The sequence below is a fragment of the Daejeonella sp. JGW-45 genome, assembly GCF_029360805.1.
Lineage (GTDB): Bacteria > Bacteroidota > Bacteroidia > Sphingobacteriales > Sphingobacteriaceae > Daejeonella.
Window position 1 is genome coordinate 466,306 of the sequence record NZ_JARKNC010000002.1, and the last position, 57,671, is coordinate 523,976.

General features: G+C 43.7%; 54 protein-coding genes (2 of these 54 only partly in view). 28 read left to right on the forward strand and 26 right to left on the reverse strand.

What is annotated here, in order from left to right; translation table 11 throughout:
- Positions 1–1,444: the 5' portion of a DNA translocase FtsK gene (locus P2W76_RS05165; RefSeq protein WP_276346485.1), read on the reverse strand. It extends 1,097 nt beyond the left edge of the window; the window shows 1,444 of its 2,541 coding nt (coding positions 1–1,444); the start codon lies at positions 1,442–1,444; the stop codon falls past the left edge of the window.
- Between the two features lie 295 nt (positions 1,445–1,739).
- Here P2W76_RS05165 and P2W76_RS05170 point away from each other — a divergent pair, with 295 nt between their 5' ends.
- On the forward strand, positions 1,740–2,387 hold the full coding sequence (locus P2W76_RS05170; protein ID WP_276346487.1) for an ankyrin repeat domain-containing protein: 648 nt from the start codon (positions 1,740–1,742) through the stop codon (positions 2,385–2,387).
- Positions 2,388–2,745: 358 nt separating this feature from the next.
- On the opposite strand, the gene P2W76_RS05180 is transcribed toward P2W76_RS05170, so the two are convergent.
- A complete protein-coding gene (locus P2W76_RS05180; protein ID WP_276346490.1) occupies positions 2,746–4,026 on the reverse strand; it encodes a DUF2851 family protein in 1,281 nt (426 codons plus the stop codon).
- Positions 4,027–4,173: 147 nt separating this feature from the next.
- Positions 4,174–5,010 carry an orotidine-5'-phosphate decarboxylase gene (gene pyrF, locus P2W76_RS05185; RefSeq protein ID WP_276346491.1) on the reverse strand — a complete coding sequence of 279 codons (837 nt, stop codon included), beginning with the start codon at positions 5,008–5,010 and terminating at the stop codon, positions 4,174–4,176.
- A 234-nt stretch (positions 5,011–5,244) separates the two neighbouring features.
- Here pyrF and rho point away from each other — a divergent pair, with 234 nt between their 5' ends.
- The 3 genes from rho (at position 5,245) to purS (ending at position 7,924) form a co-directional block, all read left to right on the forward strand.
- A complete protein-coding gene (gene rho, locus P2W76_RS05190) occupies positions 5,245–6,888 on the forward strand; it encodes a transcription termination factor Rho (protein WP_276346492.1) in 1,644 nt (547 codons plus the stop codon).
- Positions 6,889–6,986: 98 nt separating this feature from the next.
- Positions 6,987–7,676, forward strand: a complete 690-nt coding sequence (gene pssA / locus P2W76_RS05195) for a CDP-diacylglycerol--serine O-phosphatidyltransferase (protein ID WP_276346493.1) — start codon at positions 6,987–6,989, stop codon at positions 7,674–7,676.
- Complete coding sequence (gene purS, locus P2W76_RS05200; protein WP_276346494.1) at positions 7,673–7,924, forward strand: phosphoribosylformylglycinamidine synthase subunit PurS; 252 nt, start codon at positions 7,673–7,675, stop codon at positions 7,922–7,924. The genes pssA and purS overlap by 4 nt, the downstream gene beginning before the upstream one ends.
- A gap of 5 nt (positions 7,925–7,929) precedes the next feature.
- Here the strand turns inward: purS and P2W76_RS05205 are convergent, their stop codons facing one another.
- Both P2W76_RS05205 and folK read right to left on the reverse strand, forming a co-directional pair.
- Positions 7,930–8,298: an Hpt domain-containing protein gene (locus P2W76_RS05205; protein ID WP_276346495.1), complete on the reverse strand. Its 369-nt coding sequence runs from the start codon at positions 8,296–8,298 to the stop codon at positions 7,930–7,932.
- Between the two features lie 7 nt (positions 8,299–8,305).
- Positions 8,306–8,788 carry a 2-amino-4-hydroxy-6-hydroxymethyldihydropteridine diphosphokinase gene (folK, locus tag P2W76_RS05210; RefSeq protein ID WP_276346496.1) on the reverse strand — a complete coding sequence of 161 codons (483 nt, stop codon included), beginning with the start codon at positions 8,786–8,788 and terminating at the stop codon, positions 8,306–8,308.
- A gap of 86 nt (positions 8,789–8,874) precedes the next feature.
- On the opposite strand from folK, the gene sppA reads away from it, so the two are divergent.
- The 4 genes from sppA (at position 8,875) to P2W76_RS05230 (ending at position 13,871) form a co-directional block, all read left to right on the forward strand.
- Complete coding sequence (gene sppA / locus P2W76_RS05215) at positions 8,875–10,641, forward strand: signal peptide peptidase SppA (RefSeq protein ID WP_276346497.1); 1,767 nt, start codon at positions 8,875–8,877, stop codon at positions 10,639–10,641.
- Positions 10,642–10,724: 83 nt separating this feature from the next.
- Entirely contained in the window at positions 10,725–12,398 is a 1,674-nt protein-coding gene (locus P2W76_RS05220; protein ID WP_276346498.1) for a DNA polymerase/3'-5' exonuclease PolX, read from the forward strand.
- 2 nt (positions 12,399–12,400) lie between these two features.
- The gene (locus P2W76_RS05225; RefSeq protein WP_276346499.1) at positions 12,401–13,378 is read left to right on the forward strand and encodes a glycosyltransferase family 9 protein; all 978 of its coding nucleotides are present in this window, start codon (positions 12,401–12,403) and stop codon (positions 13,376–13,378) included.
- Positions 13,371–13,871, forward strand: a complete 501-nt coding sequence (locus P2W76_RS05230; protein ID WP_276346500.1) for a histidine phosphatase family protein — start codon at positions 13,371–13,373, stop codon at positions 13,869–13,871. The genes P2W76_RS05225 and P2W76_RS05230 overlap by 8 nt, the downstream gene beginning before the upstream one ends.
- 8 nt (positions 13,872–13,879) lie before the next feature.
- Here the strand turns inward: P2W76_RS05230 and dprA are convergent, their stop codons facing one another.
- From dprA to P2W76_RS05250, 4 genes are all read right to left on the reverse strand, one after another.
- Positions 13,880–14,974, reverse strand: a complete 1,095-nt coding sequence (gene dprA, locus P2W76_RS05235; protein ID WP_276346501.1) for a DNA-processing protein DprA — start codon at positions 14,972–14,974, stop codon at positions 13,880–13,882.
- Between the two features lie 198 nt (positions 14,975–15,172).
- On the reverse strand, positions 15,173–15,799 hold the full coding sequence (gene rsmG / locus P2W76_RS05240; RefSeq protein ID WP_276346502.1) for a 16S rRNA (guanine(527)-N(7))-methyltransferase RsmG: 627 nt from the start codon (positions 15,797–15,799) through the stop codon (positions 15,173–15,175).
- Positions 15,789–16,403, reverse strand: coding sequence for a sigma-70 family RNA polymerase sigma factor (locus P2W76_RS05245; RefSeq protein WP_276346503.1), 615 nt, complete (start codon positions 16,401–16,403; stop codon positions 15,789–15,791). The genes rsmG and P2W76_RS05245 overlap by 11 nt, the downstream gene beginning before the upstream one ends.
- Positions 16,394–17,509, reverse strand: coding sequence for a glycosyltransferase (locus tag P2W76_RS05250; protein ID WP_346429823.1), 1,116 nt, complete (start codon positions 17,507–17,509; stop codon positions 16,394–16,396). The genes P2W76_RS05245 and P2W76_RS05250 overlap by 10 nt, the downstream gene beginning before the upstream one ends.
- Before the next feature lie 181 nt (positions 17,510–17,690).
- On the opposite strand from P2W76_RS05250, the gene tgt reads away from it, so the two are divergent.
- The 8 genes from tgt to P2W76_RS05290 all read left to right on the forward strand — a co-directional run bounded on the left by tgt (position 17,691) and on the right by P2W76_RS05290 (position 32,230).
- A complete protein-coding gene (tgt, locus tag P2W76_RS05255) occupies positions 17,691–18,821 on the forward strand; it encodes a tRNA guanosine(34) transglycosylase Tgt (protein WP_276346504.1) in 1,131 nt (376 codons plus the stop codon).
- Positions 18,822–19,901: an LptF/LptG family permease gene (locus P2W76_RS05260; RefSeq protein WP_276346505.1), complete on the forward strand. Its 1,080-nt coding sequence runs from the start codon at positions 18,822–18,824 to the stop codon at positions 19,899–19,901.
- Positions 19,902–19,959: 58 nt separating this feature from the next.
- On the forward strand, positions 19,960–20,847 hold the full coding sequence (locus P2W76_RS05265; protein ID WP_276346506.1) for a DMT family transporter: 888 nt from the start codon (positions 19,960–19,962) through the stop codon (positions 20,845–20,847).
- A gap of 718 nt (positions 20,848–21,565) precedes the next feature.
- Positions 21,566–24,379, forward strand: a complete 2,814-nt coding sequence (locus P2W76_RS05270; protein ID WP_276346507.1) for a hypothetical protein — start codon at positions 21,566–21,568, stop codon at positions 24,377–24,379.
- A 185-nt stretch (positions 24,380–24,564) separates the two neighbouring features.
- Positions 24,565–24,786: a hypothetical protein gene (locus tag P2W76_RS05275; RefSeq protein WP_276346508.1), complete on the forward strand. Its 222-nt coding sequence runs from the start codon at positions 24,565–24,567 to the stop codon at positions 24,784–24,786.
- 585 nt (positions 24,787–25,371) lie between these two features.
- On the forward strand, positions 25,372–28,527 hold the full coding sequence (locus P2W76_RS05280; RefSeq protein WP_276346509.1) for a SusC/RagA family TonB-linked outer membrane protein: 3,156 nt from the start codon (positions 25,372–25,374) through the stop codon (positions 28,525–28,527).
- Between the two features lie 13 nt (positions 28,528–28,540).
- A complete protein-coding gene (locus tag P2W76_RS05285; protein ID WP_276346510.1) occupies positions 28,541–29,974 on the forward strand; it encodes a SusD/RagB family nutrient-binding outer membrane lipoprotein in 1,434 nt (477 codons plus the stop codon).
- 165 nt (positions 29,975–30,139) lie between these two features.
- Positions 30,140–32,230: a prolyl oligopeptidase family serine peptidase gene (locus P2W76_RS05290; RefSeq protein WP_276346511.1), complete on the forward strand. Its 2,091-nt coding sequence runs from the start codon at positions 30,140–30,142 to the stop codon at positions 32,228–32,230.
- A gap of 82 nt (positions 32,231–32,312) precedes the next feature.
- Here the strand turns inward: P2W76_RS05290 and ispE are convergent, their stop codons facing one another.
- Complete coding sequence (gene ispE, locus P2W76_RS05295; protein WP_276346512.1) at positions 32,313–33,116, reverse strand: 4-(cytidine 5'-diphospho)-2-C-methyl-D-erythritol kinase; 804 nt, start codon at positions 33,114–33,116, stop codon at positions 32,313–32,315.
- A 290-nt stretch (positions 33,117–33,406) separates the two neighbouring features.
- Between ispE and P2W76_RS05300 the strand changes: the two genes are divergently transcribed.
- From P2W76_RS05300 to P2W76_RS05335, 8 genes are all read left to right on the forward strand, one after another.
- Positions 33,407–34,201, forward strand: a complete 795-nt coding sequence (locus tag P2W76_RS05300; RefSeq protein ID WP_276346513.1) for a thymidylate synthase — start codon at positions 33,407–33,409, stop codon at positions 34,199–34,201.
- Entirely contained in the window at positions 34,198–34,683 is a 486-nt protein-coding gene (locus P2W76_RS05305; RefSeq protein ID WP_276346514.1) for a dihydrofolate reductase, read from the forward strand. The genes P2W76_RS05300 and P2W76_RS05305 overlap by 4 nt, the downstream gene beginning before the upstream one ends.
- Positions 34,684–34,793: 110 nt before the next feature.
- Entirely contained in the window at positions 34,794–37,760 is a 2,967-nt protein-coding gene (gene secDF, locus P2W76_RS05310) for a protein translocase subunit SecDF (protein WP_276346515.1), read from the forward strand.
- Between the two features lie 98 nt (positions 37,761–37,858).
- Complete coding sequence (locus tag P2W76_RS05315) at positions 37,859–38,293, forward strand: MarR family transcriptional regulator (RefSeq protein WP_276346516.1); 435 nt, start codon at positions 37,859–37,861, stop codon at positions 38,291–38,293.
- 36 nt (positions 38,294–38,329) lie between these two features.
- Positions 38,330–39,334 (forward strand): NAD(P)/FAD-dependent oxidoreductase, encoded by a 1,005-nt coding sequence (locus P2W76_RS05320; RefSeq protein ID WP_276346517.1) that lies wholly within the window; start codon positions 38,330–38,332, stop codon positions 39,332–39,334.
- Positions 39,335–39,655 (forward strand): 2Fe-2S iron-sulfur cluster-binding protein, encoded by a 321-nt coding sequence (locus P2W76_RS05325; protein ID WP_276346518.1) that lies wholly within the window; start codon positions 39,335–39,337, stop codon positions 39,653–39,655. It begins immediately after the preceding gene.
- A 73-nt stretch (positions 39,656–39,728) separates the two neighbouring features.
- The gene (locus P2W76_RS05330; RefSeq protein ID WP_276346519.1) at positions 39,729–41,036 is read left to right on the forward strand and encodes an NAD(P)/FAD-dependent oxidoreductase; all 1,308 of its coding nucleotides are present in this window, start codon (positions 39,729–39,731) and stop codon (positions 41,034–41,036) included.
- Between the two features lie 104 nt (positions 41,037–41,140).
- Positions 41,141–41,989, forward strand: coding sequence for a hydroxymethylglutaryl-CoA lyase (locus P2W76_RS05335; RefSeq protein ID WP_276346520.1), 849 nt, complete (start codon positions 41,141–41,143; stop codon positions 41,987–41,989).
- 48 nt (positions 41,990–42,037) lie between these two features.
- Here the strand turns inward: P2W76_RS05335 and P2W76_RS05340 are convergent, their stop codons facing one another.
- From P2W76_RS05340 to fbaA, 4 genes are all read right to left on the reverse strand, one after another.
- Positions 42,038–43,573: an arylsulfatase gene (locus P2W76_RS05340; protein ID WP_276346521.1), complete on the reverse strand. Its 1,536-nt coding sequence runs from the start codon at positions 43,571–43,573 to the stop codon at positions 42,038–42,040.
- Positions 43,570–44,016 (reverse strand): GNAT family N-acetyltransferase, encoded by a 447-nt coding sequence (locus tag P2W76_RS05345; protein ID WP_276346522.1) that lies wholly within the window; start codon positions 44,014–44,016, stop codon positions 43,570–43,572. Before P2W76_RS05345 ends, P2W76_RS05340 begins: the two co-directional genes overlap by 4 nt.
- 3 nt (positions 44,017–44,019) lie before the next feature.
- The gene (locus P2W76_RS05350; RefSeq protein WP_276346523.1) at positions 44,020–44,553 is read right to left on the reverse strand and encodes a low affinity iron permease family protein; all 534 of its coding nucleotides are present in this window, start codon (positions 44,551–44,553) and stop codon (positions 44,020–44,022) included.
- Positions 44,554–44,630: 77 nt separating this feature from the next.
- Entirely contained in the window at positions 44,631–45,710 is a 1,080-nt protein-coding gene (gene fbaA, locus P2W76_RS05355) for a class II fructose-bisphosphate aldolase (protein ID WP_276346524.1), read from the reverse strand.
- Between the two features lie 163 nt (positions 45,711–45,873).
- Here fbaA and accD point away from each other — a divergent pair, with 163 nt between their 5' ends.
- Positions 45,874–46,716: an acetyl-CoA carboxylase, carboxyltransferase subunit beta gene (gene accD, locus P2W76_RS05360; protein ID WP_276346525.1), complete on the forward strand. Its 843-nt coding sequence runs from the start codon at positions 45,874–45,876 to the stop codon at positions 46,714–46,716.
- Between the two features lie 46 nt (positions 46,717–46,762).
- On the opposite strand, the gene P2W76_RS05365 is transcribed toward accD, so the two are convergent.
- The 3 genes from P2W76_RS05365 to glmM form a co-directional block, all read right to left on the reverse strand.
- Positions 46,763–46,960 (reverse strand): hypothetical protein, encoded by a 198-nt coding sequence (locus P2W76_RS05365; RefSeq protein WP_276346526.1) that lies wholly within the window; start codon positions 46,958–46,960, stop codon positions 46,763–46,765.
- Between the two features lie 73 nt (positions 46,961–47,033).
- Entirely contained in the window at positions 47,034–48,170 is a 1,137-nt protein-coding gene (locus tag P2W76_RS05370) for a cysteine desulfurase family protein (RefSeq protein WP_276346527.1), read from the reverse strand.
- A 10-nt stretch (positions 48,171–48,180) separates the two neighbouring features.
- Positions 48,181–49,569 (reverse strand): phosphoglucosamine mutase, encoded by a 1,389-nt coding sequence (gene glmM, locus P2W76_RS05375; protein ID WP_276346528.1) that lies wholly within the window; start codon positions 49,567–49,569, stop codon positions 48,181–48,183.
- 100 nt (positions 49,570–49,669) lie between these two features.
- Here glmM and P2W76_RS05380 point away from each other — a divergent pair, with 100 nt between their 5' ends.
- From P2W76_RS05380 to P2W76_RS05390, 3 genes are read left to right on the forward strand one after another with little or no spacing between them, the layout of a single operon-like run.
- Complete coding sequence (locus P2W76_RS05380) at positions 49,670–50,407, forward strand: class I SAM-dependent methyltransferase (protein ID WP_276346529.1); 738 nt, start codon at positions 49,670–49,672, stop codon at positions 50,405–50,407.
- Positions 50,400–50,981 (forward strand): phosphatase PAP2 family protein, encoded by a 582-nt coding sequence (locus tag P2W76_RS05385; protein ID WP_276346530.1) that lies wholly within the window; start codon positions 50,400–50,402, stop codon positions 50,979–50,981. The genes P2W76_RS05380 and P2W76_RS05385 overlap by 8 nt, the downstream gene beginning before the upstream one ends.
- Positions 50,963–51,676: a ZIP family metal transporter gene (locus tag P2W76_RS05390; RefSeq protein ID WP_276346531.1), complete on the forward strand. Its 714-nt coding sequence runs from the start codon at positions 50,963–50,965 to the stop codon at positions 51,674–51,676. The genes P2W76_RS05385 and P2W76_RS05390 overlap by 19 nt, the downstream gene beginning before the upstream one ends.
- A gap of 103 nt (positions 51,677–51,779) precedes the next feature.
- Here P2W76_RS05390 and P2W76_RS05395 read toward each other — a convergent pair whose 3' ends face one another.
- From P2W76_RS05395 to P2W76_RS05435, 9 genes are all read right to left on the reverse strand, one after another.
- Positions 51,780–52,229, reverse strand: coding sequence for a MarR family transcriptional regulator (locus P2W76_RS05395; RefSeq protein ID WP_276346532.1), 450 nt, complete (start codon positions 52,227–52,229; stop codon positions 51,780–51,782).
- A 3-nt stretch (positions 52,230–52,232) separates the two neighbouring features.
- A complete protein-coding gene (locus tag P2W76_RS05400) occupies positions 52,233–52,391 on the reverse strand; it encodes a DUF5522 domain-containing protein (protein ID WP_276346533.1) in 159 nt (52 codons plus the stop codon).
- Entirely contained in the window at positions 52,385–53,332 is a 948-nt protein-coding gene (locus tag P2W76_RS05405) for an exonuclease (RefSeq protein ID WP_276346534.1), read from the reverse strand. The genes P2W76_RS05400 and P2W76_RS05405 overlap by 7 nt, the downstream gene beginning before the upstream one ends.
- Complete coding sequence (gene coaE, locus P2W76_RS05410) at positions 53,322–53,918, reverse strand: dephospho-CoA kinase (RefSeq protein WP_276346535.1); 597 nt, start codon at positions 53,916–53,918, stop codon at positions 53,322–53,324. The genes P2W76_RS05405 and coaE overlap by 11 nt, the downstream gene beginning before the upstream one ends.
- A complete protein-coding gene (locus P2W76_RS05415; protein ID WP_276346536.1) occupies positions 53,918–54,865 on the reverse strand; it encodes a YbbR-like domain-containing protein in 948 nt (315 codons plus the stop codon). Before P2W76_RS05415 ends, coaE begins: the two co-directional genes overlap by 1 nt.
- Positions 54,866–54,935: 70 nt before the next feature.
- Positions 54,936–55,220, reverse strand: a complete 285-nt coding sequence (gene yajC / locus P2W76_RS05420; RefSeq protein WP_276346537.1) for a preprotein translocase subunit YajC — start codon at positions 55,218–55,220, stop codon at positions 54,936–54,938.
- 28 nt (positions 55,221–55,248) lie between these two features.
- The gene (locus P2W76_RS05425) at positions 55,249–55,704 is read right to left on the reverse strand and encodes a DUF1573 domain-containing protein (RefSeq protein WP_276346538.1); all 456 of its coding nucleotides are present in this window, start codon (positions 55,702–55,704) and stop codon (positions 55,249–55,251) included.
- 5 nt (positions 55,705–55,709) lie between these two features.
- Positions 55,710–56,657 (reverse strand): transcription antitermination factor NusB, encoded by a 948-nt coding sequence (gene nusB, locus P2W76_RS05430; RefSeq protein ID WP_276346539.1) that lies wholly within the window; start codon positions 56,655–56,657, stop codon positions 55,710–55,712.
- A gap of 34 nt (positions 56,658–56,691) precedes the next feature.
- Positions 56,692–57,671, reverse strand: partial view of a Glu/Leu/Phe/Val dehydrogenase gene (locus P2W76_RS05435; protein ID WP_276346540.1) — the 3' portion only. 109 nt of this gene lie beyond the right edge of the window; the window shows 980 of its 1,089 coding nt (coding positions 110–1,089); its start codon lies off the right edge, out of view — the gene reads right to left on this strand; the stop codon is at positions 56,692–56,694.

Here is a 57,671-nt window from a genome sequence, read left to right on the forward strand (position 1 = left end):
CAATCGGCAGGTCCATGGTGGTGTTCTGGAATTTCTCCGTGGCCAGTACGGAACGCATAGACACCATTTCCGGATGCTGATTAGGCACTTCAATACCTATGGTGCCTTTGCCGGGCATGGGAGCAATGATACGAATACCCAAAGCAGCAAGACTGAGGGCTATGTCATCTTCCAGGTTTTTGATTTTGGAGATCCTTACTCCCGGTGCGGGAATTATCTCATATAAAGTTACTGTCGGACCAATGGTTGCTTTGATCTTATCAATCTCAATATTGTAATGATTAAGGGTTTCAACGATCTTGTTTTTGTTTGCTTCCAGTTCTTCGGCGTTTACAGCGATCTTGTTCGACCCGTAGTTCTCGAGCAGGTCGAGCGGGGGATATTTATAGTTCGACAGGTCGAGAGTAGGGTCATACATACCGAACTGCTCAACGAGTTCAGTTGCTTTTTTCTCCTCTTCGGACCTTTCGATCACCAAAGCCGGCGATTCCTTAATTTCATTGACAACTGTCTCCGCTGTTTCCATTGGCACATTCTTCGACGGACTTAACACCACATTAACGTGTTCCTGGGGTTCAGGCTGTGCGGCGGTTTGAACAAGCGGCGGTAAATTCTGATTAATCTTATTGGTAGCGCCGTTCTCGGAACCTGACCGGTTAGGCAGGTTAAATTCTACGGGCGCATAGGTCACCTCCTCTTCCAATTCTACGTTATCCGGAGTTTCCGGAACTACATATCTGGGTTCCTTTTTCCACTCGGGTATCTTGAAGTCAACATTATAAGCAATGATCAGAACAGCTAATCCAGCGAACACGAGCAAACCGGCAGTTCCCGCATCGCCAATCTGGGCCTGAAGAAGCCGGTTTGTCCAGAAGCCAAACTCGCCCTCCAAATAGTGCGGGTAATCAGATAAAAATGCGTGGAAAAAACCTAAGGTAACCGAGATAAATATGAGCAGGAAAAAAGAGTATGACAAAGTCTTCGAGAGGGAAAAAACCTTGATCTTAAACAGCATCCGGTATCCTACGACGAAGAAAACCCCTATAAAAATAAAGGATGCTACGCCGAACCATTCAAAAATAAACTGGTGAGATAAGAGAGCTCCGAACTTGCCGAGCCAGTTTTGCACTACCGGTTGGTTCAATCCCATTTCACCTAGCTCGGCCTGTGTTTTCCATAAATTAGACCAGCCTCCATTAGCATCGATCACATAGCTTTGATCGTCCTCCCAGGTAAAAATATAGGAGGTAAAAGCCACCATAAAATATAGAGAGACAATCAGAAAGAATAAGCCGATGATCTTTACCGTGCGATCGTCGTTCAGCCTGAATTTGGGCATGACTTCTCCTGTTTCCCTCGGAACCCTTTGTTTTGCTGCAGACTTCGACTTTGGTTCATTACGAAATGAGTTCTCATTTCTGAATTGATTTCCTCTCAAGGGCATCGGATATTAATTATTTAGTGACAAATATAGCTTATAAAAGAATAATCGGATATCACTGAATTTACTGTTTTTTGCCCCCTGGCTTAAACCTTACGGGCGGTTGCGAGTCTTATAATTAAGTGGTATGTAATTATACTGAGAATATTTTAAACCAGTATAACGCTTTTAAGGCAGCATATTACATAGTTTAGGTTTAGGTGGTTGATCCCACTCCTTGGTCAGGAGTGGGATTTTTTTGTTTATTTTTATTAATATTGATTGTCGGACAGATATTTATCTTTTAAAACAGGAAATAATGGATCAGGATTTACTGGAAGAATACATCCAAACAGGCAATTCCAATGAGCTGGATGCCCTGCTAAACGGTAATCCCAAACTCGCAACGCTAAAAACAAGCCTTCAGGTATCTCCCCTGATGTTGTGCTGTTATTATAAAAAGCCGGAGTTGTCTGAGATTATACTAAAATATATTAACGATATTACTTTTTTTGAAGCCGCAGCCTTGGGAAAGCAGGACCTGGTAGAGCAAAAACTGCAAGATAATCCCACCCTGATCCATGAGTTTTCGGACGACGGCTTCAGCCCACTGGGCCTGGCTTCATATTTTGGGAATGAAGATGTGGTCAGGTTATTACTTCTGAAAGGTGCGGAACCGAACATTCCGTCGCAGAACGGGTATAATGTTTACCCTATCCATTCTGCCGTATCATCGAACTATGACATGATCGCTAAAATGCTCCTGGAGGCGGGGGCGAATGTAAATGTAGTGCAGATGTCGGGAGCCACTCCTCTACATTCTGCTGCCCATAACGGCAATATTGAATTGTTGATTGTGCTTCTTGAAGCCGGAGCTAACGTAGATGCTAAAATGGAGGACGGTAAAACTCCGGCAGATAAAGCGTCCGAGAAGGGTTTTGGGGAAATTGCGAAAATACTTTCGTGAGAGGAGCAAGGATCAAGGAACAAAGAGCAAAGATTTGTCCACTGAAATAAATCAATAACCTGCTAATTTGACTAAAGCGACTACATCCTCATTAACGCATAGATGTCTTTATTCTTTTATCTTTATTCCTTACTCCTAAAGATCCAGCACTCCAGCTCTTCTTCTCCTTATAAAATGGCGTATATCAAGAACGAGTGCAGCACAAACATAAAATATCAAAGGAAACCCTACCGCCAGAAAAGAAGAATAAATAAAGAATAGCCTGATCTTTGATATGGAAATATTTAAACGCTCGCCCAGATATGTGCAAACTCCAAAAGACCGTTTCTCAAAATATGTTATAAATTCCTGTAACATCTTATATGTTCAATAACTTCATTCCAATGCCACAAGATAAGCATTTCTTCTGATCGCAATAAGCTTTTTTTAGCTCAATTAACGACTGTGAGAAAAATGCATTCTCTGGCCGGATGTTAATTTCTTTAAAACGGCTTATCAAGGAATTTGTTTCAGGTTCGAGGTTCTCGAGCAGGATGATGCTGCGGTTAACGTGCTCATGTGAGCAGACCTGTCTTCCGTAGGCCATCAGAAATACAGCCACAGTATTAATCAGGATGCTGTTAACTGACTGTTTTCCCAAGCGGCACGTGCAGCGAACGGGATCGGTATCAAAACGGTAGTGGCTCTCCCAATATTTATTGACGGGAAGATGATCAAACATTTTGATCAGTGCAGCTATATCTGTTTCTGCAATTACATTTGAAAACAAATGGTTCGACCTGATAATGAGCGAGGCAAATTGAGCAAGCCTTATTGTCGGAAAATTTGCGGGCCGCATCCTTAAATATTTCCAGAGATAGTTATCTATTGATCTTAAAGAATGCTTTTTCTTGAGAAAAGAATATTCCTTCGTCAGCAACCTGGGATATTCATCCTGATATGGCTGGTTTAAAAATCCGGCTTGCCCGAAAATCAGCGCTTCTATCTGAAGAGGTCTATCCTTATATCTGGAAACGAGCCGCCGCGGAAGAGACCTCGCCAGCATTTCAAAGGGTATCGCATTTACTTTGAATCCGAAATTTATGGCCAGAAATATGTAAAAAGCGTCATCCCAACTTCCGTTGAGCTCGGAGAGCAAATAGCTGATCGTGGCTGATTTCTTCTCCAGTCTTTCAATTCCGACCCGGTAAAGCCAGTTCCTTATATGAAAAACATCCACTTCGGCTATCTGACGGCTGCAAGGTATCCAATCCAGGCACTCAATGAGTGTGAGGTATTTATTAGTGATCTGCTTTGGTGTAAGGTGCTCCAGGCATAGCACGGGGATCATCGTTTGGTCTGAACGGACAATATCCTGGTCATGCTTCCCTACGACGTGCAGGATCACATTGTCGTAGGCCATATCTGACTGATGATTATGACGGCTCCAATCGGACGAGCGCAAATGTATCTCCACATTTCCGACCCAAAGAGTTCCGCCAATTCTGATCGTCGCACCTTCAAAATCCGGTCCCGCGTGAGAGTTATGGATCCCAACTTTCAGTATTTCGATCGGTTCACCTGAAGTAGTTCGCAAGTCCCTCTGCTCAAACAGCCGGAATTTCCATAAGTAATGGAGAAAGTCTTCAGGTACAGCCATAGTTTAATCTACGGCGTTGTTACACAGTTACATTATTTTATGATCGAATGGTGGGTTTTATTGAGGTTCTGGTTGTTGCAGTTTGAGGGAAGTGTCAGTATTCTGTAATCAGTAACCAGTAATCAGTATTCGGTTACTGCTTACTGGTTACTGATTACAAATTCCTTTTTCTTCCAGCAAAACACTCATCTCTTGCTGCAATTTCAGAGCTTCTTCCCTTGCCCGGTCAGCAAAGTCGCCGTCTTTAGATGCATAGATAATTGAACGGGACGAATTCACCAATAGACCGCAATCGGCATTAAGACCGTTTTGACTTACGTCCTGTAAGTTGCCGCCCTGGGCACCTACTCCCGGGACTAACAGAAAGTGGTCCGGAGCATGTTTTCTGATGCTGATGAATTCTTCGTTCCTCGTGGCTCCAACAACGTACATCATCCTGTCATCGCCAGCCCATGTATTTGCTGTATCTATAACAGTTTCGAACAAGCGCGAAGTACCCGTATTAATAAATTGGAAATTCTTTCCCCCTTCATTCGACGTAAGGGCGAGTAGTATAACCCACTTGTCTTCAAATTCCAGAAATGGCTTAACTGAATCTATTCCCATGTACGGTGCAACAGTTATTGCATCAAAACTCATCCCCGAAGTGGAATGGTCAAAAAACGCTTTGGCGTACATGGCGGATGTATTTCCAATATCACCGCGTTTGGCGTCAATAATACCTAAACAGGTTGGAGGTATATAATTGGCTGTGCTAATAAGGCTCTCCCACCCCTTTAACCCACGGCTTTCATAAAAGGCGCTGTTAGGTTTATATGCTACACACAAATCGTGCGTTGCATCAATAATCCTTTTATTGAACTCAAACACGGGGTCAGCGTAATCTAAAAGGAAGCGGGGGATCAGGTTTATGTCTGTATCAAGCCCTATACACAAAAACGACTTCTTCAATTTGATCTGCTCTATTAACTGTTTCCTGTTCATTGGCTTGAAATTTGAGCGAAAATAAATAAAGAAGGGGGCTTGCCCTCAAAAAAAGAATTAAAAGTTTTGATTATTTCATTTTATTGTATAGCATTGTGCTGTAATCTCAATTTATCCCTGAATTCAGGAAATCACAATAATTCTTAGATATCTATTTTCTGTAATTTTTTGTGTTGTCGTTCTCCAGGATAAATTTTTTGAAATCAAATTCCCAAAAGACATAAACCATATTTAATGCTGGATAGTAATAAATTGAACGATAAGCTCGTTTCCGAGCTGCGTGAAATTGCTCAAACTCTTGGTGTGGCCGACACAGACACCTTACGTAAACAAGATCTTATTCATAAGATTATAGAAAGCTCTGTCGAACCATCGCCCCTAACTTCAGAAACAACAGCACAAAACGCAGATATCGGTGTTACTGTGGAAGCTGCCGCAGAAGCGAAACCTCGCAAACGGCTGCGAAGTGTTAAAAGCAAGAACGAGACTAAGCAACACAAGGAAGTACACCTTGATAATACCAGAACTTTCGATTTCCCCGAAGAAGATGAGATATCCCAGCGAGATGCTGTCGGGGAATCCACTGAACCTCAGGCAACAACTGAAGATCAAAATATAAGCCAGGAGCCTAATCCCGCAGGAGCTTCTGAAAAACCCTCGGATAAGTCTGCAGGGCAGGGAGACCAGAAAAAATTTGAACGTAAGCCGAACCAGAATAATCCCAGTCAAAATAGAAATCAGGAGCCCGTCATAAACATGGATTTTGATAATGTTATAGTGAACGAGGGAATTTTGGAGATAATGCCTGATGGATATGGTTTTTTAAGATCTTCAGATTACAACTACCTTTCTTCACCGGATGATATCTACGTTTCCCAGTCGCAGATAAAACTTTTCGGCTTAAAAACAGGTGATACGGTAAGGGGCAGCATACGCCCACCAAAAGAAGGTGAGAAGTATTTCCCACTGGTGCGTGTGGAAGCGATCAACGGCCGTATCCCGGCTGAAGTCCGCGACAGGGTACCATTTGATTACCTCACTCCTCTTTTTCCAACTGAGAAATTAAATCTTTTCGTTGACACAGCAAATCATTCTACAAGGATAATAGATCTGTTCACGCCAATTGGTAAAGGACAGCGCGGACTGATCGTAGCGCAGCCCAAAACCGGTAAAACTATGCTTCTGAAGGATGTGGCGAATGCGATTGCGAAGAACCATCCGGAAGTCTATCTGATCATCCTTCTTATAGATGAACGTCCGGAAGAGGTAACAGATATGGCAAGAAGCGTGCGTGCGGAAGTAGTTTCATCGACTTTCGATGAACCGGCCGAACGCCATGTTAAGATAGCTAATATTGTCCTAGAAAAAGCGAAGCGAATGGTTGAATGTGGGCATGACGTAGTAATTTTACTGGATTCTATAACCCGCTTGGCGAGGGCATATAATACGGTTGCTCCGGCTTCAGGTAAAATTTTGTCCGGAGGTGTAGACGCAAACGCTCTTCACAAGCCTAAACGATTCTTCGGTGCGGCAAGAAACATTGAAGATGGCGGTTCTTTGACGATCCTGGCAACAGCTCTTACAGAAACCGGATCGAAAATGGATGAGGTGATCTTTGAAGAATTCAAGGGAACCGGTAACATGGAGCTCCAACTGGACAGGAAATTATCTAATAAACGTATCTTCCCTGCTATTGACCTTACAGCTTCGAGTACACGACGCGACGATTTGCTTCTTGACAAGGATACGCTTCAGAGAATCTGGATCCTCAGAAACCACCTTGCCGATATGAATTCGCAGGAATCGATGGAATTCCTGCAGTCGCAAATGCGTGGTACGAAAACGAATGAAGAATTTTTGATATCGATGAACTCGTAGGAGGATTAGGTGTTAGGCATCAGGCGTTAGGCGTTAGGGCCTCACCCATTCCCTAATACCTAATACCTAATACCTAAAGCCTAATACCTGTTCTCAAAATGAAAAAACACATCCCAAATACCGTAACATGCCTGAACCTTTTCAGCGGTTGCCTTGGGGTTGTATTTGCATTCGAGGGAAACCTGCACTGGGCGTCGTATGCCATCTTTATAGCAGCAGTTTTCGACTTTCTTGACGGAATGCTGGCACGTTTGTTACAAGCATATTCGGACATAGGAAAGGAACTTGATTCGTTGGCGGATGTGGTGAGCTTCGGTTTTCTCCCGTCGGTGATCATATACCAGCTTTTCCAGCAATCTGCACACCCATACTCTTCCTGGCTTAATTATACAGCTTTCCTTATTGTTATTTTCTCAGCATTGAGGTTAGCCAAGTTCAACATTGACACCAGGCAATCAGATAATTTCATTGGATTCCCGACGCCGGCAAATGCTATTCTTATCGCTTCGCTTCCATTTATAGCAGATCAGGGTATATTCATGTCATTTCTACCAGGCAGTCCCTTGTTCCTGGTTGTACTTAGCCTTGGGATGGGACTATTATTAGTTTCGGAAATACAACTTATATCCTTAAAATTCAAGGGACTTAACCTGAATGCGAACGCCCATCGTTATATTTTGGTAATTTCCTCGCTCGTTCTCCTTCTATTACTTAAATTTGCCGCTGTTCCATTAATAATACTTTTATACTTTCTAATATCATTCATCCATTTCAGATCAACAAAATGAAGTTTATAGCCGAAGTTAATATAATGCCACTTAAGGAAATTCTTGATCCTCAGGGAAAAGCAGTGACGGGCAGTATGAAAAACCTGGGATTACAGGAAATTCAGAATGTCAGGGTTGGCAAGCATATTACACTCGAGGTAGACGCTGAAAATGAGGCTGCTGCACGTCAAAAAGTAGATGAGGCCTGTAGAAAATTATTGGCAAATCTGATCATGGAAAGCTATGAATTTGATCTACGCCAAGCCTGATCAGGTTACTGCAGATCCTTTTTTACTTCAGCAAGCTTAGTAAAAAAATCGCCGCTAAAATCGTAGAGTGACTTAAATGCGGGGGCTATCTTTTCGGTATTAACAAGGCTGCGCGCATTTGCTTCGATTTCAGCCATTCCCTCTCTGGCGGCATCCGCTCCCATGAACGCCAGCGTTGGCTTAATTTTATGAGCTATTTCCGCAACCTTAGCCCAGTTCTCCTCACTTATAAACTGTTTTAACTGCTCAAAGTAACCTGGTGTCTGATCAAGAAATAATTCTATCATTTCAACCATAAACTCGTTGCTTCCGCTGGATACGTCCCGCAGGTATGAGAGATCAATTTTAAACTCGGATTTAGAACTTTCAGGCATAACAGCGCTAAGATAGTTTTTTTACGAATAAAGTATCCGACAAATCCTCCAATAAACGGGTTATTGATTTGTTAAAAACCGGATGGATGTATGCAGGAGCTATTTCACTCAGTGGCTGAAGACAAAAGCGCCGTTCGTGAAGGAAAGGATGCGGTATCTTTAGATCAGGTTTATTTATCACACGATTTCCGTAGAATAAGATATCGATATCTATGGTCCTGGATCCCCACTTCTCTCTTCTCTCCCTTCCCAGTTCTGTTTCAATTTTCAGGATCCCTTCCAGTAGATCTTCCGGGTTTAATTCTGTTTCAACCATAAGTGCCTGGTTTACGAAATCCGGTTGATCGTGCACCCCCCATGAAGCCGTCTGGTAAACAGATGAGCGCGCCTTTATGATACCCAGTCTTTCGCTTATAAGGCGAGCAGCCTCCGTAAGGTATTTTCGCCGGTCGCCCAGATTGCTTCCTAATATCAAATATGTGTTATACATGCTATTTTAAAGCTCTCTGTAACAAATCGGCGTGTTGAGACTCTGTATTTTAGTATACTTGCATAGTTAGAAATTTTGACCCTTATATGAAAGAATTTTTCAAATTTGTTTTTGCTTCGATGGTGGGCGTGATACTCTCCTTTTTTGCACTGTTTATTCTTTTTATCGTTTTCGTAACAGCCATCGTGGCCTCGGCCGGGAAGGACGGAAAAGTTGAGGTTGCATCAAATAGCGTGGTTCACATCAGCCTGGACTATCCTATCTCCGAAAGGACTGACAAAAATCCGCTGGCAGCCTTTGATTTTATGGGATTTGAGGGCAAAAAAAACCTCGGGCTCAAAGAGATCATCGGTGGTATAAAAGCTGCTGAGACCGATAAGAATATAAAAGGCATCTATCTTGACGCCTCATCACTATCAGCCGGTTTTGCTACGATCGAGGAGATCAGGAACGCTCTTATTGATTTCAAAAAAAGCGGAAAGTTTATCATTGCATATAGCGAGGTTTATTCGCAGGGTGCGTATTATCTCGCAACGGCGGCTGATAAAATATACCTGAACCCCGAGGGTATAGTGGATTTCAGGGGCTTAAGCTCAGAAAGTGTCTTCTTTAAAGGCGCGCTGGATAAATTAGGTATCGAAGCCCAGGTTATTAAGGTTGGCACATACAAAAGCGCGGTGGAGCCTTTTATCCTGGATAAAATGAGCGAGCCTAACCGTCAGCAGGTAACTTCATTTCTGGGATCTATGTACGATCACTTTCTTTCTGAAATTTCAGAAAGCCGGAAAATCCCAAAGGCAACCTTGTTCTCACTTGCCGACAGCGCAAAGATCCGGGATCCTAAAGATGCTGTCACTTTTAAGATGATTGATGGCTTACGCTACAAAGACCAGGTACTTGATGAGTTGAAATCACGTACAGGTATTGATAAAAAGAAGGATGTGAAGTCTGTTAGCCTGGAAGAATATGCTCCAACCGAAGAGAAAAGTACCGGCTCCTCAAACAGGATCGCCGTTATATATGCCAACGGTGAAATAATAAGCGGCGAAGGCAGCGATAAGGCCATGGGGTCTGAAAGGATTTCCAGGGCTATTCGTAAAGCACGGACGGACGATAAGATCAAAGCGGTTGTGCTCCGGGTGAATTCACCCGGCGGAAGTGCGCTTGCTTCAGATGTCATGTGGAGAGAAGTGGTACTCACCAAAAAGGTAAAGCCGGTTATTGTTTCAATGGGTGATGTTGCTGCTTCGGGCGGGTACTACATTGCCTGCGCTGCAGATTCTATCTTCGCCCAGCCGAACACAATCACTGGATCAATCGGGGTTTTCGGGATCATTCCTAATATGCAGAAATTCTTTAATGATAAGCTCGGGATAACCTTCGACGGTGTTAAGACTGGTACCTTTGCCGATCTTGGAGATGTAAGCCGCCCTCTTACAGACGCTGAAAGATTGATCATCCAGCACCAGGTTAACAATATCTACAATACATTCACAAAAAAAGTTGCTGATGGACGCAACAAGTCGCAGGCTTATGTCGACAGCATCGGCCAGGGCCGGGTATGGAGCGGAACCGAGGCTTTAAAGAACGGGCTCGTCGACAGGCTTGGTGATATTGATGATGCCATTGCATCGGCCGCTAAAAAAGCTAACCTGAAAGACTACAGGATAGTCAGTTATCCTGCACAGGTTGACCCCCTAAAATCGTTATTTAATGACTCGGCTGACAAAGTCCGCGTTTACTTTGCCCGAAGAGAGCTGGGGGATAATTTCACCTATTACGAGCAATTAAAATCGGCGATAGGCCTTTCGGGGATCCAGGCCAGAATGCCTTATAACATTACTATTAAGTAGATTCAGGTTACTGTACAATAATTATTATATCAACCCTTCCCTTTTCAGGGCAGGGTTGCTTATTTTTGGGCTTACCACAATTCATGGAAAACAAATCAATAGCGAGAACTTTACGTCTTCTAAGCCAGCTCATGGAGCTTCATGATGAAAATCCTTTCAAGGTTAAGTCTGTTGCGAACGCTGCTTTTAAAATTGATAAACTCCCCTATCCCATTATTGGAAAAACCCTTGCTGAAATGGAACAGATTGATGGCTTAGGTAAAAGCATCGCTTCAAAGGTCTGGGCTTTAACTCAAACCAATACGATTTCAGAATTAAGCGAGCTTTTGGCTCAGACACCTCCGGGGATTGTGGAGATGATGAGAATCAAAGGATTGGGGCCGAAGAAGGTTATTGTTATATGGAAAGAGCTGGGAATTGAGAGTGTAGGCGAGCTCTACTACGCCTGCAACGAGAACAGGCTGATCGAAGCAAAAGGCTTCGGCCTGAAAACACAGGAAGAAATAAGGAAAACCATCGAATTTAATATGGCCAGCGACGGCCGTTTCCTTTACGCCGGGATAGAGCATTTCACCGAGGATCTTCATCGGAAACTTAAAGCTGAATTTAAAACAGAAATGGTTTTCATTACCGGCCAGTACCGCCGGCGTTGCGAAATTATTGATTCGCTCGATATTCTTATAATTGCTGAACTTACCGGTAGTGTCCCCCAGGCAATGGAAATTTTAGGCCTGAAGCCTGAATTTGTCACCGCGAATAGCATAGACTGCATCACCGATGCTGGTATTAAGATCAAGCTTATCTTTTGCAGCAGTGCGGATATGGGCTGGCAGATGATCCTGAATACAGGAAGCAAATCGCATACCGACGAATTGGCATTGAAACTAGTGAATGTTGACGTCGCTTATAAAAGCGAGCCGGAAATTTACTCACTTGCCGGCATGCCTTATATTGAACCTGAGCTCCGCGAGGGACTTAACGAATTTGAACTCGCAGCGACAAATAAAATTCCTGATCTATTAGCTTATGGGGATCTGAAGGGCACATTACATAATCACAGTACCTGGAGTGACGGAGTACATACGCTTGAGGAAATGGCGCTATTCTGCCGGGATGAATTGAATCTGAACTATTTGGGCATTTGCGACCACTCAAAGTCGGCATTTTATGCCAACGGTTTAAATGAAGTCCGGGTAGCTGCTCAGCAAAGGGAAATCGACGGACTAAATAAGATGCTTGCCCCTTTTCATATTTTCAAAGGTATTGAATCAGATATTCTGTACGACGGATCGCTCGATTACCCGGACGACGTGCTGGAGACGTTCGATTTTGTAGTCGCTTCAATACATTCGATCCTCAATATGAATGAGGAAAAGGCAACGGAAAGATTAATAAAGGCTATTGAGAACCCTTTTACTACCATACTTGGCCATCCTACCGGCAGACTTCTCCTGAGCAGAAGCGGTTACCCTATCGATCACCGGAAAGTTATAGACGCCTGTGCGGCAAACCAGGTAATTATTGAGATAAATTCCAATCCGTTAAGGCTTGACCTGGACTGGCGGTGGCACCAATACGCCATTGAAAAAGGTATTCTTTTATCAGTTAATCCGGACGCACACCGCAAGGAAGGTTTTTACGATATGCGTTACGGCACCCTCATAGCAAGAAAAGGAGGTTTGTCAAAACTCAACTGTTTAAATGCTATGAACAAAGAACAAGTGCAGGAAATTTTTAACAGGCGAAAAAGAAGCTGATTTTGGAAAGCAAAAAGATAAAAATCCTTGTTATCAGATTCAGTTCCATCGGGGACATCGTACTGACCACGCCTGTTATAAGATGCCTGCAGAAGCAGGTCAGCAATATTGAACTGCATTATCTCACTAAGAAAGCATATGAGCCGGTGCTTGCTGGTAATCCTTACATCGACAAGCTTCATTTTTTAGCAGAATCGCTGAATGATACGATCGGCAGGCTGAAGCTTGAAAACTTTGATCACATTATAGATCTTCATCATAATGTGAGAACCTTCATCATCAAAAAGAAACTCGGGCGGCCATCAGTATCTTTCGACAAACTTAACTGGCAGAAATGGGTTTTAGTTAATACAGGCATGAACTTTCTTCCCAAAAAGCATATCGTTGACCGGTACATGGAAACTGTAGAGTTTCTCGGGGTGAAAAACGACGGCGCCGGCCTCGATTATTTTCTAATTAATAATCATTCCCTAAGCCTGTTACTCCCTCCTTCGCATCAGCACTACATAGCCTTAGTGATTGGAGCGCAACATGCTACGAAAAGACTTCCAACCAACCGGTTAATAGAGCTATGCCGGTTAATCGAACAGCCTGTCGTGCTTCTGGGAGGGGCCGAAGATGCAGCACGTGGCGAAACCATAACCGCAGCAGCCGGACAGCATGTGTTTAACGGCTGCGGAAAATTCAAGCTAGACCAGTCTGCTTTCCTGGTTAAGATGGCGAAATGTGTTATTACTCATGATACGGGCCTCATGCATATCGCAGCTGCATTTAAAAAAACTATTTTATCCGTGTGGGGCAATACTGTGCCTGAATTTGGAATGTATCCTTATATGACAGATGATTCTTGTATGTTTGAGGTAGAGGGCTTGCCCTGCAGGCCATGTTCTAAAATCGGGTACGAAAAATGTCCAAGAGGGCACTTCAAATGCATGAATAATATTGATCTTACAAAAATTAGCCAGCAAGCCAATGCCTAAACAACTCTTGTTAGTCCGCCACGCAAAATCTGATTGGAACGACATACAACTCCCGGATTTTAAACGCCCGCTTAATTCAAGAGGCAAGGCAAACGCTCCTGAAATGGCAAGGCGGCTTGTGAAAAAGAATATTATTCCCGAACAAATTGTGAGCAGCTCAGCAGTCCGGGCCATAGCAACCGCCCGCTATTTTGCGAAGGAGCTGGGAATTGAAGAATCAGCTATAATTCAAAATCGAGAGATCTACGAAGCTTTCCCTCACGAGTTGATGAGCATTATTAATTCACTGGATAATATTTATTCATTTACAGCTCTCTTTGGCCACAATCCAGGCATAACCAACCTGGTTACGAGCCTGTGTAATAAAGATCTGTATAATATCCCAACCTGCGGCGTGGCACTTATCCGGTTTCCATTCGATGATTGGAAGATGGTCAGTGCGGGCACAGGCGAACTTGCGTTTTATGATTATCCAAAAAATGAGCAGGCGTAAAGCTAATCCTAAGCAAGCTTATAGACCTTCCCTGGAAGACTCACTATCAGCCCCCTCATTTCCATTCCTAATATATTTACCATAAGTCTGCTTTGAGGAAGCCCTGACAGGATAAATAATTCGTCTATATCAACATTTCCTTTTTCCAGCAGGATGCCAGCGATCGTTCTTTCATCGTCTGTAAGATCAATAGCAAGGCTAATTTGCGGGTTCTGGGCCGCCGGGGGAGATTGTACCCAGCCTAAAATATATTCCAGATCGGCCACCTTTGTTAGCAGGTTGGCACGATTAGTTTTTATCAGAAGATTACATCCGGAACTATATTCATCGGTGACCCTTCCGGGGTAGGCAAAAACATCCCTGTTGTACGAATTTGCAAGCTCTGCGGTAATTAAAGCACCGCCTTTAATGTTGGCCTCAACCACAATTGTAACATCGGCCAGACCAGCTATAATCCGATTTCGTTTGGGAAAATTTTCCCGGTCTGGAACAGTACCAGACATAAACTCAGTTAGCAAGCCGCCATGCGCTATCATCTTTTCTGCCAGGGGTCTGTGTTGAGAGGGATAGATACGATCCAAGCCGTGAGCCATAATTCCTATAGTTGACATCGAATTCTTTAGCGCCTCCCTATGAGCCAGAAAATCTATACCATACGCAAGGCCGCTGATCACTAAAGGATTATGAACCCGAAGGTCTGCCAGCAGCTGCCGGCACAGATCCTTTCCGTAATCAGTCGAATTCCTTGTGCCTACCACACTAATTACTTTTGACGGGTTCAAATCTGCATTACCTTTAAAATACATCATAACGGGTGCATCAAAACAGTTCCTAAGCCTTTTTGGGTACTCGTCATCGGTTAAGAACATCGTTCTGATTTTATATTTCTCGACAAAAGCCAGTTCCTTTTCCGCTCGTTCAAAAGCCTTGTGATTTTCTATTAGCTCAACGGTTTTCGGGCCGATGCCAGGAATCTTACTGAGAGCTTTCCTGCGCGTCAGAAAAACCTCTTCAGGACTTCCGCAACAGCTAATGAGATTTCGGGCCAGGACAGAACCGATCCCCGTTATACAGGAAAGTGCGATTTGATGCAGGACAGACATGAATTCAAAATCCACATATTTTCAGAACAAGCCAAAAATTTAAGTCTTATGTGCGCAGTAGTAAGGAAACGGTATGGGGGAAGCGGAAAATGGGAAATGGGGAATGGGGAATGGGAAACAGAGAATAGGTGTTCATGTGACTGGCATCTCCTAATCAATTAGACATTAACACGTGACTCGCATCTCTTTACTCGCTTCTTATTGCGGAATATAGACTACGAACTTGGTTTCAAAATAGTCTTCCTTAAAATAATCGGTAAGAGGGATAAGCTGTGCTTTTAACTGGGATTCATTTATTTCCTCAGCAAGGTCACCACCCTTCAAATATAATATACCCTTCTGCAGGCTATTTTTTGATTCCTTTACAAACTTGCCTTTTATCCATGGGTAGAATTCCGACAGCCTTGTAACTGCCCTTGACACCACGAAATCAAACTTATCATCGATCTGTTCGGCCCTTGCGTGAGTTGCTCTTACATTACTCAAACCGATAGCCGCAGCAACTTCCTGAACAACCTTTATCTTCTTTCCAATGGAATCTACCAAATGGAAATGAGTTTCAGGAAACAGAATTGCTAATGGTATCCCAGGAAACCCTCCGCCGGTACCGACATCCAATATCTTTTCCCCTGGCAGAAAACTGACTACTTTGGCAATAGCCAGAGAATGCAAGATATGATGCAGATATAGCATATCGATATCCTTTCTCGAAATCAAATTAATACGGGCGTTCCAGAACCTGTACTGATTGTCAAGTTCAGCGAACTGATCTTTCTGCTTTTGGCTCAGATCCGGGAAATAATGCAATATCAGGTCAGAAGTCACTTCGAAGGTTGTTCTTATTTCGTTTCATAACATTGGCCAGTAAATCGCGGGCACGGAACAATTGCGCTTTTACCGTTCCAAGCGGCAGATCCAATTGCTTTGAGATCTCCTCATAGGATTGTTCTTCAAAGTACCGTAAAATAATAAGGGTCCGGTACCGCGAAGGCAATTGATCTACAATATTCTTGAGCTTTTCGTTCTCCTGCTTCTTGATTGAAGTCTGTTCCGGATTCAGGCTTTCCGAAGGAACCTCGAACTGCCTTTCATCACCATCATCGTCGGCCAGGGTGTGCAGCGAAACAACATTTATCCGTTTTTTCCTAATAAAATCTATACAATTATTAGTGGCAATCCTGAATAACCAGGTACTAAAGGCAAAATCCGGCTTGTACCTGTCTAAGTTTTCGAATGCCTTCCCGAAGGTTTCAACGGTCAGGTCCATCGCGTCATCCTTATTATTTACCATCTTCAGCGCCATAAAATATATGGAGTCTTTATAGCGCTGCATCAGTTCTGCGTATGCTTTCTGATCGCCATCCCTGGCTCTGCAAACCACATTAAAGTCATTCTTCGCATTAGGCGAAAAGCTAGGGTTTACTTCCATTCCAATCTTTTCTTAAAAAGCGCTACAAAGCTAAGAACCATTATATAAAAGTAGTAAATGAAATCTAATACAGGCAACCACCAGATCAAGTCGAAACAACGGAGCTTTTTCAGGGCGGGGGCGTAAACAAACAGCTGAACAATTAACCTTAACAGGTAAATCGATAAGAGCAGCCACCACTGTGCCTGAAGAATGATCAGGCCGATAAGTACCAGATAAAAAACAGCACCGGATGCCGCCTGCCAACTCAGCATTCGCTTATGTGACGACTTGTATAATTTTCCTGCACCCTGGTGTCTTACTTTCTGACGAAAATAGGCGGTAAAGGTATGCTTAGGCTCTGACCACATGTGAGATTCGGGATGAATCTCGATAACCGTATTTTCGCCTGTTGCATTTTGATTCACAAAAAGATCATCGTCACCCGACATCACATGCATATGAGAGGCGAAGCCCTTTCCTCTAAAAAACAAGGATTTTTTATAGGCCATATTTCTTCCCACCCCCATATACGGCCTACCGGACAGGGCAAAGGAAAAGTAATTCAGTGCGGTAGAAAATGTTTCAAAACGGATAATCAAATTTAATAAGCCGCCTCGTCGTTCGTAGGGCGAATATCCAAGTATGATCTCGGCATTATCCCGGAAATTGTGCTGCATCCTGGCCAGCCACTGATTAGAATCTGGCCGGCAATCAGCATCTGAAAATACCATATTTTCATTCTTCGACGCCTTTATACCTAAAGTTACGGCAAACTTCTTTCCATGCTTAAACCGCGGGTGATCAGTCAGCGTAACGACTTTAAGATTTTTATGCTTTGCCGACAGATCCTTCAGATACCAATCAGTGCCATCATTTGAGCAATCATTTACCAGTACAATTTCAAAGTCGGGATGGTCCTGTTCTAAAAAAAAAGACAAATTTTTCTTAAGGTTCTCAAGTTCGTTCCTGGCACAAATTATAACAGAAACGGGACCTGTGGTATAGGTCCCCGGTTCTGAGACCTGATAAGAAGCTAACTTCTGCTGGATTACAATGAAGTAGTAAAGTTGAATAAAAAAGCAAATCTGAAAAACAACTAAAAGAAGGATATACAAATAGTCCACGCGTAAGAAATCATTTAATGGGTAAATTTCTGATTTTTCAGCTAACAATCGGTATGGTTTGCGAAATAAAAATGTAGTGGGAAGCGAGATGAGGGAAGCGAGTCTTGCCTATTTCCTATTTCCGTTTCCCCCATCCTGTTACTCGCTTCTATTTGCTATTTTTGCAAATTATCCCAGTTGAATGAAATTTAAATTAGAGGTTACCGATAAACAAACGAAAGCGCGTGCCGGCGAGATAATGACCGATCATGGAGTGATACAAACTCCGATCTTTATGCCTGTTGGTACCGCAGGGTCGGTAAAGGCCGTACATCAGCGGGAATTGGCTGACGATATAAAAGCCCAGATAATCCTGGGGAATACTTACCACCTTTATCTTAGGCCAGGGCTTCACACGCTGGAATCTGTCGGGGGACTTCATAAATTCAACGGCTGGGACAAACCCATATTAACAGACAGTGGCGGCTATCAGGTATACTCATTATCTGGCGTCCGCAAGATCAAAGAAGAGGGAGTTACCTTCCGTTCTCATATAGATGGCTCCAAACATCTGTTCACTCCCGAATCCGTTATGGATACACAACGGATTATCGGTGCGGACATAATCATGGCATTTGATGAGTGCACGCCTTATCCGTGCGAGTATGGTTATGCCAGAAGATCAATGGAAATGACGCACAGGTGGTTAAAAAGGTGCTGTTCTCACTTCGACCAAACCCAGCCAAAGTACGGATATACCCAAACTTTATTTCCTATAGTGCAGGGTTCCGTTTATAAAGACCTGAGAAAACAGTCTGCGGAAATGATAGCCTCCTGCGAAAGGGAAGGCAATGCTATTGGAGGCCTGTCGGTTGGCGAACCCGCCGAAGACATGTATGAGATGACTGAGATAGTATGCGATATCTTACCCTCAGATAAACCGAGATATTTAATGGGAGTTGGAACGCCGGTAAATATTCTCGAAAATATTGCTCTTGGAATCGATATGTTTGATTGTGTAATGCCAACGCGCAATGCCCGTAATGGAATGTTGTTTACAAAAAATGGTATAATTAATATAAAGAACGAACGATGGAAGAATGATTTTTCACCGATTGAAGAAGACAGCGACCTTTTTGCTGACAAAAATTACAGCAAAGCCTATCTTCGTCACCTGGCACATTCCAATGAAATTTTAGGTTCACAGATCGCTACATTACATAATTTGCATTTTTACCTATGGCTGGTTAAGGAAGCCCGGGCCAGAATAATAGAAGGCACATTCAGTGAATGGAAGAATAAGATGGTACAACAAGTTGCTCAGCGTCTATAGATGATCAAGATCATTGACTGGTATATTATCAAGAAGTATCTGGGGACGTTTATTTTCACCCTGGCTATTTTCACGGTCATCATCGTCATTTTTGATGTTTCTGAGAAATTAGACGATTTCCTAAGGCATAAGGCGCCGGTCTCGGAAATCATCTTCAGCTATTATGCCGGTTTCATCCCGTTCTATTTAAACTTCCTCTCCCCCCTCATAAACTTTATTGCGGTAATTTTTTTCACTGCGAAAATGGCTGACCAGACGGAGATCGTCCCAATACTAAGTGGCGGAGTAAGTTTTAAAAGATTTCTATGGCCGTATTTTCTCGCTTCGACTGTTATTTTTCTGGTAACGTTAGTTTTTAACCTGTTTATTATACCTGAAACAAACGAACTGAAGGTCGATTTTGAGAATGTTTATATAAATCCAAAGTCCGATAATTCGAAATTATACACCCATATGCAAATCGAAAAGGACACTTATGTCTATATCGAGAACTTTGACAATACCCAGAAAATTGGGTATAAACTCACCCTGGAGAAGTTCGACGGCTTCGAACTGAAAGAAAAGCTGGTCGCCGACAAGATCTCCTGGGATTCTGTTAAGTCAAAATGGGCCATTGAAAACTATTCCATTCGCACAATAGACGGTTTAAAGGAAACCATGAGCTCGGGAGTTCGCAAGGATACAACCCTCGACATGCGTCCTAAAGATTTCGAGATCTATGACAATATCTACCAGGCTATGAATATGCGTGAATTGAACGATCGTATAGACAAAGAGGAAACCAGGGGAACAGGAGTCATGGTCGACTTACAACTTGAAAAGTACAAGCGTTTTGTATATCCCCTGTCGGCATATGTACTTACGTTAATGGGGGTTTCGCTTTCTTCCAGAAAAGTACGCGGCGGGATAGGCCTGCCCCTCGGAATTGGGATATTTTTGAGCTTTGCGTATATCCTTTTTATTCAATTCTCAACCATGTTTGCTTCGAAAGGCGGGCTTCCTCCCTTGATTGCAGTGTTTATACCAAATATTATTTTTGGGATCCTTGGGGTTTATCTTTTAGCGAAAGCCCCAAAATAGGCGATCTGACAATATACTTCCCTCTTAATGGGATAATTTAATCTTACCTGTCTGCAGTATGCTGAATCAAACTCAAACCCGCACGCGGAACCTTATTATATTACACCTTACAGTCTTTGTCTGGGGCTTTACCGGGATACTCGGCGCCTTAATTTCCGTCCCTGCAACTCAATTGGTTTGGTATCGCGTACTTATTGCTTTTATAACCCTGCTGATCTATTTCAAGGTTGTCAATGTATCGTTAAAAGTTTCTGCAGAGGTTTTCCTCAAACTGTTCTTTACCGGAGCTATTGTCGCCCTTCACTGGATCTTATTTTTCCAATCAATAAAATCATCTACCGTTTCGGTAACGCTCGTCTGCCTTTCGTCCCTGACTCTCTTTACTGCAATCCTTGAACCCTTATTAAAACGTAAAAGAATTTCAAAGCTTGATATCATTACGGGCCTTATAATTATATGCGGGATCTATATGATCTTCAAGTTCGAATCGAGATATACAGAAGGCATTATCTATGGCCTGCTTAGCGCCTTATGCGCCAGTATCTTCTCCATTATAAATTCCAAGCAGATCCAAAATCGCGCTGCGCCTATTATAAGCTTCTATGAGCTCATTGGGGCTTGGGTGTGGATTTCTGTCTACCTACTGATTTCGGACGGTTTTACAGCCTCTATGACGCTCAATTTTTCTGATGCGATATATTTATTCGTGCTTGGGACGGTATGTACTTCGGTTGCCTATGTCGCCGGCGTAGCTGTGATGAAAGAATTATCTGCTTTTCGAGTAGCACTTATCACAAATCTCGAGCCTGTCTATGGCATCATTCTCGCCTTTATATTCTTTGGAAAACGTGAACAGATGACACCAGGATTTTACCTGGGGGCCATTGTCATCCTTACAGCAATCTTTATATATCCAGTCATCAGGAACCGCGGATCAAAAAAGTGATTACCCTCAAACACTCGCGGACAAAGGACAACTTTTTTACACTAAGTGCCTTTTTTAAAGTGCCGGATTTAAGCGCAGCACTCCCCGGCCTAACTACTAAAATAACATCCGGTAGACAGGGGAGACAAGGCTGCGGGTTCTGACTTTATAGAAAAAAAATTGTGGAAGTATGGATCTTTTTCCGCCAGTGATAGGAGGCGTTTATCAGCTGCTATTTTATTACCCGGAGGAGTCCTTTAAACGGCAGCATTGTCGGCCGGCCGTTGCCAGAACAACCCATCGTTTCAGGAAGGCAACAGCCCGGTCAGGCTTGCTCAAAATCGCCCGGTCAATACTTACGAATTCAAGAATAATTAGAGCCGGTGCAAATAACTCGGCCAGGCTAAATTAACCATCAAAAGATTTCGTATTTTTCATGTAGCTTGTCGTTCAACATAACCTCGTTAAAATTTTATTATTTCTGATCAAAAAAATCCTGGGTAATTAGGAAGTGGGAATTTCAAGCTCTAAAAACATGTTTACAAAGCTATACATCAGCACAGATTTAATTTATGCATAGTGTTAAAAATCAATTATTTAAATCATTTATATTATAGTAAAAATATAGATGAAGTTTCGCGAAATCAAAACAAAAAACTATTTTTTTTAGCATAGCTATTATATGAGGAGTTATTTGTCATTTATCAAACTATATATCAGTGTAATTATATCAATTATATTGAGTTTTAATTCATACCTGTTAACCGCGCAGGTTTTTGACAGCGAACAGAACCCTCCGGGCATAAAATGGATGCAAATTAACACCCAAAACTTCCAGATACTCTACCCCTCCGAATTGAAACGCGAGGCCAACCGGATGGCAAACACTATGGAATATCTCATCGAAAAGGTGTCGAAAAGCTTAGACAGCAAGCCCAGAAAAATCACGGTTATCTTACAAAATCAGGCTGTGATATCGAATGGTTTTGTACAGCTTGCGCCGCGGCGTTCCGAGTTCTTCGCTACCCCGCCACAGAACTTCGACACGCAGGATTGGCTGAATAGTTTGGCGGTTCACGAGCTTCGCCATGTGGTACAAATTGACAAGTTGAGTGGCAATCTGAAAGCGCCGTTTTTCGAAGAACTTGCCCTTGCCATATTTGGTGTTACCCTCCCACCCTGGTTCTTCGAAGGCGATGCCGTTGGTATTGAAACCGCGCTAACAGATGCGGGCCGGGGACGCCTCCCCGACTGGGAGCTAATTTTCAGAACAAATACACTAAGTAAAAATTATTACTCCTATTCAAAAAACTATTTCGGATCTTTCAAAACCTACACCCCGGGTTATTATCAACTTGGATATTTCATGACGGGTAAGTTAAAACGAGACTATGGACGGGGTATCATAGACAGTATAATGACGCGTATTTCTAAGAACCCCTTAAGGCCCTACAACTTTAGCCGGTCTGTTAAAAAGTTTACGGGAATGAACACCCGCATACTTCACGACTCTACTGTCTCGGAATTAAGCAGGTTATGGGAGACTCAAAAAGCCCAGGCTGCTCAAACTGATTATCCGGCGCTGCATCAAAGAAGAAATGATATACCGGCAGACTTTTTATTTCCTGTGCAAACAGGCCACGGCGAGCTTATTGCTCTCGAGAAAAGCTTTGATAAGACACCTGTTATTGTCAGGATAAACAACGCTGGAAGAAAGAGCGACCTCATTAAAATAGGCCATCAAACGGAAAGTAATTTAAATTATTCTGCTGGCAGAGTTGTTTGGGACGAATTTCGTTATGACCCCAGGTACCATAAGAGATCTTTTAATGTGATCAATATTTATGATCTAAATAGCGGGAGCTACAAGCAATTAACCAGAAGGAGCCGGCTGTTCTCGCCTGCACTCTCTCCAGATGCCAAAACAATTGCGGCGGTGCTTGTAGACCTGTCCAATGAGATCCGGCTGACAGAGATCGATGCAGAAACCGGAAAAACACTTCGGGTATTTGATAATCCGGGAAAGTATATATTGCAGACTCCCTCTTATAGCCCAGACGGCACAAGGATAGTTTGTGTTGCAATTAATAAAGATGGCGCTGGGTTGTTGGAGTTCTACCGGGCTGATGGACGGTCCCGGGTACTCCTTCAAGCACAGCGACAGCAACTATCGCGGCCGGTTTACGCCATGGAAAGAGTGCTGGTACGCGCAGGATATAACGGGATTAACAATATCTACTCAGTCCTGCCTGGTCAGCAAGCCAACCAGACTCCCGAAATAAGGCAGCTCACAAACGCAGTTTACGGCGCTTCCAACCCGTCATATAACCAGGAAAGCGGTTTGATGACGTTCAATATATTTCAGAATACCGGCTATGACATAGCCTCACTCCAACTTGACCAGATCGCAGCTGTGCCGTTAAAAGAGGTTTCTAATTCTTTTATTAACTATGCAGCTCCGCTGGCTAAACAAGAGGCTGGCCCAATTTCCTTTGACTCTGTCCCGGGGAATCTTTACCCTGAACGACCCTATCGCCAATTTAAGAATTTGTTTTATTTTCATAGCCTTTCTCCCATTGCAGAGGAAAACGAATTCAGCAATGATCTGAATTTCGGAATTAAGCTGAAATCCAACAATCAACTAAATACACTGGATTTCTATACGGGGTATCAGTTCAATTCCGGGCTAAAAAAGAGCGAATATTTAGCAGGACTTACCTATAAACAGTTTTACCCCCTGTTTGATCTGCGTTATATTAACCGTGCCAGGCTAGCCTACTCATCCCGGACCACCGGCTCCACGACCACCCTGGTACCGGTTAACTGGCGGGAAAATTTTGCCGAAATTGGCGTGAGGCTCCCTTTTACTGCTAACCGGTTAAATAAAACATATTCCATGGGAGTTACTGCCTTAACCAGCTTTACGTCCAGGTACGAAGTAACTAACCGGCCGGCCAGATTTGCGGAAAAAATCACCTTTCCCATTAATTACCAATATTACTTTAGCCACAACACTCAGAGGAGCCTCAGAGACCTTGCACCAAAGTGGGGTCAGAATATTACACTTTCCTATCAGCATCTTCCTTTCCAGCCTGGTCTCAAGGGCAACCATTTTCGCATCCAGACATTATTTTTCAGCCCGGGTATTGTCAACAATCACTCATTGCAAACAAGTTTTAACTATCAAAAATCCAATGGCATTTACAATTTCAATGTGGATATTCCGCGGGCTAGCGGTTACAATAGTTTAAAACCGGGCTATGTCAGAAACACTCTCCTCTTTGATTACCGGCTGCCCCTGTTTTATCCAGATGCTGAGATTGGGCCAGTTGCCTATATCAAGCGTTTGAGAGCCGGCCTGTTTGCCGATTTTGAAAATGTCGGCAAAGGCAATTCATTTGAGCCACGTACCTATGGATTAGAAATCAATGCTGACATGAACTTCTTAAGGTTCTACCTTCCTGATTTCGCAGTAAGCGGAAAATTGATCTTTGTCAACGAGACACGACCAACCCGTTCCCTTATGGAATTCGGATTTACGTATGGCTTTTGAATAAACGGGGATGTCTTAGTTTTTGCCGGCAACAGGTGCCGACTCTTTTTCTATACCATCTTTAAGCCCGGGTACATCTATACAATGATAATTTTCCTACCTTCAAACATAAATGCTAATTATGTATCATGAGCTTTAAAACTATTTTCATAATTGTCGTCTCGGTAATAGTAACAATCATTCTGATGAATAATACAGACGAGATAGATTTCTGGATCTTTGGTGATGCCCGGATGCCTAAGCTAGCCGTTCTGGGTTCAATGTTTGGCCTGGGCCTTATCATCGGCTTCCTGGCTGGGAGACCCAGGAAAAAAAACCAGGCAGTCGAGGAGGAGCAAAAATATCCGGCATCAAACACCTCAACGACCCAGGAACTTAGCTCTGAAGACAGGGAATATATCCGCTAGCAGCTGATTGCCTGAACCGGGCGAGTGTATGGTAAATTGGACAATTTCCATCGCCCGGAAGAGGAAAATATATTTTTTTCTGCCGAATCAAGCCAGATTTTCCACAATTATTGTTTCTCACCCTATCACCAAATGCTTGGTTCATAAATTGTATATATCTCGTTATTAAAATAAACCAATTATGAAACGGGCGTATACTAGAGTTAAAAGATCATCTGATTTTAAATTGAAGCTGTTTTGGATGTTTTCATTCCTGATACTGTTATCTGTTTTTATCAATTCGTGCAATCCGGCCGATCTTTAATTATGAATCAAATTTGCTGCTTGAAAACAAGTGCATTCCTGCATCCAAATAAAAAACCAGCATAATTACGCACTATGCTGGCTTAATTTTCCGCCTCCCAATTTCATTCAATTTCTTTGTTACAGGGCCAAAATCAGCCGAATTTCTGCAAAAAATACATTTTCCTTACAGTCTAACCTTTGAATCGTTTGTATATTAATCGATTAAAAAAAAATCTGTAATTCTTTTTTTGTGCAACATATTTGTAACTTCCCTTATCCTTAACAATTAATTATGTTGATATGAAAAAAATCTCTACTCTTTTTTTATCGCTTTTACTTTTTATAACCACCGCTGTACAAGCGCAGGTTAGAGAAGTAAGTGGTAAAATAACCGATGCCGCATCAGGCAGTTTACCAGGAGTACTTGTAAAACTAAACGGTACAAGTACGGCTACCTCATCAGACAATAATGGTAATTTCTCGATTCGGGTGCCTCAGTCAGGTGGAACGCTGACGTTCAGCTACATTGGATTCGTTACGCGGGAAATCGCTATCGGGACGCAAAGTGTGATTAGTGTAACATTAAGTCCCGACATGCAGCAACTAAATGAAGTAGTTGTAACCGCTATGGGAATCAAGCGTGACCAACGCTCCTTAGGTTATACCGCCCAAAGCGTCACTGCTGAAGATCTTACCAAAAACAGGCAAAGCAATGTTGTGAATGCCCTGCAGGGCAAAGTTGCTGGTGTAACCATCAGCAGTACAGGAGGGGCGCCAGGTCAAGGATCCAGGATCCAGATCCGTGGTGTGAACTCTATTGACCCGGGTCGTGATAACCAACCTTTATTTGTTATTGATGGAATTTTTATGGATAACACGACCTCCACTCAGGGTGCCAGTGCCTCGGGCAGAGGAATGAGTAACCGTGCCGTCGATTTAAATCCTGACGACATTGAGTCTATGAACATTCTTCGCGGCGGTGCAGCCACTGCTTTATATGGATTGCGTGGCGCAAATGGCGTTGTTGTAATTACAACTAAATCCGGAAAAGCAGGAACGATAAAGGTTAATTATCAGGGAACTTACGGATTTGAAGATGTGAATACAATGCCTGAATTACAGACCACCTATTCACAGGGCTTTAAAGGAATCTACAACCCGGATGATTTCTGGCCGTCATTCGGACCGACCGTAGCTGAGGCTATTAAACTGGACCCAACACATCCGGCAAAATTACACAACCACATGAGGGAAGCCTTCGTTACAGGCAACCAATACAGAAATGGAGTAACCGTATCCGGAGGATCAGAAAAAATTACCTTTCTGACATCTGTTTCTCAGTTAAAGCATGATGGTGTACTGCCTTCATCTACCTTCAGCAACTACCAGGGCCGACTGAACACCACTTTCAAGCCAAGTGAGAAATTCAACGCCGGAGCATCTATAAATGTAACTAATTCGGGCGGATATCGGGTCAATGCCGGACGTTATATTGAGCAGCTGATTTACTGGTCTGGGCGTCATGATGTGAATGATTTCCGTGAAGAAAATGGTACGATGAGATCGTACGGCGGCACAGACAATCCCAGATATGTAGTAGAAACAAATCGCTTTAAGGATGATGTATTGAGGATGGTAGGCAGCGCCAATTTTTCTTACAAACCATTAAACTGGCTTGATTTCTCTTACCGTGCAGGAATTGATACGTATCGCGATAATCGTTTGGGTACTGCCCCGGGTTTTCAGGGTCTGGTAGGAGAGCGTTTAGTTTCAGATAACGGTATCAGCGCCGCTGACGGACGTGGTTTTGTCAACGTTTATGGAAATAATTTCAGAAGCTTAAACAGCACGTTGATCGCGAGTGCATCACATTCTTTCTCAAAATCCTTTAACGCAACCTTACGAGCCGGACATGACCTCTACGATAGAACTATATACAGAAGCGCTACAGAAGGAGGTGATCTGACTGTTTATGACTGGTACAGCCTGGGTAATGCCAAAATACTATCTGCTGGCACTTATCAGGAGAAATACAGGCTGATGGGCATATTCGGAGAGCTTGCGTTGAACTACAAGGATTATTTATACCTGACATTTACAGGAAGAAATGATAAAACCTCATCGTTAGTTGCGCCGAACAATTCATTCTTCTATCCTTCAGCGAGCTTAAGTTACATCGTGTCGGATCACCTTAAACTGCCTGCTGCTATCAGCAACGCTAAACTTAAATTCTCCTATGCTCAGATCGGTAAAGATGCCGGCGCGTATGCAACGAGCAGTGGGTTCGCAAATTATACCGGATTACCGACAGGTTATACCGGATTTACAAGACCTTCCTTGTTGGGAGATCCAAATCTTAAACCAGAGTTCACTAATACGTATGAAGGCGGTTTATCAATGACCTTCCTGAATGGAAAAATCGGTTTTGACGCCAATTATTATCACTCATTAAGCCAGGACCAGATCATTAATGTGCCTATTTCTTCTACTACTGGTTTCGTTACGGCTGCTGTGAACGCAGGAAGCATGCGGAACCAGGGTATAGAGCTCACACTTACCGGCACCCCGATTAAGAGAGATAATTTTTCATGGGAAACCACACTGAATTACTCCGCTAACCGCAATAAGATAGTTTCGTTAAGAAAAGATCTGACTGAGATCTCTGCGGCAAACGAGCACGGTTATCTTAACGCCCGGGTTACGATGAAACTCATTCCCGGAGAAGCCTATGGAACGTTGTACGGAACCGAGTTTAAGCGGTATTTCACTCCAGCAGAAATCGCTGCCGGCTTAGACAAATCAACCGAAGCCAGTGACCCTTCCAGACCTTTGCTTATCGGAGCGAATGGCTTCCCTATTATTGGCGCTGCTGCAGACCAGAAAAAGCTAGGCAATGTTCAGCCTGACTGGATCGGTGGTTGGAACAATAATTTCAGATACAAAGCACTTTCGTTAAATGTGCTGTTTGATGCCCGTATCGGACAAGAACGTTACAATCAATTAGCAAACTATTACTCCGCATTTGGTATGGCAAAATACACCGAAAACAGGATGGACTACCGTACTTTTGAAGGTGTGCTCGCCGATGGAAGCCCGAATACTAAAGAAGTATGGTTAGGACAAGGTATCGATCCAAAAACAAATTTTAATTATGGAGATGGCTACTATCGCTATTACCACAGAGGTGTATCCGAAACGTTCGTTCAGGATGCTTCATGGGTCAGACTACGTTCCGTATCCTTAGGTGTTACTCTGCCGGCTAAATGGACACAAAGAAGCTTTGTTAAAAACGTGGATGTATCCGTTACAGGAAACAACCTGATCCTTTGGACAAAATACGATGGATTTGATCCTGAAAGTACAACAACAAACAGTGGTTCAAACGTCGAGGGATTTGCCGGTATGACATATCCAGCTGTAAGAAGCTTCCTGTTCTCACTAAATGTAGGATTTTAAGAAATTAACGAATATGAAAAAATATAGAAGAATAGCTGCAATTGCTTTATTAGCAGGTTTTGCGGTAATATCTCCCGGTTGTGATGACGATTATTTCAACCAGACGGAAAACCCGAACCTGGTGTCAAAACCCTCTATTAATGCCATGCTATCCACAGCAACACATAAAGCAGGGCTCAATACTCAACGTATTGCGAGTTTCAATACGTATTATTCACAGTATCAGGCCAGCCCTACAAGCGGATCTGCTGGAGATACTTATCAGATAACGGACAACTCATCACAGTGGGAAGCGGCATACTATGCAATGGCCGATCTATATGATATGATAGAACTGGCAAAGACTGCTGGCGCTACCGAGCATCAGGGCGTCGGTCAGCTGCTGCTGGGTTATACCCTGGGGCTTGTCGCAGACACATGGGGAAGTGCACCATACACAGATGCATTCGGTGTTGGTGGTAATCTTACACCAAAGTATGATTCTGAAGAATCTCTGTACGCTGCATCTTTGGCTCTCATAAACGAAAGTATTGTTAATCTTTCCAAAACGACCGCGCCGATAAAGCTTGATGCTAAGTCGGATGTGATTCACGGAGGAAACCGGACAGCATGGGTAAAAACCGCTTATGCGATCCAGGCGAGATTCCTGAATAAAGTTTCGAAGAAAACTACTTACAGCGCCGCCGCGGTTCTGTCTGCTATAGACAAATCATATACGGTCAATACTGACGATGCTACCATGGGCGTTTTCACAGGAATAAATCCCTGGGCTCAAATTGCGGTAAACAATGCAGGCAATTTGCTTGGCGGATGGCTTGGAGAAAACTTTATCAACCATTTGAATGGCGTTACTTATGGCATTTTAGACCCCCGGATCGCTAAGATCACCGATAAAACAGTTACCGGCACTTATGTGGGCACACGTAACGGAAGAGGTAATACCGGAGCTGCGAACACGATCCGCGATGAAAACTATATCAGTGTAAACTCGCCGGTTACCAGCCGGACTGCTCCTTTGTATATTGTTACAAATTCAGAGATCAGGTTTATCGAAGCTGAAGCAGCATTAAGGTCAGGCGCAGCAGGCAGAACCCGGGCATATACTGCCTATCTTGCCGGCATCTCCACGAACATGGATAGACTTCAAGTTGCGGATGATGACAAAAAAGCTTATCTGACAAATCCTGCTGTTGCAGTAGGAGCTGCTAATTTAACCTTAGCGCTTATCTTTAAAGAAAAATATGTAGCTACATATTTAAGCCCCGAAGCTTGGAATGATCTGCGCAGAAACGATTATCAGTACAAGGACTTTAAACTTCCGGAGAATGCGGTTCTAACCAAATTCATACGGAGAGTAGCTTATCCAAACACTGAAAGATCAAAAAATGGCTCAAATGTCCCGGCTGAATTAGCATTGGACACCCCGCTTTGGTGGGATAAGCCCTGATTGGATTTTTAAAGGTTTTTTGAACTGGTTCCACTGCCGCAGTGGAACCAGTTTTATTTATAGAGGTTTTTTAACAGGTGGACAGGCTGCTTCAGAACCAAAATCCTCCTGTCTACCTTGCTGAAATTTTACAAAAATGATCCGGCAAGACAATTATCTTTCAACATGAAAAAACAGATCTTCTTATTTATAGCTATTATTTTTTGCCAGAGTGCTTATTCACAAAATTTTACAATTGAGTCGATATTAGCTTACCCCTTCCCTTCTGAACTCACCAGCAGTTCCTCAGGCTCTAAAATTGCCTGGGCCCTGAATGAACAGGGGAAGAGAAATATCTACGTTGCTGAAGCCCCTGACTTCACACCCAAAAAAATAACGGCTTATGATAAAGATGATGGCCAGGAGCTTACCAGCGTTTCTATTTCCCCCGATGGCAAATGGGTAGTATATGTACGCGGCGGAGATCATGGGGGAAGCAATTCGAGTATGCCTGTGAATGCTGCTTTTGATCCGGTAGCTCAGAAAGTTCAAATAATGAGCGTTCCTTTCGAAGGGGGCAAGACTAATATCCTCGCCGAAGCAGATGATCCTGTCATATCGCCATCGAGCGATCGTGTGATATTTGCCCGGGGCGGCCAGGTTATGAGCACACCGATTAATGGGTCTTCTGCTGCCAGGCCGCTTTTTTATGCAAAAGGCTCGACAGGCTCAATCAGCTATTCGCCCGATGGATCGAAGATCGCTTTCGTTTCATCGCGGGGCGACCACTCTTTTATCGGGATATTTTCGGACGAGAAAACTCCTATAAACTGGATACTGCCATCGTTCTCCAGAGACAGCTCCCCACGTTGGTCGCCCGATGGCAAAAGCATCGCGTTTGTCAGAACTCCCGGGTGGGGCGGAAAAACAGATTCGATATTTGCCAGAAGACACCAGCCATGGACCATCTGGACAGCTGATATTATAAGTGGTAAAGGCAACCCTATCTGGAAAGCACCAGAAACCCTGGAAGGTTCATTACCCCAAACTCAGGGCGGCACAAATCTTCATTGGGCTGCATCAAATAAGATCGTATTTGTTTCTTACCAGGATGGATGGCCTCATCTCTACGCGGTCGACGCGGGAGGTGGCAAGGAATTATTACTGACGCCCGGGAAATTCATGGTCGAACAGATACGGCTAAGCAAGGACAGAAAGTGGCTGGTATTTGCGGCCAACACGGGAAATGACCCTTCCGACATTGACCGAAGGCATATCGCGCGCGTACCCGTAGACCGCGCAGAGATGGAGATCCTGACTCCGGGCAGCGGAATTGAAGCTTACCCGGTAATCACTGGAGATAACTCTACTATTGCTTTTCTTAGCGCAACAGCTCAGCGACCGCTGCTGCCTGCTGTCAGAAATTTTACCGGGGGACCGGTTAAACTTCTCGGTGAAAAACTGATCCCCGAAAGCTTCCCGCAATCACAGCTCGTAACTCCGCGTCATGTCACTTTCAAGGCTCCGGACGGACAAATTGTTTATGGACAGCTCTTTGAGCCTAAAAATGCGGGGACTGCAAAACGCCCCGCCGTAGTCTATGTCCATGGCGGCCCGCAAAGGCAAATGGTTCTTGGATGGCACTTTATGGATTATTATTCGATCGATTATGGCCTTAATCAATACCTGGTAAATCTAGGATTCACGGTGCTATCCGTAAATTACCGCTTAGGCATTGGATACGGTTATAAATTTCAAAGAGCCGTAAATGCGGGTTCGCAAGGGGCGTCAGAATACCAGGATATAAAAGCTGCCGGAGAATGGCTGGCTAAACAGCCTGATATAGATGCAGGTAGAATCGGCATCTATGGTGGCTCTTACGGAGGATACCTCGTAGCGCTGGCTCTCGGCAAGGATTCCAAGCTGTTTGCTGCAGGGGTTGACATACATGGTGTGAATAACCGCTTTGCCAGCTCTCCTCAAACGACCCGGGAGCCGGCTCCGGATGCCGATCTCTACGAGAAAGCAGTTAAAAAATCTTCTCCGGTAACCTATCTGGATACGTGGACCTCACCGACCCTTATCATTCATGCTGATGATGACAGGAATGTGAATTTTAGCCAGAGTGTGGACCTGGCCAGGCGTTTTGAAGACAAAAAGTTTGAGTTTGAATACCTGGCTATCCCCGACGACACCCATCACTGGATGAAATACTCAAATGGAGTGAAAGTCAGTGAAGTTACGGCGGAATTTTTGAAGAGGAAACTTATGAAATAGTTGAAAGTGGAAAGTTGAAAGTGGAAAGTGAGGCGAACCTCGATATAACGCTTTCAACTTTCCACTTTCAACTTTCAACTAATTAAACTCCATAAAAAACCCTATTCCCAATCTCAAGCTCCGGCAGTTTTAAAGGAGCCTTAAATATCCCATATACCGACGAGCCACTCCCACTCATGGAAGCATAAATTGCTCCCGACTCATAGAGCAAGTGCTTTAGATAGCCGATTTCCGGATGCTGACTAATGATACCCTGCTCGAAATCATTGATAACAGAATCTTTCCAAAGCACGGGGTTTTCTTTAACTAGTTCCTTCAGAGATACCCCGGGTTTTCGGGGTCTTACACCGCCGAACGCCTCAAACGTAGAGATATGTAAATCGGGCATAACCAGTGCGATAAAATACTTGCTGAGATCTAATTCAATTTCTTCGAATCTGTCGCCCCTGCCGGATGCAAAAACCGGCTGGTTCTTAATAAAAAAAGCGCAGTCGGCTCCCAGTGCAGAAGCATAGGTTTCCATTCTTTCCCCGCTCAACCCAAGATTGAACTTTTCATTCAGGAGCTTTATAAGAAAAGATCCATCGGCCGATCCGCCGCCTATTCCAGCTCCAATTGGTATATTCTTATGCAAATGAATCTTAACGGGAGGAATTTTGAAATCCAGCGAAAGCATTCTGTAAGCTTTCAGGCAAATATTTCTATCAGGGTCACCGGGAATGTCAAGCCCTGTAGATTGAAAGCTCAATTCATTTGCTTCAACAACCTCTAGCGCATCTTTAATCCCAATTGGATAAAATATAGTCTCCAGATCATGGTAGCCATCCGCTCTTTTACCGACAATATTTAAGCCTATGTTTATCTTAGCATTTGGGAACACGATCATATTGTACACATCCGGCTATAGTTTTGAACAATAATAGGATGCCAAAAATACATTTATTTTATTTGCAATGGGAAGAGCGCTTCGCGCTTTGCAAGCGTTAAATTAAAACGCAGAGAGCACAAAGTACACGCTAAGGGCGCAAAGCTTGCATAACCCATAATGAAGGCTTTAGCAAATGTTCGTCACGCTACTTTGCACCCTCTGCGAAAAACTTTGCTACCTCTGCGGTTAAAATGCAGATGGTACGTAGCAAGACGTTATGTAGTACTAACAACCGATACCACCAGAATATGAAACAATACCTCGATTTAATGCGGCACGTGCTGGAAAACGGCACACAAAAACATGACCGCACCGGTACCGGTACTATCAGCATCTTCGGATACCAGATGCGTTTTGACCTGCAAGAAGGTTTCCCCATGGTAACTACCAAAAAAGTTCATTTGAGATCGATCATCCATGAGCTTATCTGGTTCTTAAAGGGTGAGACCAACATCAGGTATTTAAAAGATAATGGTGTTAGCATTTGGGATGAATGGGCTGACGAAAACGGAGAATTAGGGCCGGTATATGGCTCTCAATGGCGATCATGGCCAACACCTGATGGCGGTCATATCGATCAGATCAGCGGAATTATCAGCCAGATCAAAAACAACCCCGATTCCCGGAGGATCATTGTATCAGCATGGAATGTAGCCGAAATTGAAAATATGGCGCTTCCTCCATGCCATAGCTTTTTTCAGTTCTACGTGGCCGACGGGAAATTGAGCTGCCAGCTTTATCAGCGTAGCGCCGATATCTTTCTGGGTGTACCATTCAACATTGCTTCGTATGCACTGCTCACGATGATGGTTGCACAGGTATGCGGCCTTCAGGCCGGCGATTTCGTTCATACTCTTGGTGACGCACATTTATACAATAACCATCTGGACCAAACCAAACTGCAGTTAAGCCGCGATCCGCGTCCGCTGCCGCTAATGAAGTTAAATCCTGAGGTAAAAAATATTTTCGACTTTAAATTCGAAGACTTCAGTCTTGAAAATTACGACCCTCATCCGCATATTAAAGGAGCTGTTGCAGTATGACGATCAGTCTGATAGTAGCCGTTGACGAAAACAACGGCATTGGAAAGGATAATCAGCTGCCGTGGCACTTACCGGCTGATCTGAAACACTTTAAAACGCTGACAACCGGCCACCCAATTCTTATGGGTAGAAAAACATTCGAATCGATTGGAAAAGCACTCCCGAACCGGCGAAACATTGTAATAAGCCGGCAGGAAGGGTATACAGCTGAAGGGGCCGATGCTGTAAGCTCCCTCCAGGAAGCATTCCTGCTTTGTGAGGGCGAAGAAGAGGTTTTTATTATAGGCGGTGCACAGATCTTTGAACATTCACTCAGTCTTGCTGACGTCATTTACCTTACCGTAATACACCATCGGTTCGATGCTGATACCTTCTTTCCCAAAATAGATAAAAAGGCGTGGAAGGAAGTGGAAAGCTCCAGCCACCAGCCGGACGAAAAGAATAAATACTCCTACACATTTATCAAATACAGTAAAGCCTGAAACAATGCAGATATTTCTGCTTTAAAGAATTTTTAAAAACAAAAATTTAATTAGCTTTGCCGTCTTAACCAAAACAGGCTTAAATAAATATAGTATACAATTAAAACAAAATGCAAGGTAAAGGACTAGTTAAATTCGCCGCAATAGCATTAACGCTTGCGTGTTTATATTCACTCTCATTTACGTGGATAGCGAATAAAGTTGAAAAGGATGCGCAAGAGTTTGCGAAAGGTGATCCCTCAAAAGAAAAATCTTATCTCGATTCTGTCGCTTCACTACCTGTATTCAGCAGCCTGAGTTATATCACCTACGAATACGCCAAACAACGTGAAATACCTCTCGGACTCGACCTGAAAGGTGGAATGAATGTGACCATGGAAATTGCGCTTAGCGACATGGTGCGTAACCTGGCTAACAACAATCCGGACGCTAACTTTAATGCAGCTATCCGGAATGCCGAAGCGGCTGTTGCCGGTGGAGAAAACGATTTTATCGTTGCTTTCGGAAAGGAATATGAGAAGCTGAACCCAAACAGCAGGCTTGCTCCTTTATTCGCCACTAAGGAAAATTCTGGCAGTATCAAGGTTGATGCTAGTAACCAGGAGGTAATTAACTTCCTTAAAAAATCGGCCGACGGCGCTATTGACCTATCATTTAATATCCTTCGTACCCGTATTGATAAATTTGGAGTTACGTCTCCGAACATTCAAAAACAACAAGGTACCAACCGAATCCTTATTGAGCTTCCGGGTGTTGATGACCAGGAACGTGTACGTAAGCTGTTACAGGGCTCGGCTAAACTGGAATTCTGGGAAACTTACGACAACACGGAGGTTTTTGCATTGCTTCAAAATGTGAACGGTATTTTAGCTTCAACTGTTAAAACTACCGATACTATCGCTAAAACATCAGCAGTAGCGGATACTGCAAAGAGTAAGCTTGCTGCGTTAGGCAAAGCAGATACTACCGGAAAAATAGACAGCGCAGCTGCATTAAATAAAATTCAGGCTGAACAGGCCCGGCAAAATCCACTATTTGCCATTTTAAACCCGGCAACATTCCAGGGGCAGGACGGTCAAACAGGTTTACGTCCAGGCCCGGTTGTAGGTTATGCTGCGCTAAAAGATACTGCAAAGGTAAACGCTTATCTTTCTTCTCCACAGGCCAAAGCTGTAATCCCATCGACCATCAGGTTATTCTGGGGAGTTAAGCCGGTAACGCCGGAAAGTAAAGTATTCGAATTATATGCTTTAAAAGCAAGCAACCTTGCTGGCGGCCCTGCTTTGGAAGGAGATGTAATCTCTGATGCACGTTCTGATTATGACCAGAGGGGAAATCCTGAGGTGGTTATGGTTATGAACGCAGATGGCGCCCGTGCCTGGAGAACACTAACAGCAAATGCGTCGGCTGATCCGAATAATAAAAAGAGTGTTGCCATAGTGCTTGATAATCTTGTTTATTCAGCTCCAACAGTACAGGGTGAAATTCCAAATGGCATTTCTTCGATCAGTGGGAATTTTAAGATAGAAGACACCCAGGATCTTGCAAATGTTCTTAAAGCAGGAAGGCTTCCCGCCCCGGCGCGGATCGTAAGTGAATATGTAGTCGGCCCTTCACTGGGTGCCGATTCTATTTCGGCGGGACTAATATCTACCATCGCAGGTGTTATTGTGATCCTGCTATTTATGGCTATGTATTACAGCACTGCCGGTCTCGTAGCAAACATTGCATTATTAGTCAACCTGTTCTTCCTGATGGGTGTACTCGCTTCACTCGGCGCGGTATTAACACTGCCGGGAATCGCTGGTATAGTTCTTTCGCTGGGTATGTCTGTAGATGCCAATGTGCTTATCTATGAACGGATCCGGGAAGAACTTAACGATGGTAAATCGATCAGGCTTGCAATAGCTGAAGGTTTTAGCAAAGCAATGCCTTCTATTCTTGATTCGAATATTACCACTTTCCTCACAGGTGTAATTCTTTATGTCTTCGGTCAGGGGCCAATTGTAGGTTTTGCTACAACATTAATGATTGGTATCATAACCTCATTATTTGCGGCCATCTTTATTTCAAGACTGGTATTTGAATGGCTGCTTGAAAAGAAAAAGTCAATTAATTTCTCAATAAAAGCAACTCAAAACCTGTTTAAAGATTCAAAGTTTGATTTTATCTCAGGCCGTAGAAAATTCTATATCCTTTCCTCTGCCATCATCGTTGCAGGTATAATATCTGCTTTCACTCAGGGATTCAGCCTTGGGGTTGATTTCTCTGGCGGACGATCTTATTTTATCTCGTTCGATAAGCCAGTTGATGTCGAAGACGTACGTGAAACCCTGACCAATACTTTCGAAGCTCCCGTAGAAGTAAAAACCTTCGGCTCGTCTAATCAGGTTAAAATAACAACTGCATATCTGATAAATGAAAATACAGATGCTGCAGATGAAAAGGTTAATATTAAACTTTCGGAGGGCCTGAAGAAAATCAGCCCGGTTTATGAGATCAAAGACTCTCAGAAAGTCGGACCAACAATGGCAGATGATATTAAGACTTCGGCAATATATGCTGTCGGATTCTCTATCCTGGTCATATTCCTCTATATCCTCATCCGATTCAAAAGAATGGCATTTGGCTTTGCGGCAATCCTGGCCCTGGTGCATGATGTGCTTGTGCTGCTCGCAATATTTACCATCTTTAACGGATGGCTTCCATTCTCACTGGATATTGATCAGGCTTTCGTAGCCGCGATTTTAACTGTAATGGGTTACTCTATTAACGATACAGTAGTGGTATTTGACCGCGTCCGTGAATACATCGGACAACATCATTCAAAAGATGAGAATCTGCCTACAGTAATTAATAATGCGTTAAACAGTACCCTAAGCCGGACGGTGATCACTGGTATATGTACCATGGCAGTGCTGGTAATCATCTTCATTTTTGGCGGCGAGATCCTGAGAGGGTTCTCCTTTGCCATGCTGATCGGCGTTATATTCGGTACTTACTCCTCCCTGTTCGTAGCCACTCCATTTGTGGTTGAGTTTATCAAGGAAAAAGGAGATGATGTGAAAAAAGCATAGCGTTTTTTTAAACGAACTTTGGAGAGTCCCGCTTTGCGGGACTTTTTTTGTTTATTACATTTTATATCCGGATATTTGTTGTCATACTAACAATATGTATGGCAAAAGAATTATTCAGTACTTATTCATATCTCCTTGACAGGACGGCGCGGAAAGTAAAACAATACGCGCAGCGACGGTTTAATAACGAACAGTATGATATAACCGTTGACCAATGGATAATTATAAAACACCTGAACCAGAGCAATGATTTAAATCAGACCCAACTGGCTGAGATAACTGGTAAGGATACCCCTACCCTCACCAGGATCATAGATCTGCTCTGCAAAAAAGGCCTGACGGAACGTAGGATCCACCCGACAGACCGGCGATGTTTTACGGTCCATTTGACGGAGCAGGGACAACAAACTGTTTTGAAATGGACCCCAAAGATGGCCGAAATACGCATGAAAGCGTGGGAGAATCTTACCGAAGACGATTACATCAATCTAAAAAGGATTCTCGATACAATTTATAACAACCTGGATGACTAAAATCGAGTCTGGATACTCGATATTAATACGATAACAATGACAACAACAGATATATGCATAATTGGAGCCGGCCCGGTCGGCTTATTTTCAGTATTCGAAGCCGGTCTTTTGAAAATGAGGTGTCACCTTGTTGATACCCTGCCACAGGTTGGCGGACAGCTTTCTGAGATCTACCCTCATAAACCGATCTACGACATCCCCGGATACCCTGATATTAAAGCCCAGGAACTCGTTGACCGGCTAATGGAGCAAATAGCACCATTCGAGCCGGGATTCACGCTTGGTGAACGGGTGGAGACTCTGGTAAGGCAGGATGATGGCTCGTACCAGGTCGGCACCAGCGACGGCACACTGATACAGGCAAAAGTAATAGTCATTGCCGGAGGTCTGGGATGTTTTGAACCCCGCAAGCCAGAAATAGAAGGCCTGACAGACTTTGAAGGCAAGGGCGTTGAATACATGGTTAAGAACCCGGAACACTTCAGAGATAAAAAAGTCACTCTCGCGGGCGGCGGCGATTCTGCCCTCGATTGGACTATATTCCTGGCAGACATTGCTGAACGTGTGACACTAATTCATCGTGGAGACACCTTTCGTGGTGCGCCCGACTCAGCAGAAAAAGTTCATGAATTAGCCAGCACAGGTAAGATTGATCTTGTGCTCCAGTCGAACCTTCTGAGTGTCTCAGGCAATGGACAGCTCAAAGAAGTTAGTTATGTCGGACGTGATAAGGTTAATGTTTCCCTGGAAACAGATTACCTGATCCCCCTTTTTGGTTTAAGCCCTAAGTTGGGCCCGATTGGCGGATGGGGGTTAAATATAGATAAATCGGCTATTGAAGTGGATACCTTTGATTATTCGACAAATATAGAACGTATTTATGCCATTGGAGACATAAACACTTATCCCGGCAAGCTAAAGCTAATACTTTGCGGGTTTCACGAAGCAGCCCTGATGGTACAAAGCGCTTTTAAGTATGTTTATCCTGATCAAAAATTAAGTTTTAAGTATACTACTGTATACGGCGTAAATACCTTCTAAATGATCAACATAATAATTGAAGACCGGGACGGTCAACAGCAGCCTGTTGAGATCCCTGAGGAAATAAGCTTAAGTTTGATGGAAGTGCTAAAAGCATCCGAATATAATATCCTGGCTACTTGTGGAGGCATGGCATTATGTGCAACCTGTCACGTCCAGGTATTAGAGGGATTAGAGCTTTTGCCAGCACCGGGTAATGAAGAAATGGATATGCTTGATACCCTGCCTGATGCAGGGTTCGACAGCAGGCTTGCCTGCCAGATCAGGATCAATGACAACCTTAACGGGATGGTCTTCCGGATAAGGGGAGATGAACAATAAACGGGGTAAGAGTGTTACTCTCTCATAGCTCAACACTCATAGCCCAAAACACTAACATTATTTCCCAAGAAACATGGATCAGCATATAACCAATTCAAGTAAATTTCCGAAAGTAGTAATTGTGGGAGGCGGCTTTGGGGGGATTGAACTTGCAAAACGACTAAAGAACAAAGAGGTTGAGATTTTGATGCTCGACAGGCACAATTATCATACGTTCCAGCCCTTACTTTACCAGGTTGCAACCGGGGGTCTTGAGGCCGACTCGATAGCCTTTCCGTTGAGGAAGATTTTCAAGAACCAGAAAAACTTTACGTTTCGGGTTACTGAAGTAGACAGTATTGACCCCAGCGCGAAAATTGTAAATACATCAATTGGAAAAATAACCTACGATTACCTGGTTCTGGCCACCGGTTCAGACACCAATTTCTTCGGACAGAAAGAAGTTGAGCATTTTTCCATGGCCATGAAAACGATCCCGGAGGCCCTGAACCTTCGGAGTATGATCCTTCAAAACCTCGAGGAAGCTTTAATCGAAGGTGATCCGGTGCGTAAAGCGTCACTGCTGAACTTCGTGGTCGTTGGAGGAGGTCCTACGGGCGTTGAACTTTCCGGAGCGCTGGCTGAGCTAAAAAAACATATACTCCCTGAAGATTACCCAGAGCTTAGTGTTAAGGATGTAAACGTTTACCTTATCGAAGGCTCTGACGAGCTGCTGGGCGCGATGTCGGATGAAGCCTCGGCAAAATCGAAACAGTTTCTTCAGGAAATGGGCGTGAAAGTTCTTACTAACATCCGTGTGCTGGGTTACGATGGCGACGTTATCAAGCTGTCAAATGAACAGGCTATTCCGACAAAGAACGTCTTATGGTCGGCTGGTGTAAAAGGAGCAATTCCTGGCGGCTTTCCTCCGGAAACTATTGCAAGGGGTAACCGCATAGTGGTTGACGAATTTAATCGCGTGGCTGCCCAGCCCCGGATATTCGCAATCGGAGATGTTGCAGCCCAGATCACGCCAGACACACCCAACGGCCTGCCAGGTGTAGCGCCGGTAGCTATACAGCAAGGCAAGCATCTTGCAAAGAACATTCTCCGGTTTATGAACAACGAGCAGCCGGAGCCATTTAAGTATTCCAACCAAGGTTCTATGGCCACGGTAGGGCGGAACAAGGCGGTCGTAGACATCGGCAAGATCCGTTTCCAGGGGATTTTCGCATGGTTTGTCTGGATGTTTGTCCATCTGATGTCACTGGTAGGATTCAGGAATAAAGTGGTGACCTTCGTAAACTGGGTGTGGAGTTATTTCAGCTACGACCGCGGAACACGATTGATCATCAGAAGGTTTAACAGGGAATCCATGACGGAGGATCCATCGGCGAAATAGGGAATGGGGGAATGGAGAATGGAGAATGGGAAATGGGAAATAGACCGGTCGCCTATTCCCTATTCGCTATTTCCTATTTCCTATTCCCCATCTAAACTAAAACTATGATTAAGCTTACCGAATGCCCGCGGGATGCCATGCAGGGGCTCCATGATTATATACCTGCAAAGACCAAGGCAGAATATATAAACCTGCTGCTTAAGGTGGGCTTCGATACAATTGATTTTGGCAGCTTCGTATCGCCAAAAGCCGTACCCCAGATGAAAGATACTGAAGAAGTACTTCAAATGCTGGATCTGAGTAGTACTGATTCCAGGCTACTCGCTATCGTAGCGAATTTAAAGGGTGTAGAACAGGCAATAAAGCATACGCAGATCAGCTATCTGGGCTTTCCCTTCTCGATCTCTGAAACATTTCAACAGCGGAACACCAACTCAGGCATTGAACAATCACTTGAAACCGTACGCAGGCTCCTGGATGCCTGTGAGACATCAAATAAGGAAGCTGTAATTTATCTTTCTATGGCTTTTGGCAATCCGTACGGTGATGAATGGAATAACGAGATAGCAGAGCACTGGACATACGAGCTGGTTAAGGCTGGGGCCAAGATCATTTCTCTTGCAGATACCACAGGGGTTTCAACGCCTGAAAGCATTAGTTACTTATTCCCCCATTTGCAATCACAATTTCCGAATATCGAATTTGGCGTCCATTTACATAGTACTCCGGACCAAACAAAGGAAAAATTAGAAGCCGCCCTGAATAGTGGCTGCAAAAGGTTTGATTCAGCGCTGAAAGGCTATGGGGGCTGCCCAATGGCTGCTGATACTCTAACCGGAAATATTGCCACTGAAGAGCTAATTTTACTTCTGGAAGAGCGTCATGAAGCTGCCAACCTGGATAAAGAAAAGTGGAGCGAAGCATTAATTTTTTCGTCAAGGATATTCAGTTAGCACATTCTTATGAAACGCCGGTTTAGCCAGGAAATAACGATTGAGCTACTACCTGGTTTTGTTGCTTTCTTTTATCTTCTTTAACATATCCGACAATCTTTTTACCTCCAGGGGATATTTCCCGGCCAGGTTATTTCTCTCACCTACATCAGACTTTAAATCGTAAAGCTGAGGTTCGGCGAGATTTCCGAGCTCGGTATTTGTCATAACGTTCATCTTCTGTCCATTGCTGGGCTCGATATATTTCCAATTCCCATGGATCAAACTAAGAGTATTGTTAACAGATTGCTGTACCACGTATTTACGATCCGCTGTGGCTCCCAGAAGAGTACTTAAACTATTGAAACTATCAGGTGCATTGTCGCCCGAAAGACCCTGTCCGGTCAGAAACGCCAGCGATGCATAAAGATCAACCTGGCTAAATAAAGCATTCGAAACTGCTCCCCTCTCAATTTTACCGGGCCACTTAACAATAAAAGGTATGTGTGTGCCCCCGTCAAAGGCGCTATATTTACCACCCCTGCGATCTCCTGAAGGAGTATGATCCTTAAGCAACTCAACGGCATTGTCGTCATATCCGTCGTCAACAACGGGCCCGTTATCACTGCTAAAAATAACCAGGGTATTGTCGGCTATCTGCAGGCGGTCAAGAGCTTTTAGAACTTCGCCGACAGTCCAATCGAGCTGAAGGATTGCATCGCCACGCGGCCCCATCCCGCTTTTACCTGCGAACCTGGAATGAGGAACACGCGGAACATGAATGTCGTGAGTGGCAAAGTAGAGAAAGAATGGCTTTTCCCTGTTTTTTTCTATAAAGCTCAATGCCCGGTTAGTAAAGACATCAGCCATATCCTGGTCGATCCAGCGCGCCCTGTTTCCGCCGCTCATCCATCCGATCCTGCTCACACCGTTAATTATGGTTGCATCATGACCATGGGAATATTTCACTTTCAAAAGTTCGGGATTTTCCTTCCCTGTAGGGTCATTTCCAACCTTCTCCTTATAGGAGACAATGATGGGATCAGCCGGATCCAGGTCTACTATCCTGTGATTCTCCAGATAAACACATGGAACACGGTCGGCAGTTGCCGGCATTATGAAAGAGTAATTGAATCCTATCTCTAAAGGGCCGGGTTTAATTTCGCTATTCCAGTCAGGGCCGCCCTGAGGGCCCAGGCCCAGATGCCATTTACCAACTACAGCTGTCTGATAGCCGGATTTTTGAAGCATTCGTGGGAGAATTTCTATATCTGTTGGTATTATCAGTGCTGCATCACCCGGTGCTATACCTGTATTGGCTTTTCGCCATGCGTATTTTCCAGTCAAAAATGAAAAACGGGAGGGTGTGCAAGTAGCAGATGTTGCGTAAGCATTAGTAAAACGTAAGCCCTGCCTTGCCATCTGGTCGATATTGGGAGTTTTTACCCTGGTAGCACCATTCGCACTGATATCACCGTAACCTAAATCATCAGTATATATTATTACGATATTAGGTTTTGCTGTTATCTTTTGAGCATGTGCTTCCAGGCAGCAAAAAGCAACAAAGATCACAAATACAAAAGAAAATGACCGGATATTCATCATATAAAGCCCCGCGGGGCACTTTTTAATACCATCTTAATATGCTGGATTCCGGCTTCCTCAAACTGAGAACCCTCTTTCACAAAGCCAAACTTTTCGTACAAGCCAACTGCCGTGAGTTGTGCATTTAGATAAACATAATTTGCATTCTCCGGAAGGTCATTTAAAACCGCCTGCACAAGCGCTGTGCCCATCCCGGAACCACGAAACTCTTTAAGAACAGAGAAACGCTCGAGTTTATAACCCCTATCTGTTTTACGCCATCTCGCTGCTCCTGCTGGAATGTTATCGACAGTTCCTATAAAATGTGTCGATTCGTCTTCGAACTCCCATTCAAGCTCTGGCGGACAGTTTTGTTCATCGACAAAAACCTTCTTCCGGATTGCAAAAACTTTTTCAAGATCGCCCGGATCGGTTGTCTTTTTAACTTCAATATTATTTTGCATCCTTTACTGCTGCTGAGGGTTTGGCTTCTTGACGGCAGCTTTTTTTGCAATTTTGGTTCCTGAAGGCGACCTGCCTGCAGTTGCCGGATTTAGCTTTGCCCGCTTGCTGTCATGACATTCTTCGGCAGCATCAATCGAACGCGAACGGTGGATATCGTCATCTTTCTCTGCCAGGTCTGATAACCTTTCGTAGAACTTATGAAGCTTATCCAGCTCCTCTTCTGTCATATCCTCCAGATCAACCATACGATTACTGGTACGTTCGTCTGCTGCGATCAGTTCATTAAGTTTTAATTGTATGGCCTTGTTATCCTTATTCTGGCTCTTTTGAATTAAAAACACCATCAGAAAAGTAATAATCGTGGTGCCTGTATTTATCACAAGCTGCCAGGTCTCAGAAAAGTTAAAAAGCGGACCGCATGCAGCCCATACGATAACAATAACAAAGGCAGTTGAAAAAGCGTAGGGACTGCCGGCCCAGGATGTTATTGCATTTGAAAATTTCTCAAATAAACTAAGCTGTTTCTTGTTGCTCATTGTGTTCTACTTTAAAAATCCTGTCAATAGCTATTAAACAAAAAATCCAACCCGAAGGTTGGATCTTTGTTTAAATTTTAAAGCTTGCTGTTAACATCGATACAGTTCAGGTCATCAAAGGCTTGTGTCAGCCGTTTAACGAAAGCCTCCTCGCCTTTTCTGAGCCAAACCCTCGGATCATAATGCTTCTTATTCGGAGAGTCTTCACCATCCGGGTTGCCGATCTGGTGTTGAAGGTATGCTTCTTTAGACTTGTAATAATCCTTAACGCCGTCCCAGAATGCCCACTGCATGTCAGTGTCGATATTCATTTTAATAGCGCCGTACGATATCGCTTCCCTGATCTCCTCTTTTGATGAACCTGAGCCACCATGAAAAACGAAGTTTACAGGTTTTTCAGCTTCTTTCTTAAACTCCTTACGAACAAAATCCTGCGAATTCTTCAGGATAACCGGCTGCAATTTCACATTGCCTGGCTTATAAACCCCATGAACATTACCGAAAGCAGCAGCTACTGTAAACTTATCGCTGACAGTGCTTAATTCTTTATATGCGTAGGCAACTTCTGATGGTTGTGTATAAAGCCTGGAGCTGTCAACATCGCTGTTATCAACCCCGTCTTCTTCGCCCCCTGTCACTCCCAGTTCTATCTCAAGTGTCATTCCCATTGCTTTCATCCGGGCGAGATATTTCTTACTGATCTCTATATTTTCTTCAATCGGTTCTTCCGAAAGATCAAGCATATGAGAAGAGAATAATGGCTTATTATATTGAGCGAAGAATTTTTCTCCATGATCCAGCAGGCCGTCTATCCACGGAAGCAATTTCTTCGCTGCGTGGTCCGTATGTAGTATTACAGCTACTCCGTAATGCTCGGCCAGCAGATGCACATGATGTGCAGCCGATACGCCTCCAAGTACAAATGCCTGCATATTATCATTATTCAATGACTTACCGGCATAGAATTGTGCGCCTCCGTTAGACAACTGGATAATTACCGGAGAATTAACAGCCTTTGCTGTTTCCATCACAGCATTTATAGAGTTCGTGCCAACAACATTTACTGCGGGAAGTGCAAACTGATGTTTTTTGGCTGCCTCAAATAATTCCTGAACAGCGTCACCGTGAAGTACGCCCTTTAATTGCTTTAAGTCCATTCGTTTGATTAATGATTAATGTTCGAAATTAGAAAAAATCGTTGCAAGATCAAGGAAATCATCCCAGAATTCCCTTCTTTATGCCAACATTTCATTCAATGAGTTTGTGTGACCTTGCTTTCTTAAAATTTTTGTTTCTTTGTACGTTACACACATATCCAAAATGGCCTGGTTCAAGAGAGAAAAAAAGGGGATAATAACTTCTACCGAAGAGAAAAAAGAAATACCTGATGGCATGTGGAATAAATGTCCGTCATGTAAGAAGCCGCTGCATTATGCAGAGCAGGTTGAGAATAAATACGTCTGTCATTACTGTGGCTATCACCTGAGGATCGGTTCAAAAGAATATTTTGAAATTCTTTTTGACGACAATCAGTTCACTGAACTCTTCCCGAATTTACGCTCCGGCGACCCCCTCGAATTTACCGACACTAAAAAATATACCGATCGTCTCGAGGAAAGCTATATCAAAACTGGTCTTAATGATGCTATCCGTGCAGCTACAGGCAAACTTGGCGAGCAGGAGCTTGTAATTGCGTGTATGGATTTCAACTTTATCGGCGGCTCAATGGGTTCGGTTGTTGGAGAGAAAATTGCCAGGTCTATCGATTATAGCATCGCCCATAAGATCCCCTTTATGATGATCTCGAAGTCGGGCGGCGCCCGGATGATGGAAGCGGCATTCTCACTTATGCAGATGGCAAAAACATCCGCCAAACTTGCGCTTTTAAGCAAGGCGAAATTACCTTATATCTCACTTTTAACCGATCCAACAACCGGCGGGGTTACAGCTTCCTACGCCATGCTGGGTGACATCAATATTTCTGAGCCCGGGGCGCTCATAGGCTTTGCAGGACCGCGGGTAATCAAGGAAACCATAAAGAAAGACTTGCCAAGGGGCTTTCAAACCTCCGAGTTTGTTCTGGAACATGGCTTCCTCGACTTTATTGTTGACCGGCGACAGATGAAGGCTAAACTAGCCTCATTTTTGCGGATGATAAAATAAAAATCCATGCCCCGCTTTTGCGGAACCTGGATTTTAAAACATTGAATTAAACAGTGCTGGGTTCGTGATCGGGACCTAACGACTCATTTGTCCTGCCGTGTTTCCGATCTGTAAAGTTAGCTTTATCCAGATCCACATAAGGCGAAGAAGTGTCCTCCTCCCCGGTGCCTGGGCGTTTTATTTTTTGCTGACTATTGGATGGTTTAGCGTTTCCAGGGCGCTGATTCTCATTTTTAGCTTTCATAACATTCCATGTTGGTACAAAAGGATAATGCCGGCGCAGTATCTTTTGTTTCAGGAAATATTAATTAAACCTGTCACACCGGCACCTTACATATCCCTTTCAGCTTCTCAACAACGTAATCTATCTCTTCCCTTGTATTATACTTACTGAACGAAAAGCGCACTGCGGGCCTGTCCGGGTTTGCATGAATGCCATTAAGCACATGGGAACCGATATTAGTACCCGAGCTGCAAGCGCTGCCACCGGATGCAGATATGCCCGCAATGTCAAGACTGAATAAAAGCATCTCTGCCATATCCATCTCGGGAAAAGAAACATTCAGTACGGTGTAAAGGCTTTTATCGCTGTCGGTTTCGCCATTGAATTCTATCCCTGGAATATGCTGCAGCAGCTGATCCATCATATAGTCTTTCAGGCCCTGTATATACCTGTGATGCTCCTGCATATTATTATAGGCTATCTCCAAAGACTTTGCAAGTCCGGCGATCCCATAAACGTTTTCAGTTCCCCCTCTCATGTTTCGCTCTTGCGAGCCTCCAAGGATCATAGGGCTGATCTTGACCTTATGGCTTATATAAAGAAACCCTACCCCTTTCGGGCCATGAAGTTTATGAGCTGCACAAACTAAAAAATGCACTTTTAATTTGCTGAGATCATGAATATAATGACCCATGGTCTGAACGGTATCACAATGAAAAATAGCGTCGTACCGTTCACAAAGTTCTCCCACAGCTTCTATATCAGTTATAGTCCCCAACTCATTATTAGCATGCATCAGGGATACAAAACTTCTATCCTCCGACTTTAAAAGTTGCTCTAAATGCTTCAGATCAATATTCCCCCTAGAGTCTATATCGACGTAGCTTAGACGGATAAGGCCGCTTTTCTCAAGAGCCTGAAATGTATGTAAAACAGCATGATGCTCTATCTGTGAAGTAATCGCGTGTTTTATACCATGATCGATAATCCCGCACCGGATAGCCATATTATCAGCCTCGGTGCCGCCGGAGGTAAAGAAAAACTCGGCAGGCGAAGCGTTGAGTAAACCGGCAATAGTTTTACGGGCTTTTTCAATCACGGTGCGCACTTCTCTTCCATGGGCATGAATTGATGAGGGGTTGCCATACTGCGTCTCCATCACTTCATACATCTCCTTTAAAACCTCCTTGTCTACCGGTGTGGTAGCTGCATTATCAAAATATACACGCATCAGGCTATTATCAGGTTAGTCTAAGTATCTCCTTGATGTCAGAGATGATTTTCTGGGCAAGGTTATCTGCCACCGTTTCGGAACTACCTTCGGAGTAGATCCTGATGATTGGTTCCGTATTTGACCGGCGAAGATGCACCCACTGTTTGTCAAATTCGACCTTTAGTCCATCAATAGTGCTGTATGGCTGGTCTTTATACTTCTTTTCAACCGCGAGCAGCAATGCGTCAATATCCATCCCCTCGGTTAATGTGATCTTATTCTTAGAAATGAAATAAGCAGGATAGCCCGAGCGAAGTACGGATACGGTTTTGCCGGATCTGGCAAGATGCGTCAAAAACAAAGCAATACCCACCAATGCATCTCTTCCGTAATGTAATTCAGGATAGATAATTCCACCATTGCCCTCACCTCCTATGATTGCGTTGGTCTCCTTCATCTTGTTAACTACATTCACCTCTCCAACGGCGGCGGCATTATAAACACCTCCGTTACTCTCTGTTACATCCCTCAATGCGCGTGTCGACGACAAATTTGAAACCGTATTTCCAGGCGTATTCTTCAGAACGTAATCAGCAACAGCTACCAGCGTATATTCTTCCCCGAACATAGTACCATCTTCAGATACAAAACACAGCCTGTCAACATCGGGGTCGACCGCAATACCCAGATCTGCGTTATTCGAAATAACTTCTTTCGAAAGCGCTGTCAGGTTTTCAGGAAGCGGCTCCGGGTTATGAGGGAAATGTCCGTCCGGCTCGCAATAAAGCTCAAATATAGTACTGACCCCCAGCGCCTTTAACAGCGCAGGAACAAATATCCCACCTGAAGAGTTCACACAATCGATGGCGATTTTAAAATTTGCCTTCTTTATAAGATCAACATCTACCAGGGGCAGTGCCAGTATTTTATCAATATGTTTTTGCATGTAGGTGTCGTCATACACTACCTTACCCAGGGTATCTACCCCCGCAAATTGAACATCCTGCTCCTCCGCCATGGCTAATACAAGCTGGCCATCCTGATCTGTAATAAACTCACCTTTGTGGTTAAGAAGCTTGAGGGCGTTCCATTGCTTCGGATTGTGGCTGGCGGTAAGTATAATTCCCCCGCCTGCGTTTTCATCAGGAACCGCGATCTCGACCGTAGGAGTTGTTGAGAGGCCCAGGTCTATGACATCAATCCCCAAGCTTTGCAGCGTTCCGACCACCAGGTTTCTTACCATCTCTCCCGAGATGCGTGCATCGCGGCCAACCACGATCTTATTTTTACCTGTGTTTTGTATAACCCAGCGCCCGAACGCTGTAGTAAATTTTACGATGTCGGGAGGCGTCAGGCCATCGCCTGCTTTGCCGCCTATAGTACCCCTGATTCCTGAAATTGATTTTATTAAAGTCACTGTATCTGATATGAAAAGGTAAAAATAAGAATTACATTCTATACACACATTCCTAAAACGCTAAATGTCTATATTTGACCTCAAATCCAGATAGCCCGATATGCCCAGAAAATGGTTTCAAAACTGGTTTAATTCACCATACTATCATATCTTATATCAGCAGAGAAATGATGAAGAGGCTGAATTTTTTATCGATAACCTTTGCGCGCACTTAAAACCCGGAATAGGATCCCGTCTGCTTGACATCGCTTGCGGAAGAGGCAGGCACTCCGTATACCTGAATAAAAAGGGTTATGATGTAACCGGCATAGACCTCTCCTTTTCAAATATCAGGTTTGCCCAGCAGTTTGAAAACGACAAGCTTCATTTTTACGTGCATGATATGCGCTATCTGTTCTACATTAATTATTTTGACCTCGCACTAAATCTTTTCACCAGCTTTGGATATTTTGAAACTGAAAAAGACCATGTCAATGCGCTGAAAACATTCAGAAAATCCCTTAAACCAGGCGGTATCCTTGTTCTTGATTTTTTCAATACCGAAAAGATCCTGCGCAACCTCACCCAGCAGGAAGTAAAACATGCCGATGGGATAGACTTTTATATCAGCAAAAAAGTAACCGGCGGCAAAATAGTCAAGACTATTTCATTTGAACACAAGAACAAGGATTTTTCTTTTAAAGAAGAGGTAAAAGCTTTTACATTTGCCGACTTCGAGAAAATGTTTCATAGAAGCGGTTTTAAGATCATGGATTACTTCGGAGATTATGCCCTGAATAGCTATGACGAAACAAGATCTGACCGCTTAATTTTTATATGTGCTAAAGCCGATGCTTGAACAACTTAACCAGATTGACCAGAATATTTTCTTTTTCATTAATAAGGGCCTGTCCAATGATTTTTTCGACTGGCTTATGCCTTTGTTAAGGAACAGATACTTCTGGACACCGCTTTACCTCTTTATGGCAGTATTTTTTGTCAGGAACTACGGTAAACAGGGCTGGTTAATTTTAATATTTATGGCGCTCACCTTCGGTTTTACCGATTACTTTTCGTCATCGGTGCTAAAGCCCTCGTTTGAACGTTTAAGGCCCTGCAACGACCCTGTTCTTAAGGCTGATGTAAATGCGAGGATAGCCTGCGGCACCGGGTTCAGCTTTCCATCCTCGCACGCTGCGAACCATTTCTCGCTGGCATTTTTTCTCATTACCGTGTTCTATTCTAAATGGAAGCCGATCATGATGCTAACCTTATTATGGGCTTTCTCGATCAGTTTTGCACAGATGTACGTCGGGGTTCACTACCCGGGCGATATTACATTCGGGGCAATTGTCGGGGGCATGATCGGATATATAATAGGTACAATTTTACTTCACTTAGACGCTTTTAAAGGATGGAAACCTGGGAATTGATCCTACTGTTCAGCAGTGCATTCCTTGGGGGAATAGCTGTTTTTCTGTTTAAAAATGGGAATACAAACAGGCTGAAACTTGTCTTATCCTTTAGCGGTGCTTATCTTTTTGCCATTACCGTGCTGCATTTGATGCCCGATGTGTATAGTTCAGGCAGCTCGCAAATCGGCTTATTTATTCTCGGCGGCTTCCTGCTTCAGATCCTGATGGAACAATTCTCAGAAGGTATCGAGCATGGGCATATTCATAAGCATGATCACGGTCCTTCCGGATTTCCCATCGGCATTATGATAAGCCTGTGTTTGCATGCATTTCTTGAAGGAATGCCTTTAGCGAAAGGTCAGCATACAGAACTGGTATACGGCATCGCTTTACACCATATTCCCGCCGCATTCGCGCTGGGAAGCGTTCTGGTGCATTCTAGGCAGCCAAAAATAAAAACGATCATATTCCTTGCCTTTTTTGCACTGATGAGCCCGCTTGGCTATGCGTTAAGCTTCAGGATAGGCGAAGGAACTTTCGGGGATATCGACATTTATTTTGAAAGTATAATGGGGGTGGTGATAGGTATATTCCTTCATATCTCAACCACTATCCTTTTCGAATCCAGCGTTGACCATAAGTTTAATCTTAAGAAAGTTGTGGCAGTTTTGCTAGGAGTTGGTATTGCTTTGGCAGGATATTTCCTTCATTGACATTGTTAAGTTGTACGTTTTACGTTATAAGTTATACGTGCCGGGCGTATAAGCACAGCGTTTAGAAAACGTATCACGTACAACGTAAAACGTATAACTCAATTCAGCCTCGCATTTTGTCAAGCAGCCCGCTCAATACTCCGGCTTCGTCGTCTGTTAGACTGCCCTTTAAAATATCCCTGGATGACATTTCGCTATCCAGCTTGCTCAATATGTTGAGGCCTTTCTCACTTATTGTAATATCAACTGCACGCCTGTCCTGCTCATTAACGCATCGCTGGACGAGGCCCTTCTGAACAAGCCTTTCGACTATGCGTGAGGTATCAGACATTTTATCCAGCATTCGTTCTTTAAGAAGATTTATCGTGGCTGGCTTTGGGATTTGCCCGCGTAGTATCCTCAGTATATTATACTGCTGCAAAGTTATCTTATGCTTATCGAGACGCTGCCTGAGTAAGGTAGTTATCCAACCATAGGTATAAATTAAATTTACAATTACCTTCTGATGATTGTCTTCAAACTTGTTGCTGACAATTTCCTTTTCAATTTCCATACATTAATGATCCTTTTGCGGACTATCCTTTTGCGGGACCTGCTTCCACGGGCAATGCCGGCATTTATTCTTACAGCAATATCCTCTTTTCAGATGATATTTCTCTGTAAAAACAAAATTGCCATGTTCGTCAAGATAGTAATCTATTTTCTCAATCAACATGCGTTCAACAATTTAACAGGTATTTGGTTCTTGTAATATTCCCGCAGATACTTACCGTTGCCGTGCAGAGTCCACACTTCCCTGGGCTTAATCTCGGCCATCATCGTTAAAATATCGTCCCAGTCTACGTGGTCTGAGATGAGGAGCTGCACGCCGTTTACCACCTGAAGCCTCTGCCAGCCGGACGCAAAAGCCCTGACCACATTCTTCGCCCGGATATAGCTGTCAAATGTTAGCGGGGGCACTATATAAACCAGGTTTTGAGATACCTGCTTCATCGATTTACGGTTGTACAATTCATATACTCCCGGCTTGTAACCGAAAGATTCATAGATCTTATTCAGGGGTAATATGGAGTGATGAACCAGTACAGAACGTTGCGGGCAGTGCTCGTTCAGCAGACTGATCAGGCGCTGGGCCTTACCAAGAGAATAAGATCCCAGGAGCACATGATGATTAAACGCATTGAGCTTTTTTATCTCTGACGCTGCGTCCGGATGCTTTACTGAGGGGTCTGCAAAAGTGGTCTCAGTTATCAAAACGTCAGCCTTTACAAATTCAATCTTCTCACACGTGGGATCATCCTGCAATTTATAATCACCGGTGTAGAGGTACCGGACATTATTGTATTCCATCAGTACCTGGGCTGATCCGATAATGTGCCCTGCAGGTATGAAAGTTATCTTAATGCCGTTCAGCAAAAACGGCTGATTAAAACCCCGCACAAAAAAGTTCTTTCCCGCATTCTTATGATAGCGGTGTTTCATTATTGCCTCGGTCGGCGCCGTGCAATAAACATTCAAATTACCCTTGACGGCATGATCGCCATGAGCGTGAGAGATCACCGCATCCGGACACGGCAAAATCGGGTCCAGGTAGAACTCTCCCGTTTTGCAGTACAAACCATTCTCATTAATTACCAGAAAATCATCAATTATCATTTGCAATAGCCAGAAAGTAGTTATGAAGCGAAAGAACCTGAGGTATTAACAAGGTCTGCTCATCATTCATGAGGATATGGTCAGCCAGTTTCTCCTTCTCCCCGTCAGAGAGCTGCTTGCTCATCCTGGATCTGACCTGATCTTCGGTGACGTGGTCGCGTTCCATTATTCGTTCGATCCTCAACATCTCGGGCGATTCAACAAGCACTGTCTGGTCACACATTTTATAAGAACCGCTTTCAAATAATAATGCCGCTTCTTTTAGAACATAGGGAGCATCCTGCTGATAAACCCAGGCATCAAACGCCCTGAAAACAGCCGGATGGACGATAGCGTTTAATCTTGCCAGCTGCCGGTCATCACTAAATACGATCGACGAGATATGCTTACGGTCAAGTTCCCCCAGGTCTGAGTAAGATTTCTCACCGAATTGCTCTATAATTTCAGCCCGGAGCGAGGCATCGGTATGCATCACAGCTTTTGCCGCGCTGTCGGCATAAAACACCGGAATGCCCAATACCTCAAAAATGCGGCAGACTGTTGTTTTACCGCTTCCGATACCGCCTGTTATTCCAATCCTGAGCATTATTTTTGTATGATAAAATCTACCGTCTGCGGCTCGATGCTAATGAGTTTACAGAACTGCGGAAACCTTGTGAGCTTTACAGGCAGTTGCGTGTATGAACGGTCAGACCAATTGTCAAGATCAACTGTCGCTTCAAAAAAGTCACGATCGATCCTGGAATAGTTATTCAAAGCCGTCATAAATGTTATCCTGACCCGCCCGGGAAGCAGCCTTACGTCATAATATCCCCGGTTGTTTATGACTTTTACCGGGACTTCCACCGTCTTTTCGGTAAACTCGTCGACCGGCACCTTGACCTCTGCCACCGAGGGATAAATATTAATATTGGCCAGAGAGGGGTGCTTCAAAGAAACCCGCGAGCTAATATCAGAGCTTACATTTTTCGCCTTCAGCGAATCTGTTTTCCATACTTTAATCCCTGCCAGATCGGCTTTCGGCCCGGTAACTGTCACGTATGATGGGTTTATCTGAATAGAGTCCGAGACTGCATATTGTTTGGCAAACTGGATATCGCTGACCAGTTGCAGGGGCACCCTCTTCACAGCCCGGGAAGAAAAATCAAAGTATAGGGTATCAGGCTGAATATATACGATCTTTTGAGTCGAACTGAACTGCTGATTAATATATCCCAATTGATCCGACAAATTGACGAACGTTCGTTTATTGAGTTCCCTTAGATCTATATCTATCGACTGAGGCCTGATGCGCAACCTGGAAAACAACAGCTGCCATCCTGTACCCTCGATTTGCAATTTAACAGTATCTGACTGCAGTGAGTGGAATGCTTTATTTTCGGGGAAATTTACAAACCGGACAACAGTATCTGTTTGATAAACATAACTGTTTGATAGTGCAAAGAACAGCCATGCCCCCAGCGCAAAAGCGAGGCACATAAAAAATATGGAAATTCGCCGGCGCTCAGCCTGGCTAAATTTTATAAGAGGCATTTAACAAATTTAGTCAAATAAAAACGCCGCCTCAAAATGAAGCGGCGCCAAGCTCAAATTACAACACCTCTTATTTGGAAGCCGCCGTGTTCAGTGCCTTAGATGCCTCGAGGGATATCGCTGATTTGTCAAAACGGATCTTTGTCCCGCTATCCACATCTATAAGAAAAGTCGTGTCGTTAATATCTACGATCTTACCGTGAATTCCGGAAGTTGTGATCACTTTATCCCCTTTTTTTAATTCTTCAACATATTTCTTATGATCTTTAGCCTTTTTCATTTGTGGTCTGATCATAAAGAAATAAAACACCACAATGATTAAGATCATTGGTAAAAACTGACCGATTTGTTCCATATTATAATTGTCTAAATAAAAGTATTAATTACTTGGCAGCAGTAGTGCTTACAACGTTTCCAAGAATAGTTAACTGGGTAATTTCAGGAACCGTGTTAGCTGTGATAGTAACCACCTTGTTCTGCATTCCAGGCTTTCCCGAGCTATCGAAAACAACCTTTATTACACCCTCAGCACCCGGAGCGATCGGCTCTTTAGGGTAATCGGGAACCGTACAGCCGCAGGTTGCTGTCGCACTGGTGATAATAAGCGGACTTTGGCCAATATTGGTGAATTTAAAATCATGCGAAACCTTTTCGCCGTCGGTGATCTGTCCGAAATCAAATGATTCCTTTTCAAATTTGAAAACCGGGGCATTTGCGGATGCCGCCTCAGATGCAGCTGCCTCAGTTGCGGTTTCGGTTGCTGCTGATTCTTTAGGTTGCTGGTTGCTGCACGAAGCAAGTATTGCCAGGCAGGCCAGGGATAAAATGATCTTCTTCATATAATTTATTCTATTAGTCCTCTGCCGGTCTTGCGAACCTTTCCTTTGGCTTTAAGATCGGCTAAAATTTTGTCTAAAATACCGTTTATAAACGAATTACTCTTAGGAGTGCTGAATTCTTTTGCTATTTCTATATACTCATTCATGGTCACCTTGACGGGGATGGATGAAAAATGGACGAGTTCTACAATCGCCATTTTCATTAGCAAAATATCCATTACGGCAATCCTTTCTGCCTCCCAGTTCTTTGTCTTCTGCGAGATCATTTCCTGGTATTCATTTTCGAATGCTATCACCTTATTAAAAAGGTCAAGCATAAATGGCCGGTCTTCGTCCCAGTTAGGGCAGACCTGGGCAAGACGGTTCTCCAACGGATTCTCGCTCGAAAAATTCTTGAATGTTTTAGCGATGAGCGCCTGCAATACTTCCTTATCAACCGGCCAGTTGATAAACTTTTCCTCAAACACCTGCTCTATCCCGGGCGATTTCAGGATCAGCTTCTTAAATATGAATTTCACAATATCCTTATCGGATTTTATCGTGTGTTCCGGCAAGCCGATAAACTCCTTGTACTCGGATGACGATTTAAGGCTGGAAAATATGGCTTTGCTGATTTCAGGATCAAAATCCCAGGATATTTTATACTTCTTAACGGCGGCAAGATAGTCGGGATTCTGAAGCAGCGACTGAATAAAAAGATTATTCTTCAGCATATCAGTTGCGTTCAGGTCATCTTCAGACGGAAGGTATTTATTAGCCCTTTCCTCGGCATTAATGATGCTATAATCTGCTACCTCAACAAGCAGCGAAAGCATCCAGATATACATTTCATAAACCCTGTCTACAGTTTTAAGAAGTGCCTTTTCAAATGGTTTTACATCTTTTGATTCCGATTGCTGATAGGAATATAATACCTGTAACGCTTTAACCCGCAGGTGCCTTCTGTTTAACATGAATAAGAACGATTTTGTATGTATAAGGCCTTTTTTACCAGGCCGCTTTTATTTTTCTGATATCTTCAATCCGCTTTTCAGCAATCCTGTTTGCAGCTTCACTCGTCGGAATACTTTCTTCCTTTGATTTTTTCAGCACACGCCTTGTAGCCTCGTAGATATTTTCGGTCATCTGCAAGGTCTTCTTTTTATTAAATCCTGCTATTTCCGAGTAACAATTTATTAACCCTCCTGCGTTGATGAGGTAATCAGGAGCATATAAAATGCCCTTGTCCAGCAGCATTTTTCCATGAACCTCTTCATCAGCGAGCTGGTTATTGGCCGAGCCCGCAATTATTGAACACTTTAAGCGGTTAATGGTTTCCGTATTGACGGTAGCGCCCAGTGCGCAGGGTGAATAAATATCTATATCGAGATCAAAGAGACTATTGGTAGAGATTGCTTCTGCGCCGTATTTTTGAGCCACCTGTCCCAGGCGTTCCTCGTTTATGTCGCTGACATATACTTTTGCACTTTCGTTTCTTAGCAAGCCTACAAGGATTTCGCCTACATGACCGATACCTTGTACAGCAACAGACTTCCCGGCAAGACTGTCATTCCCGAAAAACTCCTTTACAGACGCCTTTATTCCCATAAAGACACCTCTCGCGGTTACAGGCGATGGGTCGCCGCTTCCTCCGATAGATTCAGGGATCCCCGTCACATATTTTGTCTCCATCCGGATATATTCCATATCCTTAGGATTCATACCCACATCCTCAGCTGTAATAAATGAGCCGTTAAGGTTTTCGATAAACCTGCCGAAGCGTCTCATCAAAGCTTCACTCTTATGCAGCCGGCTGTCTCCTATTATGACAGCCTTTCCGCCTCCAAGGTTCAGCCCGGTAATCGCAGCCTTGTAGGTCATGCTGCGCGACAGACGCAAAACGTCGTTTAATGCTTCTGTCTCCGTCTTATAAGCAAACATCCTGGTACCGCCCAGTGCGGGACCTAAAGTAGTATCGTGTACGGCTA

Excerpts from the sequence above, each read along its gene's own strand:
- P2W76_RS05385 (WP_276346530.1), top strand. The coding sequence starts at position 50,400 with ATGCTTGAACAACTTAACCAGATTGACCAGAATATTTTCTTTTTCATT.
- P2W76_RS05425 (WP_276346538.1), bottom strand. The coding sequence starts at position 55,704 with ATGAAGAAGATCATTTTATCCCTGGCCTGCCTGGCAATACTTGCTTCG.
- P2W76_RS05380 (WP_276346529.1), top strand. The coding sequence starts at position 49,670 with ATGCCCAGAAAATGGTTTCAAAACTGGTTTAATTCACCATACTATCAT.
- P2W76_RS05205 (WP_276346495.1), bottom strand. The coding sequence starts at position 8,298 with ATGCCTGAAAGTTCTAAATCCGAGTTTAAAATTGATCTCTCATACCTG.
- P2W76_RS05275 (WP_276346508.1), top strand. The coding sequence starts at position 24,565 with ATGAATAATACAGACGAGATAGATTTCTGGATCTTTGGTGATGCCCGG.
- P2W76_RS05350 (WP_276346523.1), bottom strand. The coding sequence starts at position 44,553 with ATGAGCAACAAGAAACAGCTTAGTTTATTTGAGAAATTTTCAAATGCA.
- P2W76_RS05315 (WP_276346516.1), top strand. The coding sequence starts at position 37,859 with ATGGCAAAAGAATTATTCAGTACTTATTCATATCTCCTTGACAGGACG.
- P2W76_RS05180 (WP_276346490.1), bottom strand. The coding sequence starts at position 4,026 with ATGGCTGTACCTGAAGACTTTCTCCATTACTTATGGAAATTCCGGCTG.
- P2W76_RS05220 (WP_276346498.1), top strand. The coding sequence starts at position 10,725 with ATGGAAAACAAATCAATAGCGAGAACTTTACGTCTTCTAAGCCAGCTC.
- P2W76_RS05390 (WP_276346531.1), top strand. The coding sequence starts at position 50,963 with ATGGAAACCTGGGAATTGATCCTACTGTTCAGCAGTGCATTCCTTGGG.
- yajC (WP_276346537.1), bottom strand. The coding sequence starts at position 55,220 with ATGGAACAAATCGGTCAGTTTTTACCAATGATCTTAATCATTGTGGTG.
- P2W76_RS05230 (WP_276346500.1), top strand. The coding sequence starts at position 13,371 with ATGCCTAAACAACTCTTGTTAGTCCGCCACGCAAAATCTGATTGGAAC.
- folK (WP_276346496.1), bottom strand. The coding sequence starts at position 8,788 with ATGTATAACACATATTTGATATTAGGAAGCAATCTGGGCGACCGGCGA.
- P2W76_RS05400 (WP_276346533.1), bottom strand. The coding sequence starts at position 52,391 with ATGTTGATTGAGAAAATAGATTACTATCTTGACGAACATGGCAATTTT.
- P2W76_RS05330 (WP_276346519.1), top strand. The coding sequence starts at position 39,729 with ATGGATCAGCATATAACCAATTCAAGTAAATTTCCGAAAGTAGTAATT.
- tgt (WP_276346504.1), top strand. The coding sequence starts at position 17,691 with ATGAAATTTAAATTAGAGGTTACCGATAAACAAACGAAAGCGCGTGCC.
- P2W76_RS05285 (WP_276346510.1), top strand. The coding sequence starts at position 28,541 with ATGAAAAAATATAGAAGAATAGCTGCAATTGCTTTATTAGCAGGTTTT.
- P2W76_RS05320 (WP_276346517.1), top strand. The coding sequence starts at position 38,330 with ATGACAACAACAGATATATGCATAATTGGAGCCGGCCCGGTCGGCTTA.
- nusB (WP_276346539.1), bottom strand. The coding sequence starts at position 56,657 with ATGTTAAACAGAAGGCACCTGCGGGTTAAAGCGTTACAGGTATTATAT.
- purS (WP_276346494.1), top strand. The coding sequence starts at position 7,673 with ATGAAGTTTATAGCCGAAGTTAATATAATGCCACTTAAGGAAATTCTT.
- ispE (WP_276346512.1), bottom strand. The coding sequence starts at position 33,116 with ATGATCGTGTTCCCAAATGCTAAGATAAACATAGGCTTAAATATTGTC.
- accD (WP_276346525.1), top strand. The coding sequence starts at position 45,874 with ATGGCCTGGTTCAAGAGAGAAAAAAAGGGGATAATAACTTCTACCGAA.
- P2W76_RS05345 (WP_276346522.1), bottom strand. The coding sequence starts at position 44,016 with ATGCAAAATAATATTGAAGTTAAAAAGACAACCGATCCGGGCGATCTT.
- secDF (WP_276346515.1), top strand. The coding sequence starts at position 34,794 with ATGCAAGGTAAAGGACTAGTTAAATTCGCCGCAATAGCATTAACGCTT.
- rho (WP_276346492.1), top strand. The coding sequence starts at position 5,245 with ATGCTGGATAGTAATAAATTGAACGATAAGCTCGTTTCCGAGCTGCGT.
- P2W76_RS05260 (WP_276346505.1), top strand. The coding sequence starts at position 18,822 with ATGATCAAGATCATTGACTGGTATATTATCAAGAAGTATCTGGGGACG.
- coaE (WP_276346535.1), bottom strand. The coding sequence starts at position 53,918 with ATGCTCAGGATTGGAATAACAGGCGGTATCGGAAGCGGTAAAACAACA.
- P2W76_RS05335 (WP_276346520.1), top strand. The coding sequence starts at position 41,141 with ATGATTAAGCTTACCGAATGCCCGCGGGATGCCATGCAGGGGCTCCAT.
- P2W76_RS05300 (WP_276346513.1), top strand. The coding sequence starts at position 33,407 with ATGAAACAATACCTCGATTTAATGCGGCACGTGCTGGAAAACGGCACA.
- P2W76_RS05395 (WP_276346532.1), bottom strand. The coding sequence starts at position 52,229 with ATGGAAATTGAAAAGGAAATTGTCAGCAACAAGTTTGAAGACAATCAT.
- P2W76_RS05290 (WP_276346511.1), top strand. The coding sequence starts at position 30,140 with ATGAAAAAACAGATCTTCTTATTTATAGCTATTATTTTTTGCCAGAGT.
- P2W76_RS05280 (WP_276346509.1), top strand. The coding sequence starts at position 25,372 with ATGAAAAAAATCTCTACTCTTTTTTTATCGCTTTTACTTTTTATAACC.
- pyrF (WP_276346491.1), bottom strand. The coding sequence starts at position 5,010 with ATGAACAGGAAACAGTTAATAGAGCAGATCAAATTGAAGAAGTCGTTT.
- P2W76_RS05370 (WP_276346527.1), bottom strand. The coding sequence starts at position 48,170 with ATGCGTGTATATTTTGATAATGCAGCTACCACACCGGTAGACAAGGAG.
- P2W76_RS05340 (WP_276346521.1), bottom strand. The coding sequence starts at position 43,573 with ATGATGAATATCCGGTCATTTTCTTTTGTATTTGTGATCTTTGTTGCT.
- P2W76_RS05365 (WP_276346526.1), bottom strand. The coding sequence starts at position 46,960 with ATGAAAGCTAAAAATGAGAATCAGCGCCCTGGAAACGCTAAACCATCC.
- P2W76_RS05170 (WP_276346487.1), top strand. The coding sequence starts at position 1,740 with ATGGATCAGGATTTACTGGAAGAATACATCCAAACAGGCAATTCCAAT.
- dprA (WP_276346501.1), bottom strand. The coding sequence starts at position 14,974 with ATGTCTGTCCTGCATCAAATCGCACTTTCCTGTATAACGGGGATCGGT.
- P2W76_RS05405 (WP_276346534.1), bottom strand. The coding sequence starts at position 53,332 with ATGATAATTGATGATTTTCTGGTAATTAATGAGAATGGTTTGTACTGC.
- P2W76_RS05325 (WP_276346518.1), top strand. The coding sequence starts at position 39,335 with ATGATCAACATAATAATTGAAGACCGGGACGGTCAACAGCAGCCTGTT.
- pssA (WP_276346493.1), top strand. The coding sequence starts at position 6,987 with ATGAAAAAACACATCCCAAATACCGTAACATGCCTGAACCTTTTCAGC.
- sppA (WP_276346497.1), top strand. The coding sequence starts at position 8,875 with ATGAAAGAATTTTTCAAATTTGTTTTTGCTTCGATGGTGGGCGTGATA.
- P2W76_RS05265 (WP_276346506.1), top strand. The coding sequence starts at position 19,960 with ATGCTGAATCAAACTCAAACCCGCACGCGGAACCTTATTATATTACAC.
- P2W76_RS05305 (WP_276346514.1), top strand. The coding sequence starts at position 34,198 with ATGACGATCAGTCTGATAGTAGCCGTTGACGAAAACAACGGCATTGGA.
- fbaA (WP_276346524.1), bottom strand. The coding sequence starts at position 45,710 with ATGGACTTAAAGCAATTAAAGGGCGTACTTCACGGTGACGCTGTTCAG.
- P2W76_RS05415 (WP_276346536.1), bottom strand. The coding sequence starts at position 54,865 with ATGCCTCTTATAAAATTTAGCCAGGCTGAGCGCCGGCGAATTTCCATA.
- P2W76_RS05245 (WP_276346503.1), bottom strand. The coding sequence starts at position 16,403 with ATGGAAGTAAACCCTAGCTTTTCGCCTAATGCGAAGAATGACTTTAAT.